Source organism: Flavobacterium hungaricum (assembly GCF_015182285.1).
GTDB classification, from domain to species: domain Bacteria; phylum Bacteroidota; class Bacteroidia; order Flavobacteriales; family Flavobacteriaceae; genus Flavobacterium; species Flavobacterium hungaricum.
The window spans coordinates 1-57671 of record NZ_PRDM01000004.1 but is presented as its reverse complement, the minus strand read 5'-3'; the positions used below and the strand labels follow the sequence as shown (position 1 = coordinate 57671).

The 57671-nt window shown below is 35.1% G+C and carries 44 protein-coding genes and 1 other RNA gene (1 of these 45 running past the window's edge); 30 read left to right on the top strand and 15 right to left on the bottom strand.

Annotated elements, in window-relative coordinates; all coding sequences use genetic code 11:
• The 6 genes from C4F50_RS16505 to C4F50_RS16480 all read left to right on the top strand — a co-directional run.
• Positions 1 to 471: the 3' portion of a 4Fe-4S dicluster domain-containing protein gene (locus C4F50_RS16505; protein WP_194139758.1), read on the top strand. Its footprint begins 867 nt before the window's first position; 471 of the gene's 1338 nt are visible here — the last part of the coding sequence; the start codon falls outside the window, past its left edge; its stop codon occupies positions 469 to 471.
• 80 nt (positions 472 to 551) lie between these two features.
• Positions 552 to 1343 carry a (Fe-S)-binding protein gene (locus C4F50_RS16500; protein ID WP_125722835.1) on the top strand — a complete coding sequence of 264 codons (792 nt, stop codon included), beginning with the start codon at positions 552 to 554 and terminating at the stop codon, positions 1341 to 1343.
• Positions 1344 to 1450: 107 nt separating this feature from the next.
• Entirely contained in the window at positions 1451 to 1933 is a 483-nt protein-coding gene (locus C4F50_RS16495; protein WP_194139757.1) for an ABC transporter ATPase, read from the top strand.
• A 132-nt stretch (positions 1934 to 2065) separates the two neighbouring features.
• Positions 2066 to 2716 (top strand): hypothetical protein, encoded by a 651-nt coding sequence (locus C4F50_RS16490; protein WP_194139756.1) that lies wholly within the window; start codon positions 2066 to 2068, stop codon positions 2714 to 2716.
• A gap of 320 nt (positions 2717 to 3036) precedes the next feature.
• Positions 3037 to 4182 carry an N-acetyl-alpha-D-glucosaminyl L-malate synthase BshA gene (bshA, locus tag C4F50_RS16485; RefSeq protein WP_194139755.1) on the top strand — a complete coding sequence of 382 codons (1146 nt, stop codon included), beginning with the start codon at positions 3037 to 3039 and terminating at the stop codon, positions 4180 to 4182.
• A gap of 15 nt (positions 4183 to 4197) precedes the next feature.
• On the top strand, positions 4198 to 4620 hold the full coding sequence (locus C4F50_RS16480) for a protease complex subunit PrcB family protein (protein WP_194139754.1): 423 nt from the start codon (positions 4198 to 4200) through the stop codon (positions 4618 to 4620).
• A gap of 129 nt (positions 4621 to 4749) precedes the next feature.
• On the opposite strand, the gene C4F50_RS16475 is transcribed toward C4F50_RS16480, so the two are convergent.
• Positions 4750 to 5247, bottom strand: a complete 498-nt coding sequence (locus C4F50_RS16475; protein WP_194139753.1) for a hypothetical protein — start codon at positions 5245 to 5247, stop codon at positions 4750 to 4752.
• Positions 5248 to 5388: 141 nt separating this feature from the next.
• Positions 5389 to 6210: a UDP-2,3-diacylglucosamine diphosphatase gene (locus tag C4F50_RS16470; RefSeq protein ID WP_194139752.1), complete on the bottom strand. Its 822-nt coding sequence runs from the start codon at positions 6208 to 6210 to the stop codon at positions 5389 to 5391.
• Positions 6211 to 6398: 188 nt separating this feature from the next.
• Between C4F50_RS16470 and aroC the strand changes: the two genes are divergently transcribed.
• The 3 genes from aroC to C4F50_RS16455 all read left to right on the top strand — a co-directional run bounded on the left by aroC (position 6399) and on the right by C4F50_RS16455 (position 11112).
• Complete coding sequence (gene aroC / locus C4F50_RS16465; protein WP_194139751.1) at positions 6399 to 7457, top strand: chorismate synthase; 1059 nt, start codon at positions 6399 to 6401, stop codon at positions 7455 to 7457.
• Between the two features lie 53 nt (positions 7458 to 7510).
• Complete coding sequence (locus C4F50_RS16460) at positions 7511 to 8791, top strand: dicarboxylate/amino acid:cation symporter (RefSeq protein ID WP_194139750.1); 1281 nt, start codon at positions 7511 to 7513, stop codon at positions 8789 to 8791.
• Positions 8792 to 8928: 137 nt separating this feature from the next.
• Complete coding sequence (locus tag C4F50_RS16455) at positions 8929 to 11112, top strand: response regulator (RefSeq protein ID WP_194139749.1); 2184 nt, start codon at positions 8929 to 8931, stop codon at positions 11110 to 11112.
• Here the strand turns inward: C4F50_RS16455 and C4F50_RS16450 are convergent.
• Together C4F50_RS16450 and C4F50_RS16445 are read right to left on the bottom strand one after the other, a co-directional pair.
• Positions 11109 to 12359, bottom strand: a complete 1251-nt coding sequence (locus tag C4F50_RS16450; protein WP_194139748.1) for a DEAD/DEAH box helicase — start codon at positions 12357 to 12359, stop codon at positions 11109 to 11111. The two genes, C4F50_RS16455 and C4F50_RS16450, sit on opposite strands and share 4 nt — an antisense overlap.
• 136 nt (positions 12360 to 12495) lie before the next feature.
• Positions 12496 to 13533, bottom strand: a complete 1038-nt coding sequence (locus C4F50_RS16445) for a formimidoylglutamase (RefSeq protein WP_194139747.1) — start codon at positions 13531 to 13533, stop codon at positions 12496 to 12498.
• Positions 13534 to 13631: 98 nt separating this feature from the next.
• On the opposite strand from C4F50_RS16445, the gene C4F50_RS16440 reads away from it, so the two are divergent.
• Positions 13632 to 14510 (top strand): hypothetical protein, encoded by an 879-nt coding sequence (locus tag C4F50_RS16440; RefSeq protein WP_194139746.1) that lies wholly within the window; start codon positions 13632 to 13634, stop codon positions 14508 to 14510.
• Between the two features lie 75 nt (positions 14511 to 14585).
• Here the strand turns inward: C4F50_RS16440 and hutI are convergent, their stop codons facing one another.
• Positions 14586 to 15824 carry an imidazolonepropionase gene (gene hutI, locus C4F50_RS16435; protein WP_194139745.1) on the bottom strand — a complete coding sequence of 413 codons (1239 nt, stop codon included), beginning with the start codon at positions 15822 to 15824 and terminating at the stop codon, positions 14586 to 14588.
• Positions 15825 to 15946: 122 nt separating this feature from the next.
• The gene (locus C4F50_RS16430; RefSeq protein ID WP_194139744.1) at positions 15947 to 16999 is read right to left on the bottom strand and encodes a glutaminyl-peptide cyclotransferase; all 1053 of its coding nucleotides are present in this window, start codon (positions 16997 to 16999) and stop codon (positions 15947 to 15949) included.
• 88 nt (positions 17000 to 17087) lie between these two features.
• Here C4F50_RS16430 and ffs point away from each other — a divergent pair.
• The 5 genes from ffs to C4F50_RS16405 all read left to right on the top strand — a co-directional run bounded on the left by ffs (position 17088) and on the right by C4F50_RS16405 (position 19934).
• Positions 17088 to 17185, top strand: an RNA gene (ffs, locus tag C4F50_RS16425) — signal recognition particle sRNA small type.
• A 181-nt stretch (positions 17186 to 17366) separates the two neighbouring features.
• A complete protein-coding gene (locus tag C4F50_RS16420; RefSeq protein ID WP_194139743.1) occupies positions 17367 to 18170 on the top strand; it encodes an SDR family oxidoreductase in 804 nt (267 codons plus the stop codon).
• 4 nt (positions 18171 to 18174) lie between these two features.
• Entirely contained in the window at positions 18175 to 18381 is a 207-nt protein-coding gene (locus tag C4F50_RS16415) for a hypothetical protein (protein ID WP_194139742.1), read from the top strand.
• Positions 18382 to 18688: 307 nt separating this feature from the next.
• Positions 18689 to 19345 (top strand): fructose-6-phosphate aldolase, encoded by a 657-nt coding sequence (gene fsa, locus C4F50_RS16410; RefSeq protein WP_155077919.1) that lies wholly within the window; start codon positions 18689 to 18691, stop codon positions 19343 to 19345.
• 91 nt (positions 19346 to 19436) lie between these two features.
• On the top strand, positions 19437 to 19934 hold the full coding sequence (locus C4F50_RS16405; protein WP_194139741.1) for a hypothetical protein: 498 nt from the start codon (positions 19437 to 19439) through the stop codon (positions 19932 to 19934).
• A 119-nt stretch (positions 19935 to 20053) separates the two neighbouring features.
• On the opposite strand, the gene C4F50_RS16400 is transcribed toward C4F50_RS16405, so the two are convergent.
• The 3 genes from C4F50_RS16400 to C4F50_RS16390 all read right to left on the bottom strand — a co-directional run bounded on the left by C4F50_RS16400 (position 20054) and on the right by C4F50_RS16390 (position 23446).
• Positions 20054 to 21523 (bottom strand): MFS transporter, encoded by a 1470-nt coding sequence (locus tag C4F50_RS16400; RefSeq protein ID WP_194139740.1) that lies wholly within the window; start codon positions 21521 to 21523, stop codon positions 20054 to 20056.
• 179 nt (positions 21524 to 21702) lie between these two features.
• On the bottom strand, positions 21703 to 22404 hold the full coding sequence (locus C4F50_RS16395; protein WP_194139739.1) for a LytR/AlgR family response regulator transcription factor: 702 nt from the start codon (positions 22402 to 22404) through the stop codon (positions 21703 to 21705).
• Entirely contained in the window at positions 22394 to 23446 is a 1053-nt protein-coding gene (locus C4F50_RS16390) for a sensor histidine kinase (RefSeq protein WP_194139738.1), read from the bottom strand. Before C4F50_RS16390 ends, C4F50_RS16395 begins: the two co-directional genes overlap by 11 nt.
• Before the next feature lie 427 nt (positions 23447 to 23873).
• Here C4F50_RS16390 and C4F50_RS16385 point away from each other — a divergent pair, with 427 nt between their 5' ends.
• The 8 genes from C4F50_RS16385 to C4F50_RS16350 all read left to right on the top strand — a co-directional run bounded on the left by C4F50_RS16385 (position 23874) and on the right by C4F50_RS16350 (position 42110).
• The gene (locus C4F50_RS16385; protein ID WP_194139737.1) at positions 23874 to 26912 is read left to right on the top strand and encodes a SusC/RagA family TonB-linked outer membrane protein; all 3039 of its coding nucleotides are present in this window, start codon (positions 23874 to 23876) and stop codon (positions 26910 to 26912) included.
• Positions 26913 to 26923: 11 nt separating this feature from the next.
• Positions 26924 to 28492: a RagB/SusD family nutrient uptake outer membrane protein gene (locus C4F50_RS16380; RefSeq protein WP_194139736.1), complete on the top strand. Its 1569-nt coding sequence runs from the start codon at positions 26924 to 26926 to the stop codon at positions 28490 to 28492.
• A 105-nt stretch (positions 28493 to 28597) separates the two neighbouring features.
• Entirely contained in the window at positions 28598 to 30535 is a 1938-nt protein-coding gene (nagB, locus tag C4F50_RS16375; protein ID WP_194139735.1) for a glucosamine-6-phosphate deaminase, read from the top strand.
• Positions 30536 to 30692: 157 nt separating this feature from the next.
• Positions 30693 to 32759: a beta-N-acetylhexosaminidase gene (locus C4F50_RS16370; RefSeq protein ID WP_194139734.1), complete on the top strand. Its 2067-nt coding sequence runs from the start codon at positions 30693 to 30695 to the stop codon at positions 32757 to 32759.
• A gap of 507 nt (positions 32760 to 33266) precedes the next feature.
• Complete coding sequence (gene chiA / locus C4F50_RS16365; protein WP_194139733.1) at positions 33267 to 38003, top strand: T9SS-translocated chitinase ChiA; 4737 nt, start codon at positions 33267 to 33269, stop codon at positions 38001 to 38003.
• A gap of 260 nt (positions 38004 to 38263) precedes the next feature.
• Entirely contained in the window at positions 38264 to 38953 is a 690-nt protein-coding gene (locus C4F50_RS16360) for a DUF3592 domain-containing protein (protein WP_194139732.1), read from the top strand.
• A gap of 63 nt (positions 38954 to 39016) precedes the next feature.
• The gene (locus C4F50_RS16355; protein WP_194139731.1) at positions 39017 to 39787 is read left to right on the top strand and encodes a TlpA family protein disulfide reductase; all 771 of its coding nucleotides are present in this window, start codon (positions 39017 to 39019) and stop codon (positions 39785 to 39787) included.
• Positions 39788 to 40490: 703 nt separating this feature from the next.
• Entirely contained in the window at positions 40491 to 42110 is a 1620-nt protein-coding gene (locus C4F50_RS16350; RefSeq protein ID WP_194139730.1) for an ABC-F family ATP-binding cassette domain-containing protein, read from the top strand.
• A gap of 447 nt (positions 42111 to 42557) precedes the next feature.
• Here the strand turns inward: C4F50_RS16350 and C4F50_RS16345 are convergent, their stop codons facing one another.
• The 3 genes from C4F50_RS16345 to C4F50_RS16335 form a co-directional block, all read right to left on the bottom strand.
• Complete coding sequence (locus tag C4F50_RS16345; RefSeq protein ID WP_194139729.1) at positions 42558 to 43265, bottom strand: hypothetical protein; 708 nt, start codon at positions 43263 to 43265, stop codon at positions 42558 to 42560.
• 28 nt (positions 43266 to 43293) lie between these two features.
• A complete protein-coding gene (locus C4F50_RS16340) occupies positions 43294 to 43887 on the bottom strand; it encodes a dihydrofolate reductase family protein (RefSeq protein ID WP_194139728.1) in 594 nt (197 codons plus the stop codon).
• 239 nt (positions 43888 to 44126) lie between these two features.
• A complete protein-coding gene (locus tag C4F50_RS16335) occupies positions 44127 to 44669 on the bottom strand; it encodes a hypothetical protein (protein ID WP_194139727.1) in 543 nt (180 codons plus the stop codon).
• Positions 44670 to 44805: 136 nt separating this feature from the next.
• On the opposite strand from C4F50_RS16335, the gene pyrR reads away from it, so the two are divergent.
• The 7 genes from pyrR (at position 44806) to C4F50_RS16300 (ending at position 50105) form a co-directional block, all read left to right on the top strand.
• Positions 44806 to 45345, top strand: a complete 540-nt coding sequence (pyrR, locus tag C4F50_RS16330; protein WP_194139726.1) for a bifunctional pyr operon transcriptional regulator/uracil phosphoribosyltransferase PyrR — start codon at positions 44806 to 44808, stop codon at positions 45343 to 45345.
• A gap of 30 nt (positions 45346 to 45375) precedes the next feature.
• On the top strand, positions 45376 to 46017 hold the full coding sequence (locus C4F50_RS16325; protein WP_194139725.1) for a DUF6891 domain-containing protein: 642 nt from the start codon (positions 45376 to 45378) through the stop codon (positions 46015 to 46017).
• Between the two features lie 81 nt (positions 46018 to 46098).
• The gene (locus C4F50_RS16320; RefSeq protein WP_194140292.1) at positions 46099 to 47025 is read left to right on the top strand and encodes an aspartate carbamoyltransferase catalytic subunit; all 927 of its coding nucleotides are present in this window, start codon (positions 46099 to 46101) and stop codon (positions 47023 to 47025) included.
• A gap of 285 nt (positions 47026 to 47310) precedes the next feature.
• On the top strand, positions 47311 to 47643 hold the full coding sequence (locus C4F50_RS16315; RefSeq protein WP_194139724.1) for a ribonuclease Z: 333 nt from the start codon (positions 47311 to 47313) through the stop codon (positions 47641 to 47643).
• A 95-nt stretch (positions 47644 to 47738) separates the two neighbouring features.
• On the top strand, positions 47739 to 48644 hold the full coding sequence (locus tag C4F50_RS16310) for a ribonuclease Z (protein WP_194139723.1): 906 nt from the start codon (positions 47739 to 47741) through the stop codon (positions 48642 to 48644).
• A 132-nt stretch (positions 48645 to 48776) separates the two neighbouring features.
• Positions 48777 to 49421 (top strand): pyridoxamine 5'-phosphate oxidase, encoded by a 645-nt coding sequence (pdxH, locus tag C4F50_RS16305; RefSeq protein ID WP_194139722.1) that lies wholly within the window; start codon positions 48777 to 48779, stop codon positions 49419 to 49421.
• Between the two features lie 183 nt (positions 49422 to 49604).
• Positions 49605 to 50105, top strand: a complete 501-nt coding sequence (locus C4F50_RS16300) for a CAP domain-containing protein (protein WP_194139721.1) — start codon at positions 49605 to 49607, stop codon at positions 50103 to 50105.
• 502 nt (positions 50106 to 50607) lie between these two features.
• Here the strand turns inward: C4F50_RS16300 and C4F50_RS16295 are convergent.
• The 3 genes from C4F50_RS16295 to C4F50_RS16285 all read right to left on the bottom strand — a co-directional run.
• Positions 50608 to 52548, bottom strand: coding sequence for an OmpA family protein (locus tag C4F50_RS16295; RefSeq protein WP_194139720.1), 1941 nt, complete (start codon positions 52546 to 52548; stop codon positions 50608 to 50610).
• A 10-nt stretch (positions 52549 to 52558) separates the two neighbouring features.
• Positions 52559 to 53476 carry a PorP/SprF family type IX secretion system membrane protein gene (locus C4F50_RS16290; RefSeq protein WP_194139719.1) on the bottom strand — a complete coding sequence of 306 codons (918 nt, stop codon included), beginning with the start codon at positions 53474 to 53476 and terminating at the stop codon, positions 52559 to 52561.
• A gap of 155 nt (positions 53477 to 53631) precedes the next feature.
• The coding region (locus tag C4F50_RS16285; RefSeq protein WP_194139718.1) for a T9SS type B sorting domain-containing protein at positions 53632 to 57671 on the bottom strand (4040 nt) is incomplete at its 5' end.

The window sequence follows — 57671 nt, the reverse complement described above, 5'->3', positions numbered from 1 at the left end:
GTGCCTTCTAAATTTGGGGCAAGTGATGTTCAGGATTTAAACTGGGTGCAGCTATTAAATGCTTACACTTGTACAGAATGCGGACGCTGTACTTCAGCTTGTCCAGCGAATCAGACAGGTAAAAAATTGTCTCCTCGTAAAATTATGATGGATACTAGAGATCGTTTGACAGAAGTAGGAAAAAATATTGATGCCAACAAAGGTGTTTTTGTTCCAGACAACAAAACACTTTTAAACGATTATATTACTCCAGAAGAATTATGGGCTTGTACGTCTTGTAATGCGTGCGTAGAAGAATGTCCTGTAAATATTAGTCCGCTGTCTATTATTATGGACATGCGCCGCTTTTTGGTGATGGAGCAAAGCGCTGCGCCAATGTCATTAAACGCTATGATGACCAATATTGAAAACAACGGTGCGCCTTGGCAGTACAGTCAGCAAGACCGTCTGAATTGGAAAAACGAGAATTAATAAAATTCTTTAGTAATAATACAAGAATTGAGATTTCAGAATAAAATTTGAAACTTTAAGCTTTAAACAAAGAGAGAGAAATGTCAGAAAGTTTAGTAGTACCAACAATGGCAGAAATGCTTGCCGAAGGAAAACAACCAGAAGTTTTGTTTTGGGTTGGCTGTGCAGGAAGTTTTGATGATAGAGCAAAAAAAATTACCAAAGCATTTGTGCGTATTTTGAATCGTACCAATGTTTCTTTTGCAGTATTAGGTACAGAAGAAAGCTGTACGGGTGATCCTGCAAAGAGAGCTGGAAATGAATTTTTGTTTCAAATGCAGGCGATGATGAATATCGAGGTTCTGAACGCTTACGAAGCAAAAAAAATCGTAACAGCTTGTCCGCACTGTTTTAATACTTTGAAAAATGAATACCCAGAATTGGGCGGAAATTATGAAGTGATTCACCATACAGAATTTTTAAAATCATTAATTGATGATGGAAGACTTACTGTTGAAGGCGGTCAGTTTAAAGGGAAAAAAATCACTTTTCACGATCCTTGTTATTTAGGCAGGGCAAATAAAGTGTACGAGGCACCTAGAGATTTAATTCAAAAATTAGATGTTGAATTAGTCGAAATGAAACGTTCTAAATCCAATGGTTTATGCTGTGGAGCAGGCGGTGCACAAATGTTTAAAGATGCCGAGCCTGGAAATAAAGAAGTAAACGTTCTTCGTACAGAAGATGCGTTAGAAGTGCAACCTGATATTATTGCTGCAGGATGCCCGTTCTGTAATACAATGTTAACAGACGGAATTAAACATGCGCACAAAGAGGGCGAGGTAAAAGTAATGGACGTTGCGGAGTTAATCGCGAATGCGCAGGATTTGTAAAAAGGGGCTGAGGGACTAAGTTGCTAAGTTTTTTAACTTGAAACTTGAAACCTGAAACTTGAAACTTTTTAAATCTAAAATCAACAATTTAAAATCTAAAATTAAAAATGTATATACCTTTTGAAAATTTACCAGGTGAATCCAGAATTTGGATTTATCAGTCAAACAGAAAATTTTCTGAGGAAGAATTTTCTGAGATCGAAACCGATTTAAAAGCTTTTGTAGAAGAGTGGGCTGCACACGGTACTAGTCTTGAAGCTTCTTATTTATTAAAATACAACCGATTTATTATTCTGGCTGTAAATCAGGATGTGCAGGCTGCAACAGGATGTTCTATAGATAGCTCTGTAGAATTTATTCAAGGTTTAGAAAAGAAATACGACGTTGATTTACTTGATAAAATGAACGTGACTTTTAAACTAGGCGAGCATATTGCGCACAAACCATTAATTGATTTTAAGAAAATGGTCAAAGATAAAGCCGTAACAGGAAATACAATTGTATTTAATAATCTAGTTACTAATATAGAAGAATTTAATGATGCTTGGGAAGTTCCTGCCGCTGACAGCTGGCACAGCAGGTTTTTCTAGAATTATTCTATGATGATATTTTAAAAGCAGGAAATTTATTTCCTGCTTTTTTTTTTCGATTTAATCAATATATTTTTCTCTATATTTACCTCTCAATTAAGAAGAAAAATAGTTATAAATTTAAATAGTTTTATGAAAGAACAAATTAAAAGTGCAGCTAAAATTACAGCTAAATCATCTTTAAAATGGATTACAATTGTGTTATTGGGTAATTTGGTTACCCTGATCTGTTTTTTAATTATCATGTTTCAAAATATCAGTCTGGCCGGCGGCGGGCATGGTAATGTATATACACTTATCGTGAATTTGTTTTTTCAGAATATCTGCGGGTTTCTTTTGTTTGTCGGCGCACCGCTTTTTGCTGTGGGGTATTTTATGATTGCTAATAAAGTAGCAATCCAAACGGTAATACATCAGGTTTGGGAAAATAATGCATCAAAATATATTGAAGATAAAGTAATTCTTTTGGTAGATAAATTAACAGCTTCTCATAATGTAACAAATTCTATTTCGAATGCAGCGATGCTTCGATTGAAACTTTTGGAAGCAAATAAAAAGGATAAAGAAAGTTCGATGATAAAGAAAAAGGCAATAGGTTATTTGTTTAGCAAAATTCAATTGGACGATATTGATTTTAGTAATGAAAACTTAAAGCTTTCAGAAATTATTTCTGCAAAACTTAATAAATTTATTTCAGAAGCTGTTGAGCCTTCTTTTTTGTTTTTCTGGCTTTTAGTGTCTTTTCAACTGATTTTGATTATTGCAGCGCAGTTTTTAAATTAAGATTAATTTTTGAATATAACAGACCCGGCAAGTTTTTAGTAATTTGGCGGGTTTTTTATTTCTGATGAAAACAAAACGTCTCTTCTAGCCCCGATGGGAGCGGCATCCTTTTTCTGGCTCCTTTAGCCAGAAAAAGATACAGCGGACAGCGGGACTCATGGTCTTGAAAAATAAAAATAGTGCTGCTGCTTAAAAATAATTACGAAAGCTTCATTCTCAATTATGAAATAGAGTTAATCTAATAATGTCGAAAATCTAACAATTTAAACGATCGATAAGACGTGATTTTTGAGTACTTTCGTAGTTATTAAATTTTATCCATGAAAATAGCAATCGTTTGTTATCCTACTTTTGGCGGAAGTGGCGTTGTAGCTACAGAATTAGGTCTTGAATTAGCCAGAAGAGGACACGAAATACACTTTATAACATACAGTCAGCCAGTAAGACTGGCACTTTTGAATCCGAATGTGCATTATCACGAAGTTAATGTGCCAGAATATCCATTATTTCATTATCAGCCCTATGAATTGGCTTTGTCGAGCAAATTGGTCGATATGGTTAAATTGTACAAAATTGAACTTTTGCATGTGCATTATGCTATTCCGCATGCTTATGCGGGTTATATGGCAAAGCAGATGCTTAAAAATGAAGGAATTAATCTGCCAATGATTACGACACTGCACGGAACAGATATTACGCTGGTAGGAAATCATCCGTTTTATAAACCAGCAGTTACTTTTAGTATAAATAAATCAGATTATGTGACTTCGGTTTCGCAGAGTTTAAAAGACGATACTTTAAAATTGTTCAAGATTAAGAACAAGATTAAGGTGATTCCGAATTTTATTGAGCTGAACAAGGTTAAGAAAGATCCGACCGCACCTTGCCACCGTTATGTAATGGCCAAAGAGAACGAAAGGATTATAACCCATATTAGTAATTTTAGAAAAGTAAAACGCATTCCGGATATCATCAAGATCTTCTTTAACATTCAGAAAGAAATTCCAGCCAAACTGATGATGGTTGGTGATGGACCTGAAAAAGAAAAAGCAGAAATTTTATGTCAGGAATTGGGGATTTTAGATAAAGTGATTTTCTTTGGAAACAGTCACGAGATTGATAAAATTTTATGCATGACCGATTTGTTTTTGCTTCCTTCTGAAACAGAAAGTTTTGGTTTAGCAGCGCTTGAAGCTATGGCTTGCGGCGTTCCAGTTATTTCGAGTAATTCGGGCGGGCTTCCAGAGGTAAATTTTGACGGTTTTTCGGGTTATTTAAGTAATGTTGGAAATGTAGAAGAAATGGCTGCGAATGCGCTTAAAATCTTAAAAGATGACGCAGTTTTAAGTCAGTTTAAGATAAATGCTCTCGAAGTGGCTAAGAAGTTTGATATTCATAATATCCTGCCTAAATACGAAGCTTTGTACCAAAAAGCAGTTGACGATTATAAATATGAGAAACATTAATTTAAAGAGAAGTATATGAAAAAAGTAATTTCGATTTTAGCCATTTTTGTTTTGATTTCATGCGGTGCCAAAAAAACTACTGGTTCAACTGGATTGTATGAGGTTTTGACCACTCAATCTGACGGCGGCGGCAATATTAAGTTTTTTGAGATTTTGACGGAGCCAAATGAGATTAAAATGCTGGAAAATGATCCGCTTTTGGCAGCTAAAGTAAAAGAAAGTGATACCAATACTTCCAACTATGTGATTTTGAATATGGGAGAAAAGAACACCAGCGGTTACAGTATTGAGGTTGTTAATGTAGAAGAAACGGATAAAAATATTGTTATTACAGTAAAAGAAAATGGTCCTTCTCCTGATACTATGACAATGCAGGTAATCTCGTATCCGTATACTGTGGTGAAAATAAATTCTAAGAAAGAAATTATTATTAAATAGTTTTTAGTTTTAACCGCAAGGAGCGTCAATATTTATCCTCCTTGCGGTTAACATTTTTTAGCTTGCATCAAAAAAAAACCTGTCGCTTACACGACAGGTTTCTTCTTACAATTATTTTTTATTTTTCAATTAGAATCTGTATTTAACGCCTAAACCAACGTCAAATCCAAAATTGTCATCATCATAATAGCCTGAACCAATTTCTGGTCTTGCATCTAATGATAGTGTAATTGGCACTTCTTTAAATAGGTATTCGATACCAATATCTCCAGCAGCAAAAACATAAGTTCCGCTGTCATCATATCTATAGTTGTTGTTATAATAGTTATAATCCCAAGCGGCAACTCCACCACCGACACCTGCGTACCAGTTAAAGCCTCCGTCAATGTTCCAAACCCATTGATAAAGAGCCACACCTTTTACAGCGTCTACATCTCTGCTGTTTCTCCAGCCTAAATCAAATTCTAATCTGTTTTTTTGATTTAATCCTAATTGGTAAGATACTTCTCCTCCAAATCCGTTATTGTCTCCTAAACGCAAACCTAAAGTATGTTTTGAAATTTCTTGGGATTGAGCAGTAAATGCTAATCCAAAAATCATAATGGCAGATAATACAATCTTTTTCATAAAAATGGTTGATTAATTTTTTTTCAAATGTATAATTACAGTTATATAGAGAACGTATATTATTTTTGAAAATTGTTATATAATTTACATTTTTATATATTTTGATAGGTTTAGAAAGGCTTTAAGCAGGCTTTAGTAGCTTTATTTCAAGATGATGGAAGAAATTAATTGTGAGGTTAAAGTCTCTTCCATTTCAAAAACATTTTCTTCTTCAACAAAATTACTGGCTTTATAAGAGAATAATTTCCATCTCTTTTTATGGTATTCGAGTGCCGTAAGGTTTTCTACCCAGTCACCGGAGTTAAGATATAATGTAGAGCCGTATTTGTTTTCTATAGATGCTATTTTGGGCTCGTGAATATGCCCGCAGATTACATAATCATACTTTTTTTCGATTGCAAGATCGGTTGCAGTAGTTTCAAAATCAGAAATAAATTTAACCGCCTTTTTAACGCTCGCTTTAATTTTTTTAGAAAAAGAATAAGGTTCGCGGCCGAGTTTTGCCAAACACCAATTAGCAAATCGATTGATTAAAATAAGATAATCGTAACCTAATCCGCCCAATTTTGCAATCCATTTGGAGTGTTGAACAGATGCATCAAAAACGTCTCCGTGAAAAATCCATGCTTTTTTATCGTCTAATTCTAAAACTAATTTATCAACCAAAGCAAAATTTCCCATATTCATATCGCTGAATTTGCGAAGAATTTCATCGTGATTTCCAGTGATGTAATAGACTTTTGTGCCCTTAGATGCCATTCCGATTATACGCTGAATGACCCTCAAATGCGCTTTTGGGAAATAGGATTTTCTAAACTGCCAGGCATCAATAATGTCTCCGTTTAAAACAAGTGTTTTGGGTTTAATGCTTGAAAGATAGTTGTTTAGTTCTTTTGCGTGACTTCCGTAAGTTCCCAAATGAACATCAGAGAGAATGACTAATTCGACATTTCTTTTTTTCAATTTTTCTTGATTTGAAGTTTAACAAATGAAAGAAAGTTTGCTGAGTTTTGTTTTATCAAAAGGTTATGAAAAAGAGGATATTTTTACCAAATTGTAATTTTTAATCGATTTAATGTTTAGTTAATAATACCAGTTTTAAATTTTTTAATTTAATTCATAAAACTTACATTTGCTCAAAACAAATTACAATGGCGGGAAACAGCTACGGCACACTATATAAAGTAACAACATTTGGAGAATCTCACGGTGAAGCATTAGGCGGTATTATTGACGGATGTCCTTCGGGAATCGAACTTGATTTTGAAGCAATTGAATTGGATATGGCCCGCAGAAAACCGGGGCAGTCTGCAATTGTAACGCAAAGAAAAGAACCAGATGCGGTTCAGTTTTTATCTGGAATTTTTGAAGGAAAAACTACTGGAACTCCAATTGGGTTTATTATTCCGAATACCAACCAAAAATCGGATGATTATTCTCATATCAAAGACAATTACAGACCAAGTCATGCTGATTATGTTTACGATCAAAAATACGGTTTCCGTGATTATCGCGGCGGCGGCAGAAGTTCTGCGAGAGAAACTGCAAGCAGGGTCGTAGCGGGAGCAATTGCCAAACAAATGCTTCCAGAAATTAAGATCAATGCTTATGTTTCTTCTGTTGGTCCAATTCATTTAGAGACTCCGTATCAAGATTTAGATTTTTCAAAAATAGAAAGTAATCCTGTTCGCTGCCCAGACGAAAAATCGGCAGCCATCATGGAAGAATATATTCGTGATATACGCAAGCAAGGCGATACCGTTGGAGGTGTGGTTTCGTGCGTGATTCAAAACGTGCCAGTTGGTCTTGGAGAGCCGGTTTTTGATAAACTTCATGCTGAATTAGGAAAAGCAATGCTTTCTATTAATGCCGTAAAAGGTTTTGAATACGGAAGCGGTTTCTCTGGTTCTGAAATGAAAGGAAGCCAGCACAACGATTTGTATAATTCTGACGGAACTACAAAAACAAATCTTTCGGGAGGTATTCAGGGCGGTATCAGCAACGGAATGGATATTTATTTTAGAGTAGCTTTTAAACCTGTTGCAACTATTATGCAGACACAGGATTCGTTAGATAATAAAGGAAACATTAAACCAATGACCGGAAAAGGACGTCATGATCCGTGTGTAGTTCCTCGCGCAGTGCCAATTGTAGAAGCAATGGCAGCCATTGTTTTGGCCGATTTTTATTTAATCAACAAAACATATTAATTAAAGGTAAGGCAGTGAGGGCCTTATTATTTTAATAATCAAAAAAAACATTAATGCAAGTAACAGAAAATCAAAAAAAGTCTTTTTTTAAAGGACTAACAGGGCAGATTTTAATCGCAATGTTTCTAGGGGCAGCTTTAGGAATTATTCTGCACAACACTATTTCGCCAGAAGCAGCACAGTCATTCAGTACTAAAATTAAAATGCTGGCGACTATTTTCATTCGTTTGGTGCAAATGATTATTTCTCCTTTGGTTTTTACGACTTTGGTAGTAGGAATTGCAAAATTAGGAGATATTAAAACTGTTGGAAGAATTGGCGGAAAAGCGCTTGGCTGGTTTTTTACAGCTTCATTTATTTCACTTTTAATAGGGTTGTTTTATGTAAATATTTTACAGCCTGGTGTTGGTTTAAAGCTGGAGCACGTAGATATGGCGGCAGCTTCTGAAGTTACAGGTAAAACTCAAAATTTATCTTTTGAAAACTTCGTAGAACATATTGTGCCAAAAAGTATCATCGAAGCAATGGCAACCAACGAAATTCTGCAGATTGTTGTTTTTTCTATTTTCTTCGGATTAGCGGCAGCTTCTTTAGGATCTACAGTAAAGCCCATCATCAATGCTTTTGATAAATTATCGCATATCGTTTTAAAAATGGTGAATTATGTAATGAACTTTGCTCCAATTGGAGTTTTTGGTGCCATTGCAGCGGTATTTGCCATTAGGGATGCAGAAGAATTGGTTATTACTTACTTCAAATTTTTCGGATCATTCTTGATCGGTATTACGACATTATGGGTGCTTTTGATTGCGGTTGGTTATATTTTCCTGAAAGGAAGAATGACCGAATTATTGAAACGTATAACCGGACCATTGGCGATTGCTTTTGGAACTACAAGCAGTGAGGCTGTTTTTCCTAAATTGACAGAAGAATTAGAAGCTTTTGGTGTAAGAGATAGAATTGTATCGTTTATGCTGCCTCTTGGTTATTCTTTTAACTTAGATGGAAGTATGATGTACATGACTTTTGCAAGTATATTCATAGCGCAGTTCTACAATGTTCATCTTGATTTGGGAACGCAGATGGCAATGCTTTTAGTTTTAATGCTTACCAGTAAAGGTATCGCTGGAGTGCCGAGAGCCAGTTTAGTGGTTGTTGCGGCAACTTGCGGGATGTTTGACATTCCTATTGAAGGAATTGCATTGATCCTTCCTATTGATCATTTTTGTGATATGTTTAGAAGTGCTACCAATGTCTTAGGAAATGCTTTAGCAACTTCTGTTGTAGGACAATGGGAAGAGGGTAAAGGAGTTGAGATCGATTTGAGTAAATAAAAATATCTTGATTTAACTCATTGTCTTGGTTTTTACTGAGTTAAAGAGTTGAACAAAAAAATTAGAAAAGCTGCATTTTTTTTTGAAATGCAGCTTTTCTTTATTTTAAAGTGTATATTTGGCGAAACTAGCCGCTAATGCCCCAAAAACGGATTTTTTTTTACCTGTTAACCTTACTGATTTGTGGTTTCAATTCGGTATTAGGGCAGTCTGACTCTGTTTCAGAAAATCAGATTAAAAAACTTACACAACAGGCTTGGGACTATTATAAGGAGTCTAATTTCGAAAAATCACTAATTACTTCCCGTGTCGCTTTAAATCATGCTGTAGCGGCCAAAAATAACGCCTTGATTGCAAAGTCGTATAAAATTATAGCAGGTAATTTTAACGAACTTTCAGAATTTGATAAAGCACTTTTCTTTTATCAAAAAGCGCTTTATTATGCCAATAAAACAGAGAACGATTCTATTAAATACAGCTTATATAATAATTTAGGGAATATTTATTGTTTCGAAAAAAAGCAATTTGACAGAGGGATCAACTGCTATAAAAAATCGATTGCCTATAGTTTTAAACTTAATAATTTGAGCCAGATTTATTTTACTAATGTAAATATGGCCTGGGCTTATTTTGATGTCGGCAGATTTGAAGAAGGTTATCCGTATTTAAAATTTGTAGGCAATAATGTTGAAAAGTATGGAGACAAGTCGACGGAAATTGTCTATAATATGCTGAACGGAATGTATTCTAATTACTGCGGTCAGAATACGAAGGCAGATGATTATTACTTAAAAGCAATTGAAGCTGGAAGAAATAGTGACGAAGAATCGGATTTGTCGTACGCACACCTGGAATATTCTAAATTTTTGACGAAAGTTGAAAGGTATAAAGAAGCCTATGAAAACTTGGTGCTGTTTAATAAAATTACAGAAAAGCTGTACAGTCAGGAAAAGATAAAAAAAGCCTCAGCTGCCGGATTTAATCTGGAGCTGGACGAGTATAAAAGACAGATTGATAAAATAGAGAACGAGAAAACGAGCCAGTCTCAGAGTCTTAAAAAATCACGTATTATCGTAATATTATTTGTTTTGATTTCGTTTATTCTGCTCTTTTTAATTATTACTTTAATTCAGAACATTCGATTTAAGAAAAAACACAATTTAGAGCTTCTAGAAGCAAAAGAAATTGCAGAAGAAGCTTCGCTGCTTAAAACACAATTTATTTCGACTATAAGCCATGAATTGCGTACACCGCTTTATGGAGTTGTGGGGATTACGAACATGTTGTTAGAAGAACATAAAGAATTATCCAGAAGCCAGCATTTGAGTTCCCTTAAGTTTTCTGCCCGCTATTTATTGTCTTTAGTAAATGATATTCTTCAAATTAATAAAATCGAAGAAAATAAAGTAGTTTTAGAGAATTTGACTTTTAATATTTCAGATGAAATTACGGTTATTAAAAATTCTCTTTCGTTTCTTTCGAAGAAAAATAACAATAAAATTTCTATTGATATTGATCCTAATATTCCCGAATATCTGATTGGGGATAAACTTAGGCTGTCACAAATTTTAATGAATTTAGTGAGCAATGCATTAAAGTTTACAAAAGACGGTGAAGTTGAAATCGTAATAAAATTGATAAAAGTAGAAGGAAAAATGAATTTCTTAGACTTTTTGATAAAAGATAATGGCGTGGGTATTGCGATTATTGATCAAGGGAAAATTTTTGAGAAATTTGTTCAGGTAGGGCGTAAGGATGAGGATTATCAAGGAACAGGATTGGGACTTAGCATTGTAAAAAGATTGTTAGGGCTTTTTGGAAGTGTAATTACACTTGACAGCGATCTCGGAAAAGGCACTTCATTTACATTTGTTATTCCGTTCGAGCATGATTTGGCCAAAACAAAAAACATTATAAACGAAATTGAAGTGGATTTGACCTCTAGTGAAATCTATAATATTCTGGTGGTTGAAGATAATTTGATCAATCAGCTGGTAACCAAAAAGATTATCGAAAAGAATAATTATAATTGTAAAGTTGTCGATGACGGATTTGCGGCTCTTAGAATCTTGGAAACAGAAGTGTTTGACATGATTTTAATGGATATTAATATGCCGTTAATGAATGGGTTTGAAACCACAAAAAGAATTCGTTTAATGGGGATAGAAACGCCTGTGGTTGCGTTGACTGCTTTTGATAAAGACGAAATTACCGATGAAGCCATTTCGTCTGGAATCAATGATATTATTATAAAACCCTTTGAGCCTGTAAAACTCTTTAAAATAATCAATTACTTAATAAACGAAAAAAACGCTGTTTAATACCAGCGTTTTTTGTTTTGTTTAGAAGCACTTGATTTTCTCGATTTATGAGCACCGCCGCTTCTGTTAGAATTTTTAGGCTTCGGATCTCCTGCTTCTGGACTTCCAGAATGCCATTGATACGGATGGTCTGCTATCGTTTTTACGTCAACTTTTATTAATTTCTGAATGTCTTTCCAATACGGAAGTTCGTCTTTACCGCAAAAAGAAATTGCAATACCGCCATTTCCGGCGCGGCCCGTTCTTCCAATACGGTGAACATAAGTTTCGGGAATATTTGGCAGATCAAAGTTAATAACATACGGCAGCTGTTCGATGTCAATTCCTCTTGCTGCAATATCAGTAGCGACCAAAACGCCTACTTCTTTATTTTTAAAAGCATCCAAAACACGTTGTCTCGCATTTTGAGATTTGTCTCCGTGAATTGCTTCTGCTGGAATGTCTTTTTTACGAAGTGCTTTTACAACATTATCAGCACCGTGTTTTGTTCTTGAGAATACCAGTACGTTTGATAAATTTTCTTCTTTGATTAAATGATAAAGCAGGTTTCTTTTTTCTGTTTTGTCAACAAAATAAATACGCTGTTCTACATTTTCTGCTGTAGAAGAAACAGGAGATACTTCTACTTTTTCTGGATCCTGCAGGAACATTTCTGCCAATTCGCGTATCGCAATAGGCATCGTAGCAGAGAAAAGCAGTGTTTGTCTGTTTTTTGGCGTTAGTTTTACAATCTTTTTAACATCGTTTATAAAACCCATGTCCAGCATTTGATCGGCTTCATCTAGTACTAAAGTGTGCAGATGATTAAAATCAAGAAAACCTTGTTTGTGTAAATCCAGCAGACGTCCCGGAGTTGCAACCAGAATATCAACGCCGTTTTTTAGCGCATCAACCTGCGGGTTCTGAGAAACACCGCCAAAAATAGTAAGCTGCGTTAAATTGGTATATTTAGCATAAGTATCAAAACTCTGGCCTATTTGAACGGCTAATTCGCGCGTTGGCGTAACTACTAATGCACGTATTTGTTTGGCCTTTTTTGACGAACCGACAATGCGGTGTAATTGATGTATAATTGGAATAGCAAAAGCCGCTGTTTTTCCTGTTCCAGTTTGTGCGCAGCCGATTAAATCACGGCCGGAAAGAACAATCGGAATTGATTTTTCTTGAATTGGAGTAGGGTTTAAATAGCCTTCTTCAAATACGGCTTTTTGTATACTTTTTGAAAGTGATAGATCTTCGAATAACATATCTTAGGTATTAAAGCATTTTGGTTTAAAATACCAAAATGCTGTGCAAAGATAGGTTTATTCGATCAATCGTTTGTTTTAATTGACTTTTATTTAGCAAATGCCAAATTTAGAGAGAAAAACACAAGGGATAGAATTAGTCTTTTTCGATATTGGCCTTAATAAAATCGGTTACCAGGTACCCGATTAATTTACCAATCAAATTATTGTTGGGAGCATTGTCTAAATCGGGTGCGCCTTCGCAAATGTGCAGATAAGCGGCATTTTTGTGTTCGCCGAAAAAAGACACAAATTGTCTCAATTCTTCTACAGAAAACCCGCTGATTGTCATGGCGCTGCTGGCAATATTTGGAATGGCGTCTAAGTCAATTTCGATTCCAAAAGCATCATTTTTTATAAAATCCAGTGCCGTAATCATTTCACGGTTAAAATCTTTTTCTTTTCGGATGTTTACGCTGTCGTAAGTATTGTAGCGTACACGATCTTCGAGCTTTTTAATGATGTCTAAAACGCTTTTTGAAGTATAATTTTCATGCAGTCCAAAAATAAAGTATTTCTTTAAAAAACCTTCTTCGTAAGCATAAGAAAATCCGTTGCCGCTATGACGGCCTTCTAGAATTCTAAAATCTGAGTGCGCATCAAAATTTACTGCATTTACAGGCTTTCCTTTCGCTAAAGCGGCACCTTTTATATTTCCGTAAGCGTTATTATGACCGCCTCCGATTATGATAGGTGTTTTGCCGGCTTTAATAATAGTGAAAATAATATGAGAAACTTCTTTGTCTATTTTTTCGACTAACTGGCTTAATTTGGAACGATCGTCAATATCATTAAAATCAAGGTTTTCAACATCGCGCATTTCTTGTGCGACATTAATATGCCCCAATACAATAATCTGGCTTCCTTTAGAAAAACGGTTGTGCTGAATATTAGCAATACTCTTTATCGCACTCTGCCAGGCAGAAGCGGCTCCGGGTCTTCCGTAGTTGGCGCGTACGCCGATATCTTCGGGAATTCCTAAAAGTACGTATTTAGCTTCACTTTCTTTTAGAAAATTAACGATGTCAGCTCCAGCGGGAATGACAATCATTTTTTCTCCAAACTTGATCTCACCGCTTCTGTGATTGGTTACCTTCGCTAAATCATTTATAGTAAAACGCGTTAATTTCTCCATGAAAAAAATTTATTCTTCAAAAATAATATAATTGTAGAAACTTACGTTATTACCTTATATTAATTCTTAAATTTGTTTTTAAAGAAAATTATTTAAATATGGAAAACCCAAAGAACAACAATTCAAGTCTAAAAGCGGTAATCGCAGTTTTAGCAGTCCTACTAATTGGTAGTTTAGTGTATATTTTTAAATTGTCATCAGATTCTGATGTTACAAAAACAGAATTGACAACAACCTTAACAGAGAAAGAATCTGTTATGAAAGATTTGCAGGAGTTAAAAGCCACTTATGATGCTGCAATCGCTGAAAATACGTCAATGTCTGACGAATTAATTCAGGAAAGAGATAAAGTTGTAGCTTTGATGGACGATTTAAACAAATCTAAAGGAGATGTTTCTAAATACAGATCTCAAGTACAGGCAATGCAAAGCAAAATGAAAACTTTGGTTGCAGAAAATGATGAGTTGAAAAAACAAAATGGTGTTTTAACTACTCAAAGAGACAGTACAATTGTAGTTTTAGGAGAATCTAAAAAATACAATGAAGTTTTAGTTGGTCAAAACGAAGAGTTGGCAAAAACAGTTGAAAAAGGTTCTAAATTATCAGTTTTGAATACTAAAACAGCTGCTTACAAATTGAAAAGCTCTGGAAAACAAGTTGAAACTGATAAAGCTAGCCGTGCAGATGTTTTAAAAATCAGCTTTACAATTGCTGAAAACCAAATTGCTAAATCTGGTGATAAAACATATTATGTACAAGTTATCGATGCTAAAAACAATGTTTTAGGAGATAAGAAAACGGAAAGCTTTGGAGAGAATTCTTTAACATACAGCTTTAAAACTACAGTACAGTACGAAAACAAATCGGTAAATGTTGTACAGGATCTTCCTGGAAAAGACTTTGCTAAAGGAACTTATTTTATCAATGTATTTGATAATGATGAATTAGTATCTAAAACTAGTTTCAGTTTAAGATAATCGGCCAAAGGGCATAATACCACTAAGATATTAAAGGTCTGTGATTTTCTCACAGACCTTTTTTTATGGTTGTTTTTAATTAAGAATTTTTCCTTCAATGAAAACGGTATCTATTAAATTGCTTCCAAACGCGTACGGAATTTGATAATAAGATGAAACAGGCTTTGTGAGGATTATATTGGCTTTTTTGCCTTTTGTGATACTTCCGTGGGTTTCTGAAAGTCCCATTGCATAAGCGCCGTTTATTGTTGCTGCATTTATGGCTTCTTCGGGAGTCATTTTCATTTTAATACAGGCCGTTGCCACTACAAAATTCATATTTCCAGATGGAGTAGAGCCGGGATTAAAATCGGTTGCTAAGGCTATAGGTAAACCTGCTTGAATCATTTCGCGGGCGGGTGTGTACGGTATGCTTAAGAAATAAGAACAAGAAGGCAGTGCTACAGGCATTGTTTCTGAGTTTTTTAAAGCTTCAATATCTTCTGCTGTCATAATTTCAAGATGATCAACAGAAAGGGCATTAAATTTAACCCCAGCCTGAATACCGCCAATAGAATTGAATTGATTGACGTGGATTTTTGGTTTCAAGTCAAAAGCCAGTCCAGCTTCCATAATTTTTTCAGTTTCTTCTACAGAAAAATAACCGCTTTCGCAAAATACATCTACATAATCGGCCAGGTTGTTTTTGGCAATTTCGGGCAGCATTTCATTGATGATTTCATCAAGATAACCAGCTTTGTTTTCTTTGTAATGCAATGGAAAAGCATGTGCTCCCAAAAAAGTAGCTTTTATAGTTATGGGATAGTTTTCTGCTAACTTTTTAATTACACGGAGTATTTTCAGCTCGCCGTCAACCGTTAATCCGTAGCCTGATTTTATTTCTACGGCGCCCGTTCCTAAACGCATTACTTCTTCAAGACGTATTTTAGACTGTTCGTAGATTTCTTCTTCGGTACTGTCGTTGAGTTTTTTGGCTGAATTTAAAATACCGCCGCCGCGGCTGGCGATTTCTTCATAAGATAATCCGTTAATACGATCCACAAATTCCTGCTCGCGATTGCCTGCATATACAATATGCGTATGACTGTCGCACCAAGAAGGAAGAACGACTTTACCTGTCGCATCTATAATCTTGTCGGCGTTAATTTTAGGGAGATTTTCCATTGATCCAAAATCTTCTATAAGACCGTCTTTTAGAAATAAAAAAGCATTTTTAATGGTAGGAAGTTCTGCCATTTCGGCTCCTGAAACTTTAGCGATTGAAGTTTCGCGAACCTGAAGCAGTTCTTGTATGTTGGTAATTAATGTTGTCATTATTGATATTGTTATAAAATACAAATTTGCTTCGCCTATTCACTTCGTTCGAGTCACAAATTATCACGAACTAATCCGTGAAATCTGTGAAATTTGAGTTTTTATTTTTTTTTTTACTTTTCCTATTCTGAAACGGTAATTTCGAACATTTTACTCCAGTTTTTTCCTGTTACAAAAATGGTTTTGGTTTTTGGGTTGTAAGCAATTCCGTTAAGAACATCGTCTGTTGTAATGTCAGTCATTGTTTTTCTTAAGCCAGATAAATCAAGAATTTGCTCAACTGCGCCAGAATTTGGATTTACAACTGCAATAGCATCTTTAAACCAAATGTTAGCGTAAATTTTTCCATTAATCCACTCAATTTCATTTACCGCTTTGATTTTTGAACTTCCTGAATAAACGTTAACATAGTCGATCATTTTTTGATTAGCAGGGTCAACTTTCCAGATTTTTTCAGTTCCATCTGTTTGATAAATGTTTTTGCCGTCATTTGTCATTCCCCAGCCTTCGATGTCTTTCTCAAAATCAAACGTTTTTTCAAGTTTTAATGTTTTAGCATCGTAGATAAATCCTTTTTTGTTTTTATAAGTTAACTGAAATAATTTTCCGTTTACAAAAGTGATTCCTTCTCCAAAATACTGCTGGTCTAAGTCGATTTGTTTAAAAACTTTTCCAGTTTTATAATCGTATTTTTTAATGAAAGAAGCACCTTCCTGACCTGTACTTTCGTACAAAGTATCATTGTAAAACTCTAAACCTTCTGTAAAAGCTTTTTTGTCGTGAGAAAAGGTATTTACAACTTTATATTTTAAAAGTTTTGGTTCAATATCCGAAACGAGTTCAATTCTTTTTGTTGCATCAGAGGAATCGTCACCAAAATAAACGGTTGCTTTTAGATATTGATAACCTAATTTTTGATCGATTAATTCAAATCTAAAATCTTTTGCACCTTTTGTGCTTCCAACTCTTTGATCGTTTATGAAGTACGCAACGCTGTCGATTTCTTTCGATTTTGGGTTTAAAATTCCAATTGTAAGCGGTTCTTTTTGCGTAAAATGAGCCGGAAAAGCACTATCATCAATAGTAAATAAAGAATTTTCGCCTTTATTTTTTTCTCCGCATCCGATTAATGTGATTCCTAATAAAATGACAGATAGGAAGTTATATGTTTTCATGGTTAAAAATTTGAATAAGCCAATATACGATGATATTTTTATAGCTACAAAGTTCTTGCAAAAATATAAAAAGGTTGTATATTTGCACCGGCAAGTCCTACACGACCAGCTCCTGCAGACTCCCCCAGGATGGGAACATAGCAAGGGTACGTGGTTGAGCGGTGCGATGTAGGTCGCTTGCCATTTTTTATTTTTTAGAATTTGTATAAAAGTAGTCTTCCTTCGGGAGGATTTTTTTATTTTTACCCTAATTGAAGTTAGAAGTCATTGGTTAAAAGTTAAGGGTAAATGCTTTGTATGCGGCTCAAAATAAGACCAATTGAAAAAAAAATATAACTCATAACCTATAACTTATAACTAATAAAAAATGAGTAAAGTCGTTTTAATTACAGGCGGTTCATCTGGAATCGGAAAATCTATTGGGGAATTTTTGCATCAAAAAGGTTTTGTGGTGTATGGAACGAGCAGAAATCCTGAAAAAGTTTTAAATTCTGTTTTTCCGCTTGTTGCTTTAGATGTTCGTAACGTCGAATCTATCAAAAGTGCGGTTGCAAAGGTTATCGAAACTTCTGGAAGATTGGATATTGTGATTAATAATGCGGGTGTTGGTATTACAGGACCTTTAGAAGAAATTCCGACAGAAGAAATCAGAAATAATTTTGAAACTAATTTTTTTGGACCAATTGAGGTAATGAAAGCGGTTCTGCCGCAAATGCGTGCACAGCAATCGGGACTTATTATTAATATTACGTCAATTGCGGGCTATATGGGATTGCCGTACAGAAGCGTTTATTCGGCTTCAAAAGGAGCTTTAGAATTGATTACAGAAGCGCTGCGAATGGAAGTGAAGTCTTTTGGAATTGAAATTACGAATGTTGCGCCAGGCGATTTTGCGACTAATATTGCTGCCGGCCGTTATCATGCTCCAGTTGTTAAGGATTCTGCTTACGAAAAAGTATATGGAGGTATTTTGGCTACGATGAATGATCATGTAGATGCAGGAAGTAATCCGAATGAAATGGCAGAAGCTGTTTATAAAATCATTCAGACTCAAAAACCAAATGTGCATTATAAAGTCGGGGCTTTTATGCAGAAGTTCTCAATTGTTTTAAAACGCGCACTTCCGGATAAGATGTACGAGAAGATGCTTATGAATCATTATAAATTGTAACGCTATGGATAAGATTATAGAGTTTGTGCCTGCTATTTTTGCGGTTTTAATTTTTTTGGTTATTTGGTTTGTAATTCGCAGAATTGTGAGTGCTTTAAGTGATAAGATTAATAACTCTGAAATTCAGAAAGAAGAAATGCTTACAGTTCTTCAAGAGATTAGAGATGAGTTAAAAGAATTAAACAAGAAAAAATCTTCTGGAAACTTATAAATGATTATGTTTTAGCTGTATTTGAAACAATAGGACCTATTTTTAAGATTGAAAGTAAATTTATTGTTTACTATTTATTTTGTGAATTTTAGTAGAATTTGCAAATTGATTTTGTTTTTGAAATTGTTATTGATATTGATTTTGTAATTTTGCAGCTAAATTTGCGTGAGGGATAGAAGCAGACTACCGAAGTAGTGCGGATAGCCCGACCAGATTTGAAAAAGGCGCTCATAATCGTTTTGTTGAGTGCGCCTTTTATAAATCTGGTCACGCCCAGTTTATCAACACAATTTAAATAATATAAATTATGAAATTTTTTATTGACACAGCTAATTTAGCTCAAATTAAAGAAGCACAGGCTTTAGGTGTTTTGGATGGTGTAACAACTAACCCGTCATTGATGGCAAAAGAAGGTATTACCGGAAAAAACAACATCTTGAAGCATTATGTTGATATTTGCAATCTTGTAGAAGGTGATGTAAGTGCTGAAGTTAATGCCCTTGATTTTGACGGAATGGTTAAAGAAGGTGAGGAGCTGGCTGAATTACATGACCAAATCGTAGTAAAATTACCGATGACGAAAGAAGGTGTAATGGCTGCTAAATATTTTTCTGATAAAGGAATTAAAACAAACGTAACGCTTGTTTTCTCTGCTGGACAGGCTTTGCTGGCTGCAAAAGCAGGTGCAACTTATGTTTCTCCTTTTATTGGTCGTTTGGATGATGTTTCTACAGATGGTTTGAACTTGATTCAGGAAATTAGAGAAATCTACGATAACTATGGTTATGAGACTCAAATTTTGGCTGCTTCTGTACGTCACACGATGCATATTGTAAATTGTGCTAAAATTGGTGCTGATGTTATGACTGGACCTCTTTCTGCAATTTACGGATTGTTGAAACATCCTTTAACTGATATTGGTTTAGCGCAGTTCGTAGCTGACTTTGAGAAAGGAAATAAGTAATCCTGAGATACTTATAAAATTAAAATCGTCTTTTTTCTAACGAGAAAAGGCGATTTTTTTTTACTTTTATATCAATCTTAAACTATTGATTATGAAAGTGATATTGGTAATGCTGTCTTTTTTTGCTGCTAGTTTTTCGATAACTGCCCAAGCTGCAAAAGTAATTACTTCGGTAAATGAGGCTGGGGATGTAGCGACGTATGAATTGGATTGTTCGGTTAAATTTCAAACGCTGGCCAAGGGACTGCGATACAATATCACACGCCACGAGTTTAAGGGACCTGAAATGAAAAACTCGTATAGGTTACTGCTGGTTATGGATGGATTTTATTCGAAGACCTTGAATAGTGAAATGACTATTGCTGCGGTTTTGAGTGATGGTACGGTATTGAAGGCTAGAAAGACGATAGAAGACGATGGTTTTTTTGATGGTGCCTGTACGTTGAAAATTAAAGATCCTAAAGCGCTTTTAGATGCCAATATTGATAAAATTATAGTGCATGCGGACAAAGATGTAGTTTATACGATTTCTGCGCAGAATAAAGCTGTTTTTAAAAAGAACTTGAGTAATGTTATTAATGCCAAGTAAAGAGGCTGAGGTTCTGAGTTGGTAAGATTCTAAGGTTTATTTTTTTTGAATAAAAAAAATCCAAATTCCGTTATTAAAATTGGAATTTGGATTTTTCTTATATTGGAATTTTTTAAATCTTAGTGTCCTCCACCAGCACTTTCTATGTGGCTAATACCTTGTCTTTTTAAGATTTTTGGGCAGTAGAAGCCGTAGAATCCTAAATAGGCAAAACCTAGAAGTGGCACGATATAAGAGAAGTGTGTATATGTGATTCCGAAAATTCCGTCTGGATTTGTTGCGTCTAAGTCACAAATACTTCCTTGGATAAGTGGGATTACACCACCTCCAAGAATCATCATGATTAAGAAAGAAGATGCTTTTCCGGTGTTTTTTCCTAAACCTGCGATCGCTAAATCGAAGATTGAAGGCCACATGATCGATAAGAATAGTCCGCCAGAAATAAAGAAGAATTTAGCGATTTGCGGATCTGGCCACACTAATCCTAAAATCATCATTACTAATCCTGAGATTCCGAAAAGCATTAAAGTTTTTCCAGCATTTTTACCTCCTACAAAACTTACTGCAATGAATAGCAGAATCCAAATTGGATAAATGTAGAATGAAGAAACGTCGTGTGCTGCAAAGATATTAGCTCCAATAATTACTCCAAAAGCTACTGCAGGAACAATAAATTTAAGAGCTGTATTTACTAAGTTTGAAGTGTTGAATACGTTTGCACCGCCATTCCAGCGGCCGATCATTAAACTTCCCCAGTAAAGAGCGATAAATGGCGCAATAGCGTCTTCAAGAACGTTTCCGAATTCGCTTGTGTGTAATAAGGCAGGTAAATTACTAATGATGGTAACTTCTGTTCCAACATAAATAAAGATACCTAACATTCCTAAGTATAATTGCGGGTAGTCTAAAATATTGAATTTACTGTGTTTTTCTTTAATTACAGCTTCTTCCTCTTTTGCAGGGTTTTCGATTTTAGAAAAATTCATGAAAACCGCAACAACGATAAAAGCAAGACCTAAAATAATGAAAGGCAGTTTGATATCTTCTAAAGAAAGTGCTGTTTTTTTATCGTCGCCCATTCCGAACAAAGCGATACCAAGTAAAATAGCTCCGATTGTTGTACCAAAAGAGTTGATTCCTCCTGCAAGGGTCAAACGGTGTGCTCCAGTTTCTGGACTTCCCATTTTAATCGCTAACGGATTGGCAACAATTTGTTGGATTGAGAATCCTAATCCTACTGTAAATAAAGCAGTTAAAAAGAAAGGGAAACTTTGGATTGTAGCTGCTGGAACGAATAAGAACGATCCTACTGCAGATAAAATTAATCCGGCAGATAATGTTTTTTTGTAGCCGTATTTTTGTAAAACGTCTACTTTAAGAGAAACGATGAAGAATATGATAGATCCTACAAAGTACGCTGCATAGAAGGCCCATGCTACTAATTGTGATTGTACTTGCGATAACGTAAATACTTTTTTGAATACTGGAATCAGGATATCATTGGCAGAACCAACAAATCCCCAAAAGAAGAAAACAATTATCAACGAGATAAATTGTCCCCACTTGGTTTGTACATTTTCTGAAGTCATAATAATGATGAGGTTAATTTTTTTTTATATTTCTGTTTTTTGAAGACCGTAAATATATTTCTTACGATTAGTAAAAAAAAATAAAAAGGTATAAATAATGTTAAATTTATACCAACGACACTATTTTTTCAACAAAGTGTTAATTTTAACCACTTTAGAAAACGGATTTCGTAATTGTATTATTCCAATATCTTGTTTTTGACTTCTTTGCTGTAGTTTCGGCCTATCGGAATGGTATAAGATTGGATCTGGATTCGGTTTCCTTCGATAGATTTTACTTTATTCAAGGCAATTACAAAAGATTTATGGATGCGTAAAAAACGATCGGAAGGAAGTTCTTCTGATAACGAAGTGAGTGATTTATGGGTAATATAGGTTTTGTCTGGTGTTACTACTTTTATGTATTCTTTCATTCCTTCAACAAACAAAATTTCTTCAATATTAATCTTCATCATTTTTTTATCGACTTTGATAAAAATATGCGAATCACCTTTGGCGGTTTCTACTTTGATATTGTTTTTAAGATTGTATTCGGTAGTAATTTTGTTGATGCATTTTATAAATCGAGGAAGTGGTATTGGTTTTACCAAATAATCTAAAACGTCTAGATCGTAACTTTCGGCGGCAAATTCTCTAAAAGCGGTAGTTATAATCACTTTGGTTTTGTTTTCTATCAAACTAATAAGTTCAAATCCGGTCATCATGGGCATGTTGATGTCTAAGAAAACAGCGTCAACATTTGCAGTGTTGATGAAATCAAGAGCTTCTAGTGAATTATTGAATGTTCCTACTATTTCAAAATCTGTAAAATTAGTAAAGTAATTTTGCAGGACTTTGATAGCCAGTGGTTCATCATCAACTATAACGCATTTAATCTTCATTATGGATAGGTATTTGTAAACGGATTATGTAAAAATTTAGTTTGGTAGTTTGTTTGAGACTAAAATCGCTTTTGTAAATCAGTTTTAGTCGTTTTTTGGTATTTCTCAAACCAATGCCGCTTTTTGGATTTTGATATTGTGAAATTACGAAATTATTTAAGATTTCAAAGTCTAGGGTTTGATTGTCAATAACTTTGCAGTTGATCTTTATTTTAAGATTCTTATTGTTTAAACTCCCGTGTTTAAAAGCATTCTCTACCAATGAAATAAAAATTAAAGGCGGTACCGATACGTCTTCAATATTCGATTCGAGATTTATGGTAACTTCTACATTTTCAAATCGCAGTTTTTCGATTTCGATATAGTTTTGAATATAATCGATTTCTTTTAATAAAGGAACAAATTTGGTTCCTTTAACATCATACAATACATATTCCATCAAATTGGAAAGTTTGATGATGACGTCGGGAACTTTATTAGAAGATTCTAAAGAAAGCGCGTACAGATTATTTAAGGTATTAAAGAAAAAATGCGGCTGAATCTGGTTTTCCAGGTATTTTAATTTGATTTTGAACTGGTTTTCTCGTAAAGATCTGTTTCGCTCCCTTTCTCGCAGCCATGTTAATGTCAAGTAAACAGAAGAAGCCATGGCCAGAACGTACAATTCGCCAATGCAGACTGCGACAATATGATTAATCTCGAACGGGTGGTATTCGCGATTGGCTTCTGGCCAGATATTTTCGGATACAATATAGTAGGTAAGAGCAGTCTTTAATAAATAAACCCCAAACAGACTTAATAGCAGTGCGATGGTATATTGAAAATATTTTTGTTTTAAAACATATTTTGGAACTAAAACAAAAAGGTTGAAGTAAACCAAAGGTACATGAAGTGAAAACTCTATTAAGTTCGATTTGAAGGAATACGGATAATCATTAAAGTAAGCTCCCCACCTAAGAAAGTTTAATGTAAAGTAACTGCCCCAAAACCAAAGGTGGTTTTGCAGTTTTATATCAAACTTAACTTTTTTAATTTCTTTCAATTAATAAAAATGTGAGATTATTGCTGTTTTTGTGTGATTGTAATTTTTATGCAACTTTAAACAATTAGTTGCAAAGTGACAATTCTTTTGAATAAAAAAACGATAAAAAAGTGAAAAAATAAATTATTTCATAAGTAAAACGTTTTCGTGTAGCGTATTATTGAATGGTTTAAGCTTCTCAGTCTTATAAGCTTATTGATCAAGCAATATACTTTAATAATAATTAGGTAAAATGAGTTTTTTAGTGTTTTTTATTGATGAAATTAATAGAAATGCTATTGTTTGTGAATCGAAAAACGTTTTCGTAAAACGCATTATTGAATAATTCATGTCGTTCGTTTAAAATTTTAGGCTGTTGGTTTAATTTATTTTTTTTAACAATGTCTTAAGAATAATTTTACCTCATAACTAACAAAATAAAATAAACATGAAAAAAATTTTCTTAATCTTTATGATTGTTTTTACTGCGCAAGTTTCGCTTGCTCAAGTAAAAAATGTCAAAGGTGTGATTACGGATTCTGACGGAATGCCATTGCCAGGGGCATCTGTTGCTGTACAAGGAGGTCAAAAAGGTACAAGTACCGATTTTGATGGATTGTATTCAATTGAAGTTCAAAAAGGGCAGACTTTAGTTTTTACATATGTAGGGCTGGAGACGCAGTCAATAGTTGTAGGAGATGGTTCTACTATTAATGTAAAATTAGTTCAAGGAGCTTCAAATGCTTTAAATGAGGTTGTAGTTACTTCATTAGGTATTAAAAAGACAAAAAAATCATTAGCATATGCAGCACAAGAACTTAAAGGAGAAGAATTAACTCGTGTAAAAGATGCCAACCTTATTAATACAGTAGCGGGTAAAATTGCTGGTGTTGCCGTAACGAGAAGTTCGTCTGGAGCGGGAGGAACTACAAAAGTTACTATTCGTGGTAATTCATCATTTGTAAACAATCAGCCATTATATGTTATTGACGGTATTCCATTATACAATGGAGGTTCTGGACAGCCAAACGGAACTTTTGGAGATTTGAATGGTGGTAATAAAGATGGTGGAGATGTAATATCTTTAATTAACCCTGATGATTACGAAGGAATGACAGTTCTTAAAGGTGCTGCTGCTTCTGTATTATACGGTTCTCAGGGAGCAAACGGGGTAATTTTATTATCTTCTAAAAAAGCGAAAGCTGGAGCAGAATCATTTAATGTTAACTCAGTAACAACATTTGAAAGCGCTGCTTATCTTCCAGAATTTCAATCAGATTATACTTCTAATGCTGGAGATCCAAGAAGCTGGGGAGCAAAACAAAAAGTAGAATCAGATAAAGATATAAAAGACTTTTTTGAAGTAGGTAATACGCAGATTACATCGATGACTTTTTCTAAAGCTACAGATGGGGCATCTACAGCTTTAAGTTATGCAAATACAGATTCTAATGGTATAGTTCCAGGAAATCATTTAAAGAAAAACAACTTTGGAATTCGTCAGACAAGCAAATTCTTCAAAGATAAATTAAGTGTTGCTGTTACAGCAAATTATGTTACTCAGACAATCAATAACAGACCAACAAATGGTTTGTATTTTAACCCAATCGCTGGTGTATACAGTCATCCAAGAGCATTTTCTCTTAATGATTTAAAAACATATGAAGTTTTTGATCCTGTAAAAAACATGATGCAGCAAAATTACCCAGGGTTTGCCGCTGTAAACGAAAGTAATGAAAACCCATATTGGCAGATTAACAAACAAAAATCTGTAGATCAAAATAATTTCTTTAACGGAGCAATTGCTTTAGATTATAAAATAGCAGAGTGGTTTCACTTAACTTCAAGATACAGCTACAATAGAAACGAAAGTAATTTCCAAAAAAGAATGTACGCAACTTCTGCAAGCTCAATTGTACATCCAACAGGAAGATATATCAATGCAAATTTGATCGGTACTCAAAATTATGCTGACTTAATTGCTTTAATTAATACTAAATTTTCTGAAAACTTTAGCTTTAATGGTACTTTAGGTACTAGTATCAATCATTCTAAAGTTACTGGATTAACAATCGATTCTGGTATTGGAGGCGGTTTAGTTTATGACAATATCTTTACGCTTGGAAACTTTGTAAGTAATAACGGAAATGTTCAAACAGGATCTGCAAGAGAAGTTCAGTCAGTATTTGCGGCTACTACTTTTGGTTACAAAGATTATTTATTCTTAGATCTTGCAGCAAGAAATGATTGGTCATCTACACTGGTAAATACACAAGATCCAGGATATTTCTATCCTTCTATTGGTGCCACTGCAATTCTTAGCGAAATGGCGACTATGCCAGAATTTATTAACTATGGTAAAGTTCGTGCTACATATGCTAAAGTTGGTAATGATATTGCGGCTTCAATTACAAGTCCTACATCTAGTATTGTTGCAGGAAATAACGTAAACCCTACGGTAGGACCAAAACCAGGAACAAGTTTAAAAAATGAGTTAAAATCGGAATTAGAGCTTGGTACTGAGTGGAGATTTTTTAATAACAGACTAGGTTTTGAATTGTCTTATTATACTTCAGAAACAAAAAACCAATTTCTTCAAGTTCCTGCAGAATCTACAAATGCTAACGGATATACTTTTTATGCTATTAATGCTGGTAGTATTTCTAACAAAGGATTTGAGATTGTTTTATCAGGTGATATTATTAGAGGTGAAAAATTCAATTGGGATACAAGAGTTAACTTTTCACAAAATAAGAGTAGAGTAAATGATATTCCTTCAGAATCAACAGGCGGAAGAATCGTTCTTACTGATCCAGGTTCTAACTCTTACAGATATTCATTAATTGAAGGAAGACCATTTGGTGTAATCGAAGGTTTTGACTTTAAAAAAGATGACCAAGGAAGAATCTTAGTTAATGATGATAATACATTACAAAGAACAGACTGGAAAGAAATCGGAAATGCAAATCCTGATTTTATGTTAGGATGGTCTAATACATTCAAAATTGGAGCATTTACTGCAAACATTTTATTGGACGGACGTTTTGGCGGAGAAGTACTTAGTTTAACGCAGGCAATCAATGATTTTAATGGTGTTTCTAAAGCAACAGGTGATGCTAGAAATGCTGGAGCTGTAAGTCTTAATGGTGTTAAAGCTAGTGACGGAACACCAGTAACTTCAATGGATCCTTATACATATTACACAAATACTTCAGGAAGAAACGGAGTTAGCAGCCAATATATTTATGATGCTACAAATGTAAGTGTTAGAGAGATTTCTGTTGGATATACATTCAATAAAGCAAAATTACCTTTTGTTCAAACAGCTACAATCTCTTTAATTGCTAGAAATTTATTCTTTATTTATAAAGATGCTCCATTTGATCCAAATGTGGCGCTAAGTACAGGTGAAGGTTTACAAGGTGTTGATGTATTCGGAATGCCGTCAACAAGAAGTATTGGTCTTAATTTAAACTTAACATTCTAATCTTTACAATCATGACATTAAATATATTAAAAAGAACAGCAATATGCTTCTCTCTTCTTGCAGCTTTTGGTTGTACAGATAATTTTGAGGACATAAACCAAAATCCTGTAGGAGCAACTACACCGGATTTGGAACAAAATTTTAACAATATAAAAAGTTTAATTAAGCCTGCCTTTACTAGACTTTATATATCAGATGTTACCTGGCAGTATCAATTACAGCAAAGTTTACAGGCAGATGGATGGTCAGGATATATGACAAGTCCAAATGAGTTTGGAGGTATCAATAACCATAATTACAACTTAAATCCAAACTGGAATGGTTATGCTTGGGATGATGCGTATGTAAATATCATTGCAAACTTGTTTAAAGTTGAGCAGAGAGCAAAAGGAAAATACGATCAGTTTTATGCATGGTCACTTATCATAAAAGTGGCAACTATGCAGCGTATCACAGACATGTACGGACCAGCGGTATATTCTAAATTTGGTGGTGAAGGTTTGGCTACTTATGATTCGCAAGAACAGATTTATACTCAAATGTTTAAAGATTTAGATTTTGCAGTTACAGATTTGTCTAAAAGAGTAGCTGACGGGGAAGTTTCTAAATTTACTGAAACGGATCAGTCAAATTATGCTGGAAGTTATGCGCAATGGGTAAAATATGCAAACTCACTTCGTCTGAGATTAGCAATTCGTATTGCTAAAGTAAATCCTGCATTAGCAAAAACAGAAGCTGAAAAAGCAGTAAGCCAGCCTATTGGTGTCTTTAAACTAAACGCAGATCTTATAAAAATTAAATCACCATTAGATTTAAATGTAATTGATGTAATGAGCCATGTTTGGGTTGGTCTAAATATGGGAGCTGATATGGAATCTATTTTAGGAGGATATGAAGATCCTAGAATGGCAAAATATTGGGAACCTTCTGAACAAGTTGCTGGTGAATATAGAGGTGTAAGAACTGGTATTGTATACCCAACGCCTTCAACTTACGCTAATTTTTCTAGAACTGGAGATAGAACAAGAACTGGAGAAGTTACTTGGATGTCAACTGCTGAGGTATATTTCTTAAGATCAGAAGGAGCTTTAAGAGGATGGAACATGAATGGTACTGCAAAAGATTTATATGAAGCAGGTATTAGAGCGTCGTTTGAGCAAAATGGTGTTGAGGGTGCAGCAGCTTACATCGCAGATGATGTTAAAGTAGCAAAAGATTATGTTGATCCTATCAATGCAGTAAATAATGCACCAGCAGTTTCTAAAGTTACAGTTGCCTGGGGAGCTACAAACGAAATCAATTTAGAAAAAATCATCACGCAAAAATGGATTGCTACCTATCCTGATGGACAAGAAGCATGGTCTGAGTATAGAAGAACAGGTTACCCTAAATTGTTTAGAATCACAAATAATAAAAGCGGTGGTATCATCAGTACTGCTTTAGGAGTAAGAAGACTTCCATTTGCACAATCTGAGGCATCAAACAATCCTAAAGGAGTTGAGTCTGGAGTTGCAGTCCTTGGCGGTCCTGATAACGGAGCTACCAGACTTTGGTGGGATGTTGATAAAGCAAACTTCTAAAAAAAAACAATAGAATTTAAGTTTGGTTAGTAAGAGGGTATAGGCGGCGAAAGCTGTCTATACTATTCTTTAACCAAAATGGTAATGACTTCAAAAAAAAAGAAAATGAAAAGTGCTTTAGAAATTAAACCTGACATCAGCTACAAGAGTGCAGGGAAATTTGAAGAAACAAGATTTGAAAAAATCCACAACGAAATTTTCAAAAGTTCTGCAGAAGCTTCTATAATAGTAGCACAGGAAATTGCGCAGCTGATTAGATCTAAACAAGAAAAAGGTAAATCATGTGTTTTGGGTCTTGCAACGGGTTCTTCGCCAATTAAGGTGTACGAAGAATTGGTTCGAATGCACAAAGAGGAAGGTCTAAGTTTTAGCAATGTAATCACTTTTAATCTGGATGAATATTATCCGATGACCAAAGAGAACAATCAGAGCTATCACTATTTCATGCATCAGCATCTTTTTAATCATATTGATATTAAACCTGAAAATGTTAATATTCCTGACGGAACTATCGCTCTCGAAGAACTGAATCAATATTGCATTGATTATGAAATGAATATTAAAAATGCAGGCGGTCTTGATTTTCAGCTTTTAGGAATTGGGCGTACGGGACACGTAGGTTTTAACGAACCAGGTTCTCACATTAATTCGGGAACGAGAATCATCACGCTGGATCATATCACGAGAGTAGATGCTTCGTCTGATTTTAACGGGATCGATAATGTTCCTAAAAGAGCTATTACAATGGGCGTTTCGACTATTATGAGGTCAAAACGTATTGTATTGATGGCTTGGGGACAGAATAAAGCCGAAATTATTAAAAGAACCATTCAGGGCGAAATCACCTCAGAGGTTCCTGCTACTTTCCTGCAGAATCATTCTAATGCAACATTTGTATTAGACCAGTCTGCAGCGTCAGAATTAACACGTTTCAAAACGCCTTGGCTGGTGGGAGAATGTCTTTGGACACCAGAATTAAAAAGCAAAGCCATTGTTTGGTTATGCCAGAAAACAAAACAATCTATTTTAAAATTAACAGACAGAGATTACAATAATAACGGAATGTCCGACTTGCTGGCTCAGGAAGGTTCTGCATATGATATGAACATCAATATGTTTAATATTCTGCAGCATACTATTACCGGCTGGCCAGGAGGAAAACCCAATACCGATGATTCTCATCGACCAGAAAGAGCCAATCCGGCAAAAAAGAGAGTCATTCTTTTCAGCCCGCATCCCGATGATGATGTGATTTCTATGGGGGGGACTTTTTCAAAATTAATCAAACAAGGACATGATGTTCATGTAGTATACCAGACTTCTGGAAATATTGCCGTTACAGATGATGAAGCATTAAAGTTTGCTGAGGTTGCAAGTGATTTTATAGGTAAAGAAGCAGCAGATATTAATTTTAAAGAAGTAATTACATTTTTAAACAATAAATCAGAAAACCAAATCGATTCTTTAGAAGTTAGAAAACTAAAAGGATTGATCAGAAGAAGAGAATCTTACGCAGCAACTCGCTATATCGGGTTGAAAGATGAAAATACACATTTCTTAGACCTTCCGTTTTACGAAACCGGACAGGTAAAGAAAAATCCGTTAGGACCAGAAGATATTGCAATTGTGAAAAATATTATTGCCACAATCAAACCGCATCAGGTTTTTGCTGCAGGAGATTTGGCCGATCCGCACGGTACGCACGAAGTTTGTCTCAATGCCATTTTTGCCGCAATGGGAGAGCTAAAAACAGAAAAGTACATGGACGACTGCTGGTTATGGCTTTACAGAGGCGCGTGGCACGAATGGGATATTCACGAAATCGACATGGCAGTACCGCTTTCTCCATCAGAAGTATTGCTAAAACGTCATGCGATTTTATACCACCAATCTCAAAAAGACAGAGTGATGTTTCAAGGAAATGATTCCAGAGAATTCTGGGTTAGAGCCGAAGACAGAAATAAAAACACAGCCGTTCTTTACGACGAGTTAGGTCTTGCAGAATACGAGGCCATTGAAGCTTTTAAGCGTTTTGACTATTAAAGTTATTTTTTTACGATTCGGTTTTTAACCGGATCAATAGCAAAATTCAGATCGATTTTATGCGAGAGTGAGGTTCAATAGAAGTCTTTCTGGGTTTTGTTTCTATTTCTAATTACAGATAGTACCGCGAGGATGCTATTTTACAAAAAACTAAAAAATGAAATATTTATTTGTACTACTATTAGCGGGTGTAACTGCTGGTGCTCAAATCACAAAAGAGCAGCTCAACCTTATGCCTTGGCCTCAGAATGTTGTTATAAACGAAGGTAATTTTGCTTTAAATAAAAACTTTAAAGTAAACATTACCGGAAATCCGAATTCAAGAATTTTTGGAGGAGTAACTCGTTTTTTGCGCCGTTTAGATGGTAGAACAGGTATTTTTTTCGAGCAGGGTTTTATAACCAAATTAAATGAATTTCCCGACGCATCACTTCAAATCAATTGTACCAAAAGCGGAAAAATTGGTTTGTACGAAGACGAAAGTTATCATTTAGATATAAAATCCAATAAAATCACGCTTAACGCTTCTAGTGATTTAGGCGCTTTGCATGGTTTAGAAACATTGTTGCAGCTGCTTCAAAACAATTCAAATTCATTTTATTTTCCAGTATCTCAGATTTCCGACTTTCCTCGTTTTACCTGGAGAGGATTAATGATTGACGCTTCTAGACATTTTCAGCCGATTGATGTGATTAAAAGAAACATTGATGGATTGGCTGCTATGAAAATGAATGTTTTTCACTGGCATTTGGTTGACGATCAAGGCTGGAGAATCGAAATGAAAAAACATCCGAGACTGATCGAATTAGCATCAGACGGGATGTATTACACACAGGAAGAAATTAAAAATATCGTTAAATACGCCGATCAGCGCGGTATTTTGATTGTTCCAGAAATAGATGTTCCAGGTCACGGATCCGCGATTTTGACTGCTTATCCAGAAATTGGCAGCAAAGTGATTACCGTTACCGGAGGAACTTCCGAAAAAAATATTCAAGGTACAGCAATAGCGACCTATGGAGTTGAAAGAAATGCAGGAATTTTTTCGCCTACATTAGATCCTTCAAACCCTAAAACCTATCAAATTCTAAGTGAAATTTTTGATGAGGTTTGCCCATTATTCCCAGGCGCTTATTTTCATATTGGGGGAGATGAAAATGAAGGAAAAGACTGGGATGCAAACCCTAAGATTCAAGAATTTAAAAAGAAACATAAGTTAAATACCAATCACGAACTGCAGACGTATTTTACCATGCAATTGGCCCCGATGCTTAAAAAACACGGCAAACAATTAATGGGATGGGAAGAAATTTTGACCAAAGATTTGTCTAAAGAAGCCATTGTACATTCTTGGAGAGGTCCAAACGAAGGAGTTGCAGCAGGTCAATCGTTAGTAAACGCTGTGAAAAAAGGATACAAAACAGTTCTTTCAAACGGCTATTATATTGATTTAATGTATCCGATAGCAAGTCATTATTTAAATGATCCAATGCCAAAAGACGCCACCTTAACAGCCGAAGAAAAAGCCAGAATTCTAGGAGGAGAAGCAACCATGTGGACAGAACTTGCAACACCAGAAACAATAGATTCTAGAGTTTGGCCAAGAACAGCAGCCATAGCAGAAAGATTGTGGTCTGCAGAAGATATTACCGATGTAGCAAACATGCGTAAACGTCTAGAAACCGTTTCGTTTAGACTAGAAGAATTAGGGCTGACTCACATTAGAAATAAAGCCGTTATTTTAAGAAATATTTCTAATAATCAGAATATTAAATCTTTAAACGAATTCACCAATGTCTGCGAACCTTTAAAAGGATATACCAGAAACAAAGGAGGGACAGAATATCAAATGTATTCACCGTTTACTCTTTTTGCAGACGCCTGCACATCCGATGCAAAAGATTCTTTAGCATTTAATGATGCTGTAAATGAGTATTTAAAATCAAAAACACCAGAAAACAAAGCCAAAGTAACAGCATTTTTTACCAAATGGATTGCAGTGAATAAGGGCTTAATTGAACTGGGAAATAATGCGCCGCTGGTACATTCGATTTTACCTCTTTCCAAAAAATTGAGTGATGCTTCGCAGGAATTGTTACTGGTTTTGGACAATAAATCGACAGTAAAAAAAGAAGATTTAAAAACACTTATCGAGCTGTGTAATACAAAAGAGCATGCCGATGTTGAGTTATCAGTATACGAAAGTCTTAAGAAATTGATTTAAAAATTTAGGTTTGGATTAGTGTTGAGTAATTGAATCGCCATCATATTGTTATTTAGAGTTAATAATAAATTATCTCTATTGGAAAATTCTGGTAGAGATAATTATGGCGGGTCACACAAAATGCTTTTTCAAATAGAATAAAAAATATGTTCCACAACATGATGTATGAAATGAATTATTAACCCTTAAAACCAAATAAAATAAGAAGAATAAAAAAGTAAACATGACAAAAAAGTATTTATAACGATTAAGGTTTCCCCAGATTTATCTTATTGAATTTAATACTGAATCTTTAAAGTTAAATTAAATAAATAACGAACTGCCTGCTAATGTTTTATGGAATTGGTAATAGTAGTATTTATTTAGAAATGTAATTAAAAATTAGTTTCCGGCAAGTGCAGTATTTACTGTCTAAGCTGATGATTATTTTGTATTGAATGCCAGTTCTGGTGCGCAGTACATTGAAAATTGGAGTATTTATTATCTATTAACCAATATTAATTAATTATGAAACATTATTACAGATTGCTTTTTTTGTTATTGTTTCCCTTACTTGCCGCAGCACAGCCAGCGCACGGTAAAAAAGTAGTAGGGTATTATGCGCAATGGTCGATCTACGCCCGGGACTTTAATGTTCCGAAGATTGACGGAAGTAAAATTACGCATTTGAATTATTCTTTCTATGGGACAACGTATGATCCTGCCCATCCGGAGAATACAAAACTGAAATGTTTGGATACCTATGCCGATTACGAGCATATGGAAGGCGGTATTCCGTGGGACGCACCCGTAAAAGGGAACTTTTATGATTTGATGAAATTAAAACAAAAGTACCCGCATCTTAAAATCTTAATTTCTGTTGGAGGATGGACAAAAGGTCAGGATCTTTCTCCAATTGCTGCAAGTCCTGCAGCTAGAGCAGCTCTTGCTGCAGACATGGCAAACTTCATTACAACATACCCTTTTATTGATGGTTTCGACATCGATTGGGAGTATCCGCTTTCTGGCGGGACAGACGGAACCGAAATTGTTAACGGTGCTCCGGTGCCTCCGCAAAAGTACAGCCCGGACGACAATAAAAATTTGGTTTATTTATTAAAAGCCATGCGTCAGGCAATGCCAAATAAACTGGTTACGATCGCTGCGGGAAACAATGTTAGAAATGTTTCGAAACAGTATCTTGGACCAAACAACAGAGCGCAATATGGCATGACCGAAGACATCTCGACCTATTGCGATTATATTACCTATTTTGGATATGATTTTGGTGGAAACTGGTACGACAAGACCTGCTACAACGCACCTTTATACGCCAGCGGCAATCCAAACGATCCGCTTTATGGCGCGGCGCAGTCAGAATCATTAGATGAATTAACAAATCAATATTTGAATGTTGTTGGTTTTCCTGCCAATAAGTTAATCATGGGACTGCCTTTTTACGGAAAAAAATTCGATCACGTTGCCGCTAACTCGACAAACGGATTATTCGTTTCAGCACCAAGAGATATTGTTCCAGGATGTACCAACCCGCAAAACCCAACTGGAACCTGGGATGGTTCTGGAGCGTGTGAAAAATCGGGAAGCATCGAAATCTGTGATTTGGTCGGAAATCCTGTAACCAATTCACATGCTTATTTAGATCCAAGTACAATGTTGGTAACACCTTCTGCAGCAGCTGCAGGATGGGTTCGATATTTTGACAATACAACCAAAGTGCCGTACTTATACAATTCGACTTTAAAACAGTTTATTTCTTATGAAGATAAACAATCGATGGATTTAAAAGTACAATACATAAAATCCAGAAATCTTGCTGGAGGTATGATTTGGGAATTATCTCAAGATACCAGAGGATCAATTCCGAATTCATTATTGAATCAAGTAGATACTTCGTTCGGAAGCGTTGTTCCTGGAACGGTAAGTATTGCAGGTTCTGTAAAAAACGGAGCAAACTTGGTTACCGATGTTACAGTAGAATTACGAAATGCAAGCAACGCTGTGATACAAACAGTGCTTTCTGCAACAGGAAACTTTACTTTCAATAATTTAACTTCAGGACAAAATTATTCACTTACAGCTGCAAAAGCGACTTATACTTTTGTGCCTGTTAGTTTGACAAACGTAACCGTTAATCAAACTGGTGTTACAATTCAGGGATCGCAGCCTGTTTATACAGTAAGCGGAACAGTTTTAGCTGGATCAACACCCGTTTCTGGTGTAACCGTTTCGGCAGTTTCAGGAAGCACAACATTAACAGCAGTTTCTAATGCGAGTGGTCTTTACAGCGTGGCAGGTTTAACAGCTGGATTAAATTTTACAGTTACAGCTGCAAAAACAGGATTCTCTTATACTCCGGCTTCTACAGTTTACAATGCAATAGATGCCAACAAAACATTGAATTTTACACAAGGAGCAGCTGTTGTAAATTACACAGTAAGCGGAACAGTTCTAAACGGAACAACTCCAGTTTCTGGCGTAACAGTTACGGCATCATCTACAGCAGGAACTGTTACAGCCGTTAGCAATTCAAGCGGAGTATATTCTCTAAGTTTAGCTTCTGGGGGAAATTATACCGTAACCGCTGCTTTAACAGGACAGACCTTTACGCCAGCTTCTACGGTTTATTCTAATTTGAATGCCAATAAAACCTTAAACTTTGTCCAAGATGTAGTTGCAACTTCAAGCAAAATCAGCGGAACAGTTAAAAACGGAGCAAATCCGGTTGCAGGAGCAAAAGTAGAATTGGTGCTGCCTTGGACAGACAATACGCACAATTGGAAAAGTGTTATCGCAACCACTGATGCACAAGGAAAATACAGTTTTGCTAATTCTGTGATAGACGGTTATACACAAGCTTTAAGTTTAAAATTAAATTCTTGGGAAAATGGAGAAGTAGCTTATTTTCCAAATAATCTGGCCAACTTTGCTATTCCTGCAAACCCGACAGTTTATAATTTCAATACCACTTCGACAGCAAAAGCCGCTTTGGCAGCAGCAAACTTGATCAGCGGAACCGTTAAAAACGGAACAACTCCGGTTGCTGGTGCAAAAGTAGAAATCGTTTTACCTTGGACAGATAATACACATAACTGGAAAAGTGTTTTAGCAACAACAGATGCATCAGGAAATTATACGTTCGATAATTCAGTTGTAGCAGGTTATACGCAAATTTTAAGTTTGAAATTAAATTCATGGGAAAACGGTGAAGTGACGTATTATCCAAACAACTTAACCAATTTCGCAGTTCCAACAACTCCAACAGTTTATAATTTTAATAGACAAGCAGTGGTTGCGACGAAACCAGTGGTTGCCATTACAGCGCCAACAGCTTCGGCGATTGCTATAAATTTAGGATCATCAATTAATTTTGTTGCAAGTGTTGGATTAAGCGCTGCTGATGCCACCACAATCTCATCTGTTGTATTTAGTTTAGATGGGCAAAGTTTGAGCGCTGCCAATTCTTCAGGAACTTATACAGCAGTTTGGACACCCGCAGCAAATCAGTTTGCGCTACCTCATACGTTAACCGTTACCGCTACTGCATCAAACGGAACAACCGATTCAAAAACATATAGTTTTACATTAACGTGTTCTGGTGCAAACTGCCCGAATTCATTACCTGTAATTACTTGGAATTCACCATCAAATACTACTGTAAACCAAAGTTCTTTTCAGGTTGTGCCAATTTCAGTTACAGCTGTTGATAGTGACGGATCAGTTTCTGGTGTTACCATTACAATCAATGGAGGTACATTTAACATGACAGCAGGTACAAATAATACTTATACGTATAATTTTACACCGGCTGCTTATCAGGATTATCCAGTGGTAATCAAAGCAACCGATAATAAAGCTGCTGTAACTACTTTAAACAATACTATTAAAATTGCTCCAGTGAGCACCAATAGATTCATTCCGCTTCCATCTAAAATTATTTTAGGATACGCACATTCTTGGGAAAATACTTCTGCTCCATTTTTATATTTTTCTCAAATGGTGGGAAGTAAGTTTAACGTAGTCGATTATTCTTTCGTAGAAACAGTGAATCGTGATGGTTATACACCAATATTAACTACAAACGACACCAGATATTTAACCAATGGTGTTTTCAATAAACAATTGTTGAAAAACGATATTAAATCCTTAAGAGATAGCGGCGTTCCTGTTATTGTTTCTATTGGAGGTCAAAATGGTCACGTTGTTTTAGAGAATGTAACTCAGAAAAATATTTTTGTTAATGGTCTAAAAGCAATTATTGACGAGTATCAATTTGATGGAGTTGATATTGATTTTGAAGGTGGATCAATGAATTTTAGTGCAGGAAATTTAAGGGATATTTCTTATGCCGGTATTTCGGCTTATCCAAGATTAAAAAACGTAGTAGATGCTTTCAAAGAATTAAAAGCCTATTATGGCCCTGGATTTTTATTAACTGCAGCTCCTGAAACGCAATACGTACAAGGAGGATATTCTACCTACACCGATACTTTTGGTTCCTTCCTGCCAATCATTCAAAACTTACGTAATGAATTGGATTTGTTAGCCGTACAATTGTACAACACAGGAGGAGAAAACGGATTAGACGGTCAATATTATGGTACTGCTAAGAAAGCAAACATGGTAACAGCCCTGACTGATATGATCATAAAAGGCTATAACATTGGGACAACAGGAATGCATTTTGACGGTTTACCAGCCTCAAAAGTGCTTATAGCATTGCCAGCTTGTCCAAGTGCAGCAGGCAGCGGTTATTTAACTCCGGCAGAAGGAATTAGTGCGATGCATTATTTAAGAACCGGAACCACTTTTTCAGGAAGAACCTACACGATGCAGCCAGGCGGACCGTATCCTTCTTTAAGAGGCTTAATGACTTGGTCTGTAAACTGGGATGCATCTTCTTGTGGTAATTCATCTGAATTATCAAAAGCATATGCGGCATATTTCGCATCACAAGGTGTATCTGCCAAAACACTGGCGCTTGACGACGTTTCTTTACAAAATAATGCTACAGTAGTTTATTTTAAAAATGAGGCATTATCGGTTAGTAACAGCACCGAGGAAGTTGCGCAAGTAGATGTATTTAATGCTACAGGACAATTATTGGTGCATCATAAAAACATTCAAAAAAATAAAGAAGTACTGCTTCAAAATTACAGTTTTTCGACTAAACAATTATTCGTTGTAATTGTAACAGACAAATCAGGAAACAAAAAATCATTCAAAGTGCTTAACTTTTTAAACTAAGCATAAATCAAGAATGACAATAAAACGAAGTAAAAAAAAATCTGGTAGGGTTAAAATTGAGTTTGGTTATTTATTTTTTAATCTATTTTTTATTTCGTATAAATGCAGCTTTAGGTAATTTGTTATTTGGTTTTTATTTAAAGAAGTGCATTAGAAACCCGACAATTTATTGTCGGGTTTTATTATTATATAAAGCATCAATTAAATTGAAATTCTAATCTATTTTGATATTTTTACTTCAAAATTAACAAACCAAACAAATGAAAATTATAAAGTACGTATTTTTAATTATTGGCCTGATTGCATTAGGCGGAGCATTGTATCTCTATCAAAACAAAAGAGAATTTTTAGATAAAGCAATAACAGTTCAGGGAACAGTAAAAGAATTAATATCTTCCAGATCTAAAAATTCTACAACTTATAAACCATTAGTTTCCTTTATAACAAAAGACGGAAAACAAATCGAATACACTTCATCAGTAAGCAGTAACCCTCCAAGTTATGAAGTGGGAGAAAAAGTAGAAATTTTCTACGATCCTGCTGATCCCTATGATGCCGATATTAACGGGTTTGCCTCTTTATGGCTTGGACCTTTAGTTTTAGGAATTTTAGGAATCATTTTCTTTTCAATTGGATTTTCTATTATTTTATTCGGAAGAATGAAACAAAAGAAAATAGAAGATTTAAAGTTTAATGGAAAATCTATTTCGACAAAATATGATCACGTAGAACTCAACCACAGTTACCAAGTAAATGGCAGAAGCCCCTTTCTTATTTACAGTCAGTGGCTTAATCCGGCAACTAACGAATTACATTTGTTTAAAAGTGATGATATTTGGTTTGATCCAACTGATTTTATTAAATCAGAAGAGATCAAAGTACTTATTGATCCAGTAAATCCAAAGAAATACTATATGGATATTTCATTTTTGCCAAAAGTAAATAGATAGCTTTAGCATCAAAACAGAATAAACTTTTAAGTAATTTTGCAGTTCATTTATTTATTTCATTTAATGAAAAAGCCAATCGTTTTTTTAATTTTCTTTTTAGTTTTTGCCAATTGTTTCAGTCAGAACAAATTTGAAAATCCAGAAGTTGATCCAATTTTAGTTCAAAAAAACTATGAAAGCTGGTCGGCTTATAACAAAACGATAATGCTTTCAAGGGATTTCACCCCTTTCAGTGCAGATTCAAAAGAAATAACCAAAGTAGAATTTCTAAATGCCTTAGTAAACGGAAACTTTATTCCAGTTCGCTTAAAAACTCAGGATTCGGTTTACAAGTATAAATTAGTCAAAATACTTCCCAAATCAGATACAAGCATCAAGGCGGCCATTAATCAGGAAGCCTTTGATGCTTTAAAAAATTATGAAATGGAAGGAAAACCTTTTCCTCAATTTTCCTTTAAAGATTTAGACGGAAATGAAGTTTCCAACGAAACCATGAAAGGCAAAATCATCGTAATAAAATGCTGGTACATTCACTGTGCCGCCTGCATCAAAGAATTTCCAGCCGTAAATGCATTAGTTTCAAAATACAAAGACAGAAATGATATTGTTTTTGTGAGTTTGGCAGAAGACACTCCAGAACAATTAAAAACATTTCTAGCCCGAAAACCATTGTCTTATTCCGTTATTCCGAACATGAAAGAATATATGAATAATACATTGCAATTGAATGCCTTTCCGACCCACTTCATTATCAATAAAGAAGGTAAAATCGCCAAAGTTTTGAATAATTACGAAAGCTTGGAAGTCGCTTTGGAGAAAGTTGCCGGAATTTAAACCATATAAGTGATATAAGATATTTTAATTTTTTTCTCATTTTTTGTCATTTCGATTTCTATGATAAAACCAAAATGACAAGATTGCGTGGTAATAATCTGAATAGAACAAAACTTTGCGTCTTAGCGCATTTGCGCGATTAAAATTACTACGCATTCCTTTTAAATGAACTTACTTAACTTATATGTTTCTAAAAGCTTCACACAATTACCGCATTCCTTTTAAATGAACTTACTTAACTTATATGTTAAAAAGCTTCGCACCATTACCGCATTCCTTTTAAATGAAACTTACTTAGCTTATATGTTTCTAAAAAGCTTCGCACCATTAGCGCATTCCTTTTAAATGAACTTACTTAACTTATATGTTTCTAAAAGCTTCGCACCATAACCGCATTCCTTTTAAATGAACTTACTTAACTTATATGTTTCTAAAAGCTTCGCACCATTACCGCATTCCTTTTAAATGAACTTACTTAACTTATATGTTTCTAAAAAGCTTCGCACCATTAGCGCATTCCTTTTAAATGAACTTACTTAACTTATATGTTTCTAAAAGCTTCGCACCATTACCGCATTCCCTTTAAATGAACTTATATCACTTATATGGTTCCAAAAACACAACAAAAACTTTGCTACTAAGCATCTTTGCAACTCTGAACCTTTTTCCTTACTTTTGCACCAAATTAATTAAAAAGACATTCATGTTAACAGTCAATAATTTATCAGTTCAATTTGGCAAACGAATTTTGTTTGACGAAGTAAATACCACATTCACTCACGGAAATATTTACGGCGTTATTGGAGCCAACGGTGCTGGAAAATCTACATTCTTAAAAATCATTTCAGGCGATATGGATCCGACTTCTGGGCATATCCATTTGGAGCCGGGAAAACGTATGTCGGTTTTAAACCAAAATCACAACATGTTTGATGAGCATACGGTTTTGGAAACGGTAATGATGGGAAATAAAGTTTTGTACGCTGTTAAAAAAGAAATGGATGAACTTTATTTAGACTACAACGACAAAAACGCCGATAGAATTGGAGAGCTTCAAGTTCAGTTTGAAGAAATGAACGGATGGAATGCAGATTCTGATGCCGCTTCGATGTTGTCTAACTTAGGAATCAACGAAGAGCATCACTATACTTTGATGGCCGATATGGAAGGAAAAATGAAAGTTCGTGTGCTTTTGGCGCAGGCACTTTTCGGAAATCCTGATGTATTGATTATGGATGAGCCTACCAACGACTTGGATTTTGAAACAATCGCTTGGTTAGAAAACTTCTTGGCAAACTACGAAAACACTGTAATTGTTGTCTCTCACGACCGTCACTTTCTGGATGCAGTTTGTACCCATATTTCAGATATTGATTTCGGAAAAATCAATCACTACTCAGGAAACTATACTTTCTGGTACGAGTCAAGCCAATTAGCGGCAAAACAACGTGCACAGCAAAACAAAAAAGCTGAAGAAAAGAAACAAGAATTAGAAGAATTTATTCGTCGTTTCAGCGCGAACGTTGCAAAATCGAAACAAGCAACTTCTCGTAAAAAAATGATTTCTAAATTGAATATTTCAGAAATTAAGCCTTCAAGCCGTCGTTACCCTGCGATTATCTTCGATCAGGATCGTGAAGCTGGAGATCAGATTCTGAATGTGCAGAACTTAGCAGCTTCTGTAGACGGAGAAGTTTTGTTTAAAGATGTTGATTTAAACATGGCAAAAGGCGATAAAATAGTGCTTTTCTCAAAAGATTCGCGTGCTACAACGGCTTTCTATGAAATCTTAAACGGTGAACAAAAAGCAGATGCAGGAACTTTTGATTGGGGAATTACAACCAACCAAGCGTATCTTCCGGCAGAAAACCATAAATATTTCGAAAACGATCTGACTTTGGTAGATTGGTTACGCCAATACGCAAAAACAGAAGAAGAACGCGATGAGGTTTTTATTAGAGGATTTTTAGGAAAAATGATTTTCTCTGGAGAAGAAGCTTTAAAAACTTCTCGTGTATTATCTGGAGGAGAAAAAGTGCGTTGTATGTTATCAAGAATGATGATGGAGCGTGCTAATATCTTAATGCTGGACGAACCAACAAACCACTTAGATTTAGAGTCTATTACTGCGTTTAACAATTCGTTGAAAAACTTTAAAGGTTCTGTAATTTTTACAACGCATGACCACGAGTTTGCACAAACGGTTGGTAATAGAGTAGTAGAGCTTACGCCAAACGGAGTAATTGACCGTTACATGACATTTGACGAATATCTTGATGATGAAAAGATTCAGGAACAAAGAAAAAAGATGTACAATCTTTAAATCTTATAAATTCCAATATTAATCCCGTCCCGAAGTTTCGGGATCGGGACCAAATTCCAACAACTTTGTCAAAGTTTAAAACTTTGACAAAGTTCTATTCATAAAAAAAATCCCAAATTCCGTTCTAATTGGAATTTGGGATTTTTTATTTTATAATTATTTCTTTTATTTCTTTCCAAGAAATTTACTGATAAGAAAAAAGATAACAGCAACGATAAAAATTACGAGAAAGATCCCGAAGCCCATTCCGGCTTTAAAAATGTCCCCAATTACCTCACAGCTTGTAAATGAAAATAGTATCACGAATACCATTAACAATCGTAGTATTTTATTTTGCATGACTTTAATGTTTTAAATTGCTCTAATAAAATTACTTCAAGAAACGGAGAAATGTTTTATATAATTTTTTGGAAATGTTTTAGGATTTGGAGATTAAAGTTATAATGTTTAGTTAAAACCATTTATGATTTTTAAATATTCTTTATCGGATAAATATCCTTTTAGTTTCAAGTCAATTTTCTTTAAATCGGGATTGTAAATCGCTTCTATCTTTTCTCCATGCAAAAAATGATACCAGTTAGAAGCTAATATTAAATTGTCCTGTTCTTTTGATAACATTTCGTAATCGGTATTTTTTGAGTAATTATATTTCTCCGAAAGATATTCTGTCTCTGTAATATGTATTTCACATGGTTTAAAATTACACATTGCGGATTCTGATGCAAAAACAACTTTCTTTTTTCCTGATGCTACAGTGTCAGTTTCAGATGCCGAAACGAGTAAACATAAATCTTTCTTCGTTTTGTTTTTGAATATTACAACTCCCTTTCGCGGATTATTTTTAGCTTCTAAGGTAAAATCTGCGCAACAACATCCTTGGTTTAATTCATAGATTTCATTTTCTTTAAATTTGGTTATAAAGTCATAACTTCCGTCAGCATAAGTAACTTTGTAGGTGTCAAAATTATTTTTTTTTACTGGAATATGAAGGACTGAATCATTTTCTTTAAATGTTATTCCGTTAAATTCAAATTTTAAAGGCGCTTCAGTTTCCCTGCCATTTGGGTATATTTTTGTTTTTAATTTGATTGTAGCGGTTTGCCCAAAACTGCTTACACAAATAAACAGGAATAGAACTAAAAGGTTTTCTTTCATTAGTCTTTGACTATATAATTATAAATTGTTACTCTCCAATAGTCCCAGTTTTTACGTTACCAGCCCGTTTATAACTAGCAGTAATTACACCTTTTGGCGTCACTGTACTTTCGATTAATGTAAATGCTGAAGGAATTGAACCATCATCAAATAATTTTTTTCCTTTACCCAAAATGATCGGATAAATTAAAAGCCCAAGTTCATCAACTAAATCATGTTGCAGTAAAAGCTGTACGAGTGTTGCGCTTCCCCAGACTTTTATAGCGCCGCCGTCTGAATTTTTAAGCTTTTTAATATCTTCTACAGCGGAAAGAAATTCTGAGTTTTCCCAATCCGATTCTTTTCTCGTTGTCGATAAAACGTATTTGGTAACCTCATTAATTCCCGGCCATCCCTCTGCATGTTTTGGCCAATAATCTTCAAAAATATCAAATGTTTTTCTGCCCAAAAGAATATCCGAAGGTTTCATTTGTTCCTGCATGACTTTTCCAGATTCTTCATCTCCAAATGGCGCCACCCAGCCTCCATATTCAAAACCACCCGATGTATCTTCTTCAGGGCCGCCTGGTGCCTGCATTACTCCGTCGATTGTAATCATGGATATTACGATTATTTTTCTCATGATTTTGAGTTTTTAAATTCAATTTAAAATTACTTAAAAAATTAAAGAAATATGCTATAGAATTTTTTAGAAATTTTTTAGGATTTGGAGATAAATACCAGAAAAAAAAAGAGCCATCGGCCCGGCTAAATTATTTTAGGGCCGGATTTTAATTTGAATCGTTCCTATGGAACTTTATTTCTTATTGTTCATTTTTACGGAATTTGTAAGAATTGAATTTTACAATTTTAAATGAAAGACTAAACCAAATCTATTCCCTCTATATCAGATAAAAGATGCTTTGTTTTTAGAAAAAGTGCATAATTCTTCAATTCTTCTCTTTTCGATTTGTCTTCAAGCATAAACTTATGATTGATTGTGCTTTCAGTTGTTTTTATTGTGATTTCATTATTTGCACCATCACCCAAGCCTCTACCAGCTTTCCTTGTGTTGTATGCTTTGAAATGTACTTTCTCTATATCATCTATGTTTATAAAAAGGTTGTCTATTGTAATGCTTATTTCGGTTAGGATGATTTTACCAGTTATATGTCTTAGATCATTAATCTGCCAGTTAAAAAGGGCATACACGTTAATTAAAAAACTCATCAATCCAATAATCATCAACGTAAAGATTGAAAGCATAAAAAAAGCATTAACATGAATATTGTTTTCCGATAAAATCAACAAAATGAAAAGAATAAAGAAGAGGCTGGTTGATAATGCATCTAAAACTATTGGAATTGTTTTTCGTTTCCCATGCATCATTAATTCAACTGATATTTTAGAATTAGAAGGATTCATTTTTGTTTGTTGATTTGAGGAAAGTTTAGATTTAAAAAGGCAAACATAATGGAATATAAAAATATTTCCAACCCCAACACCCCAACAAATAAAATATGATTCCGTATATTTGCCCAACCAAACATTACACTTAATTATGAGTCAAAAAGTATTACTTAATTCAAAAGAAGTTACTATCATACTGCATCGTTTGGCTTGTCAGTTGATCGAAAAACATCTTGATTTTTCAGATACTATTCTAGTCGGAATTCAGCCAAGAGGTGTTTATTTAGCTGAGCGTTTAAAACAGATTTTAGAAAACGATTACCAAACTCCAGAAATCTCTTTAGGATATTTAGATATTACTTTTTTTAGAGACGATTTCCGCAGAACCGAGAAACCGCTTGAAGCCAATAAAACCCAAATCAATTTTATAGTCGAAAACAAAAAAGTCATTTTTATAGACGATGTATTGTTTACCGGAAGAAGCATTCGTTCGGCATTAACTGCGATTCAGTCTTTTGGGCGACCTTCAGAAATCGAATTATTAGTATTGATTGACAGACGTTTCAGCCGTCATTTACCGATTCAGCCCGATTATCGAGGCCGTCAGGTAGATGCGATTAACGACGAAAGAGTAATTGTGAGCTGGAAAGAAAATGAGGGAGAAGATGTGGTTCATTTGGTAACCAATTAAATAGAATTATTAAAAATTGAAAATGCAATCATGACAGAGAACGAAGAGTTTATTTATGAATCAATTTTTAATCAGGTAAGAATGGGATTTCTTCCTATTGATGACATCAAAGAAAACATCATGGAAGAAATTGAAGATAATGAGTTTGAAGATGAAATTTCGGAAGCCTGGGCTTTTGAAAAAATCGATGAAGAATATCAAAAGTTACTTGTAGAAAGTAAACAATGGAAAAGTCCAACCGATACTGAAAAGCTGATAAAAGCGTTTGATGAATTATGCGATCAAAACATTATCGCGCTTCATAATGCCGGATATACAACAAGTGATGGTGAATATGAAGTGTTAGAGGTTGAAAGAGAACTTCGGGAAAATGAGGTCGTGTCTGATGGTTACTGCTTTTACCACGAACAGGATTTGGCAAGAGCAATAGTTACCGAAAATCCTAGTTTGTATATCGCTTTCCAGAAAGTAGATAATTCTGATGATGAAACTACAATTAGTGTGGGAAAAAAGGTTGCAGAAGTACTCCGAAATAATGGTTTTGAAATTAACTGGAACGGCTCTTCACGATCAAAAATTGAAATTCCAGGTTTTAGATGGAACCAGATTTATAATGAAGACGCAAGAGATTTGCAGGATTACGGCGAAGTAGTTGACAGAATGATCCAATAGAGCGGCTGCTCTTTAAAAAAGCGTTGAATGACTGAATATTTCGTCATTCAGATTTTGACAAATAATATTAAAGAAATAAAAATGAAAGAATTAAGCGTAAATCATTTATTAGGAATAAAATACATCAATGAGAATGATATTAACCTGATTTTTGAAACGGCCGATCATTTTAAAGAAGTTATTAATAGACCGATTAAAAAAGTTCCTTCATTACGAGATATTACGATTGCCAATATTTTCTTCGAAAACAGTACAAGGACCAAACTCTCTTTCGAATTAGCGCAGAAACGTTTATCTGCTGATGTTATCAGTTTTTCTGCCGCTCAATCTTCGGTTAAAAAAGGAGAGACCTTGATTGATACTGTAAATAATATCCTTTCCATGAAAGTTGACATGGTTGTAATGCGCCACTCCAATCCCGGAGCGGCTTATTTTTTATCCAAAAATGTCAAAGCGAGTATCGTAAATGCAGGAGACGGTGCACACGAACACCCGACTCAGGCTTTGTTAGACAGTTATTCGATAAGAGAAAAACTGGGTGATGTTGCTGGTAAAAAAGTGGTAATTGTGGGCGATATTCTGCATTCGAGAGTAGCTTTGTCCAACATATATGCTTTGCAGATGCAGGGAGCAGAAGTAAAAGTCTGCGGACCCAAAACTTTGATTCCGAGATATATTGAATCTTTGGGAGTTACAGTCGAGCCGAATCTGCGCAAAGCGTTAGAATGGTGTGATGTGGCCAATATGCTTCGTGTGCAGAACGAACGTATGGATGTTAATTTCTTCCCGTCGACAAGAGAATATGCACAACAATACGGAGTTGATAAAACACTTTTGGATTCATTAGATAAAGAAATCGTAATCATGCACCCGGGACCAATCAATAGAGGAGTAGAAATTACTTCTGAAGTTGCCGATTCTAAACAATCTGTAATTTTAAATCAGGTAGAAAATGGTGTAGCGATTAGAATGGCGGTAATTTATCTTTTGGCTTCTAAGATTCAGTAATAGTAAGTGTTCAGTATTTAAGTGTTCAGTATTAAGTGTTCAGTATTGAGTTTTTAGTATTCAGTCTCAGTTTTAAAATAATTGTCATACTTAGTTTAATTGAAGTGCTTTGCAAAAGAGCTTCTCCCTAAGCGTAGGATTGCACAGCCCAACAAACGTTGAACCTGAAACTTGAAACCTAAAACCTGAAACCTAAAACTTGAAACTTTAAACCTGAAACTAGAAAATAAAAAATAAAAAATCTTTGTACCTTAGCTCTAAATTGTAAGCCCCATAAATTAAAAAATGAAAGTAGATCAAAAAGGACATACCGTTACGATAAAAGATACGCAAGGTGATTTTAATGACTTTGTAGAAAAAGTAACGCAGCAATTTAAAACCTTTGAAAAACACAATGTTATAATCGATTTATCTGCAGATAAAAATATATCTGAGAATGATTTAAAAGCTTTTTTGCCTTTGGTTAAAATTCAGAAAAAAGCAAAAAAGTCGTTTGTAATTGTAGCTTTTGATCTTGATTTTAATGCTGTTTCAGATAAATTAGTCGTGGTTCCTTCGCTTTTAGAAGCACACGATATTATCGAAATGGAAGAAATTGAAAGAGACCTCGGTTTTTAAATTTTAGATTTTAGATTGTTGATTTTAGATTTTAGTTCAGCAAGTAATCTGCAATCCTAAATCTAAAATCGGAACTATAAAATCAACAATCTAAAATGGAATTGACAATACTCGGCTGTTATGCAGCAACTCCCAGAACGCTTACCAACCCAACCTCTCAGGTTTTAGAAATTAGAAATAGATTGTTTTTAATTGATTGTGGAGAAGGAACACAGGTACAGCTTCGAAAAAATAAAATTAAGTTTTCAAAAATCAATCATATTTTTATTTCGCATCTTCATGGCGATCATTTGTACGGATTGATTGGTACGATTTCGACTTTCTCACTTTTAGGAAGAACAACCGATCTGCACATTTACGGCCCAAAGGGAATTAAAGAACTTATTTTAATTCAATTAAAATTGACAGAATCTTGGACTACGTATTCGTTGTTTTTTCACGAATTAGAATCTAAGGAAAGTGAAGTGGTTTTTGAAGATCAAAAGGTTATTGTAAAAACGATTCCGCTTGACCATCGCGTTTACACCAACGGCTATTTGTTTCAGGAAAAACCCGCAGAAAGAAAACTAAATATCGAAGCGGTAAAGCAATATGATATTCATGTGGCTTATTATCAAAAGATAAAAAACGGCAGTGATATTAGATTGGATGACGGCAGGGTGATAGAGAATGAAAAGCTGACTTTTGATCCGATTGCACCAATGAGTTATGCTTTTTGTTCGGATACGGCGTATAACGAGTCAATTTTACCTATCATAAAGGATGTTGATGTTTTATATCATGAAGCTACTTTTTTAGATTCAGAAGCGGCTTTGGCTCAAAAAACAAAACATTCTACGTCAAAAGAAGCAGCAACAATTGCATTAAAAGCAAATGCAAAACATTTAATTTTAGGACATTATTCAACACGTTACGACGGAATTGAGCCTTTTAAAACAGAAGCAGCAACTATTTTCCCTAATGTACTTTTAGGAGATGACGGGAGAAGTTTTGAGTTCTAAGATTCTAAGGTTCTAAGATTCTGAGGTTCTAAGATTCTAAGATTCTGAGGTACTGAGGTGCTGAGTTTCTAAGTTTCTAAGTTTTTAAAAATCTAAAGTCTAAAATCTAAAGTCAATCTAAAATCAACAGCCATGAACGATTTAAGCAATTATAGAAGATCTTACGAGAAAAGTGAATTACTGGAAACGAATATTCCAGAAGATCCAATTAATCTATTTAACAAATGGTTTCATGAAATGGAAGCGTTTGAAGGAGGGGGAGAAGTCAATGCCATGACGGTTTCGACTATTGGTTTGGATGGTTTTCCTAAATCTCGTGTGGTTTTACTCAAAAAATTCTCAGAAGAAGGATTTATTTTTTATACCAATTATAAATCAGAAAAAGGAAAAGCGATAGAACAGAACCCAAATGTCTGCCTGTCTTTTTTCTGGCAGGAAATGGAGCGTCAGGTTATTATAAAAGGAATAGCACAGAAAACTTCTGAAATCATTTCGGATAATTATTTTGATTCCCGTCCAGAAGGAAGCAAGTTAGGCGCTGCAGTTTCGAATCAAAGCGAAGTGATTCCGTCTCGTGATTTTTTAGAAGAAAACCTTAAAAATCTGGAGAAAGAATTTGAAGGAAAAACGATTTCCAGACCAGATTTTTGGGGCGGTTATATTGTAACGCCGCTGCAAGTCGAATTTTGGCAGGGAAGACCAAATAGACTTCATGACAGAATTCGTTATACAAGCCAGTCAGATTTTTCTTGGAAGATCGAAAGATTATCGTCATAAAGTATTTTTACGTAGGAAATTTACATCTAAAAATAAAAATTATATGTATTTCGTCGATTATTTTTGCACTTTAACGGTAAAATGAATACGTTTGAAACAGAAATTCGAACGATATTTATTTAAAAATAAATTTAAAGGATTTGCCCCAACATTTACTTTAAACCGCTTAAAATGCTGTTGATTATGAAAAAGATTATGCGCACCATGTTGTTCATTGCGATGCTTATCGCAATGAACTCATGTTCTGCTGATACTGCCGAGGCAAGCGAAAACACAACTACTACGGAAAAGCTTGTTGTAGATTATGCTTATAATGATACAGAGCTGGAAACGATGAAGTTGATAAATGAATACCGTTTAAGTATTGGTTTAAATGCCTTACAGCGAATTAATCACATTTCTTATAAATGCGAAGAGCATAATAAATATATGATTGCTAATGATGTGGTAAATCATAACGATTTTACTGCAAGATCTGCAAACATTACAGCAGTTTTAGGAGCTATTAGAGTTGGTGAGAACGTTGCCTACAACTATAAAACTCCTGAAGCCGCTTTAAAGGCCTGGCTGGAAAGTCCGGGACATAAAGCAAACATTGAAGGAGATTATACTCATTTTGGATTGTCTGTAACTACAGATGCTTCTGGAAAAAAATACTACACAAATATTTTCGCAAAAATATAAAGATTAATTGAACAGGTTGGTTTTTTTAGAGGTCGTTGCAATTCTTTGAGTTGCAACGGCTTTTTAGTTTTTTTAAACTATATGAAAACTTTGCAACTTTGCGAGTTAAAATAAACCATATAAGTTATATAAGTGAATTTAAGTTCTATCTTGATTCCAACTGTTTTTTTGCGAGTTAAAATAAACTATATAAGTTATATAAGTGAATTTAAGTTTTGTCTTGATTCCAACTGTTGTTTTGCAAGTAAAAAATAAACCATATAAGTTATATAAGTCAATTTAAGTTTTGTCTTGATTCCAACTGTTTTTTTGCGAGTTAAAATAAACCATATAAGTTATATAAATTTAATTAAGACAAAACTTAACTTATATGTTCAAAAAAATTATGATTATGCAAGTAAAAAACAAAAACATTTAAGTTATATAAGTTTAATTAAGGATAAAACTTAAATTGACTTATATAACTTATATGGTTCAAAAAACGCTTCTTATATATGCAGCTTTACAATGCTGTAATGATAAATTCACTGCGGCGGTTGTCTTGATGTTCAGCTTCGCTGCAAGGAACGTCATCAGGGCATTTATTTACTAATTGTGTTTCTCCATAACCTCTTCCGGTTAAACGATTTGGAGCGACACCGTTTTTAACCAGCCACTGAATTGTTGATTTTGCTCTTCTATCCGATAAAGCTTCATTATATTTAAACGAAGCACGGCTGTCGGTATGCGAGCGAATGTCCAGTTTCATAGTCGGATTGTCGTTTAAGACTACCAGTATTTTTTCTAGATCCAAAGCAGCTTCCGTTCTAATATTCGATTTGTCCAAATCAAAGTAAATCATTTTTATTCCGAAACATTTACCCAAGTCATCTCCTACGGTTACTTTACAGTTCGATTTTTCTAACGCGATCGGGAGTATTGTTTTGCCTGTAGTAGAAGCTATTGTAACCATTATTTCTTTGGTGCTGTATTCTGGTTTTTCGGCTCTTACATTATATGATTTACCGCATTCAACCGGCAGGGTATAAACTCCAGAAGCGTCGGTTATTACCGAACTTTTAGGCTGCAGCTCGCTGTCAAACAAACTCACTTTTGTGTTCGGTAAAATAATTCCCGTTTCGGCATCTGTAACTACTCCAGTGAGTTCTTGTATGCATTTTAATCGTTTTGTTTCTAGGAATTTATAAATATCATCAGATCCTTGACCGCCGTCTTTATTAGAACTGAAATAGCCTCTTCTGGTTACGGGATCAATGATATACGCAAAATCATCTTTTGGCGAATTGACATCGGCACCTATATTTTGAATATTACTTATCGTGCCGTCATTTTCTATAGTTCCAACAAAGACATCCAGTCCCCCAATGCCTGGATGCCCGTCAGAAGAGAAATAAATTTCATTTTCATTTGTTACAAAAGGAAAGGTTTCTTTTCCTTCTGTATTAATGGTGTTTCCTAGATTTACCGGCGTTCCATAACTTCCGTTCCCGTTTATACTCACTTTGTAAAGATCAGACTGACCAGATGCTCCAGGCATATCTGATGCAAAATACAATGTTTTTTCGTCGGGACTAAGCGCAGGGTGGGCCGTACTGTAGTTGTTGCTGTTAAACGGAAGCTCGGTGATTTTAGTCCATTTATTATTTTCTAAACGGGCACTGTAAATTTTGATTAAGGTAATTTTTTCTTCATTTTTTCCTTTTTTCCCATCGATATAATTGTTTCTTGTAAAATAAACCGTTTGTCCGTCTTTGGTAAAAACAGGCGAAGCTTCGTGAAATTTGGTATTAATTGCCGATTTAAATTTATTTACCTTAGAAGCACTTCCGGTTTCGGAATCAACAGCGGCATCGTAAATATTGGTAAAATATTCGCCTGTCCAAGAATGTCTGCGCTGCGAAAAATTTCCGGTATCTCTTGCAGAGGCAAAATAGATTTTGTTGTTGTAAACAAAAGAACCGTAATCTGAGTATTTGCTGTTTATGCCAGCGTTTTCGATCGTGTAGCGCCCCGAATTCGCTTTGATTTGATCCAGATAATTAGAATCGTTTTTGTAGAGCTTTGCCCGGGTGTCATTTTTAGCTTTTACACTAAACTCTTCTAAGAATCTATTGGCTTTATCCAGATCACCTGCAGATTTTAGAGACTGCGCATAGCGATAATAATATTCTGGTTCCACATTCGCATTCATGGCAAATAACTCGCCGTACCATTTTGCGGCACCTTGAAAATCGGAATTGAAATAATAGGCGTTTCCGAGCTTTTTAAACATATCTTCAGACTTATAACCTTTGTCGGCTACCTTTTCATACGTCTTTATTGCGTCTACATACGCATAGCTGTTGTATTTCTTGTCGGCAGCGTTTATTTTTGACTGCTGCGCATAACTGTTAAATGAAAAAACGTTCACAATTATCAGACAAAGTAGAGTATAATTTTTCATGATGTTTTTTTTAAAAGAAACGAGGAGTTGTCATTTTACTATTTTTTCTAAAGAATTCGTAACGAAGGAATATTTCGTGTGATCCTGAATTGTAATTATTCAGATTGGTTGTTTCACGATCGTAACCATATCCTAAATAAAGCCCGTCTGTGATTTGAAAACCAACTATAGCGCTTATAGATGCGCTCCATCGGTAGGCAGCTCCAATTACAAATCTGTCGTAAAACATAAAGTTGGCCGAAACATCTACTTGAAGCGGTGCTCCTTCTATCATTTTTGCTAAAACTGCAGGTTTGAATTTTATATATTCGTATTTGTCCAAATTAAATACATATCCCGCCATCAAATAATAGTTTATTTTGTCTTTATAAATGGCAACATCATTATCATCATACCGATTGGTTTCAATAAAATTAGGAACAGACAAACCAATATAGGCTTTGTCCGAATGCCAGTAAATACCAGCGCCAACGTTAGGAGAAAATTTATTGTCTAAATCCTGAAATTGACGGTCTCCCTGATCTGCCGGATTTAATTTATTAACATCCAGATTGAAGATGTTCCCAGTACCTTTTATACCAAAAGATAGTTTGGCATTTGAAGAAGTTTGTATCGTGTAAGATAAATCTACCGAGATTGTATTCTCGTTTGTAGGTCCGATTTTATCATTGACAAGCGAAACTCCAACTCCTATATTGCTGTTGTTTATTGGCGTATTAACAGAAAAACTGCTTGTTTCTGGTGCTCCATCCAATCCTACCCACTGTGTTCTATAAAGCCCAAAAACACTTAAAGCCCCGCGAGAACCTGCGTAAGCAGGATTTATATTAATTGTGTTGTACATGTACTGGGTATACTGAGCGTCCTGCTGTGCGTGCCCTGTGATTGTAACTAACAGAATGACGAAAAAAAATAATTTTGTTCTCATAGTAGATATTTATTATTTTATTATTACTACTGATTTTTTTCGATTGAATTAATCCAAAAAAAGCCAATACATTCTCTTATAAAAATAAGTTTTTTTTGAAAAATAATTAGTTAATACAGTGTAAATTAGTCGTTTACACTGTATTTTTTTGGCTCTTATTTAGAGAGATACAGGTATCCGTCTAGCTTATTATTTTGAATAACATTATTACCATCCAATGATTTGTAGTTGATGATATAAAAATAAGTACCGGTTGGCAGACCATCTGATTGTTTAATGGTAGTACGGCCTCTTGAAGTTCCGTCAAATGCATTGGTTGTATTGTTGTAATCCGTTGTTTCAAATACAAGTATTCCCCATCGGTTGTAGATCTCAACAGTATTTCCAGGATAACAAGTTAATTCGTCAATATTATCTATTTTGAAAAAATCATTTGTTCCGTCTCCATTAGGAGAGAAAGCATTGTGAACAAGTACATTGCCGCAGGCCAGAACCGCGCAGTCATCATTTACTTCCATAGTCAGAACAATACTTCTAGGGCAGTTTTGATCGACAATTTGATATTCAAAAGAATAATTTCCCAGCGCTAATCCGTAGGCGTTTAAAATAGTGCCTTGAAGTGCGTTCGAAGAATTGCTGTCAATCCAAGTTCCGTTTGCTGGCGTATTTTCAGGAAGCAGACTAGATAAATTAATTAAAGTAGAATCATCATTACACGTCGTGCTTGTTATCGCAGTACTGCCGTTTGGAACCACTGTTATTGTAATCACTGCAGTGTCGCAATTTTCAGAATTTACTTTATCACAGATTCTATAATTATAAGTGTACGTTCCTGCTGGTGTAAGACTGGATACTCTCACATTTCCACTCGCATCAATAGTAATATTTGGATCGGTTTTGCCGCTGTTGTTTTCCGTCACCAAATTAAAGTTTACTAATTCTAAAGTAGCAGGAAGCGTGCCTTTAAAGTCATTGCTTAAAACATTGCCGACCAATCCAAAACTGTTACATCCGATATTATTATAAGTATCATCGTTGGCTATAATTGGTGCTGGCGGTGCCGAAACGATAACAGTAACAATGGCGGTATCACAATTTCCAAAATCTGCTTTTTCGCAAATTTGATAGGTCAAAGTATACGTTCCTGCGGGTGTATTTACTGCTACGTCAACGCTTCCGTTTGCATTTAATGTTAAAGCTCCAGTCGGATCTGGTGTTACAATGGTCAAAGTAACATCATTCGGATTTACAGCACTACTGTTTAAAGTGTCATTATTGAAAACATTAACAACATTTACAGCTCCCGGAACTCCCACTACAGGCCCTGCATTATCATCATTAGCCGCGATAGCAAATGTTGGTCTGGCGGTACAGTAAGGATCTGACGGAGGATAATTTACAGTAATAGTCTGACTTGGATTAAGGCTTATTGTTACATTAGCAGTTGGACGGAGGCCCTCAAATCCGTCTGCAGCTTGAATCCATTTATTATTTTCAAACACCCATCCCGGCCAGTCAATTCCTTTGCCGTTTTCGTCTACAACTGCTCCCGGCCAAAGTACTCGGCCGCTCAGCGGCAGATCACTCATGGTGGTAATAACAGTATTAGCCGCATTTGCCCAAGAAATTGATACGCCATTTGCCGGTGTAAAGTTTACAGGTGTTATTACATAATCCAAATAAGGAACATCGTTTACACAAATTGCAGCAGCTGTAACGGTCATCACTGGTGCCTCAATGGTAACTGTTACCGTGGCAGTATCACAATTATCAGTCTGGTCAGCCTCGCAGATTTGATACACTAAAGTCAAAGTTCCAACAGGAGCATTTGGCAGTATGTCAACAGAGCCGTCAGCATTTAATTGTAAAAACTCATTTGGTGTTACCGTTGTGATGATCACATCTGATGCTTTAACCACAATACCTTCTAGTGTATCATTTGGCAATACATTTAAAACATTTGGTGTCGTATGATTAACGCCGGCAAATGGTCCTGCGTTGTCATCATTGGCAGCAATATCTTTGTATTCTTTGCAGCTTACGCCAAAGTCAATATCCAAATGAACCAAATCTTCTGGAGTAACTTTTACAATGTAACTGCTGTTGGTTGTTGTCAAGCAAACGGTATGCAATTGCGCTTTACCCGATTTATTGGTCATTTTTTTATCTGTGATGGAAGGAAGAACTTTTACCAATCCTGTTGCTCCTAAAGTTGCTGCAACGGAATCAAAATTAGCATCTCGAACCAATTTTACAGAATAATCTCCAAATGGATTCTGGCCGTTTGGTCTGTCTCTCCAGAATCCCTCAACGCCTACAATGACTTCTTTATGATATCCGTTCGGACCCTCAATGATTACATTGGCACTCAAAGCATTTCCAAAACCGCCGGCATTTAATTCTCCTGTGTTTTGTGGGCCTGCGAAGCTATTGTCTCCATTAAGGTCAATCCATTCCCATTGGCTGTAGTCAACAGCGCCGTTTCCATCCGGAATATTTTTGGTCACGATGCCGTTATTATCAGCATCATACCATTCATCTTGAACACCATTACTGTTGGTATCGTACCAAACATAGTCTCCTAATACAGGCAATGTTGAGGCTCCATAAGGAAAATCGTGCGTTTGAAATTTACAATCTTCTAAAGTTGTAAAAAACAAGCTGGAATCGATTGGGTACAACTGATGCGCACTGTTTAAGTTGGCATCTTGAACTTGTACCAAATAACTTCCCGCCGGCATTCCAGAGAAACTATACATTCCGTCAGCACCGGTAATACGCATCAATATAGTTCCCGTTGTTGTTCCCTGCGGAATCAAAGTAACGGGTACATTAGCAATCGGAGTATTATTGTCTGTATTTTTAATTTGTCCCGAAATTTTTATTGTGTAAGCGGGCTGTGTGATAACTACGACAGCAGTCGCTGTACAAATTTGATTTTCCCCATTTACCTGAGAAGTTGCTGTAAGCGTATAAGTTCCTGCAGGTAAATTGGTATTTCCGACTATTTGATTGTTTTCATTTCTAATGACAACCGTTGCCCCCACAGAATTTGTTACCGCAATTTGACCATCTTGACCTCCAAAACAGCTCACGTGAGTAGCAATACCGCTTACTGTAACTTTATTTTCAACTGTAAAAGTCTGAATCAATTCTGTTTTATTTCCAGCACAATCCGTTAAAATATACGTTCTGGTTAAGAGGTAAGCATTACCATCGCATCCATTTGCTCCGTTATTGGTGTCAGCTACTGTAATGTTGACGGTTGAACTGCAATTATCTGCTGCATCTTTTATATCAGACGGATTTCCAACGGGAATCAAATCGATACTAGCCAAATTACTTACGTTCGCTGGAGCAGTTCCAGTAGGAGCAGTAGTATCTCTTACCGTAATGATTTGAGTGTAAGTCGCTGTATTTCCTCCGCAATCACTGGTTTTCCAAACACGGGTTAAAGTATAATTTGAAGCACACCCATTTTGAATATCCGATTTTGTTTCAGTAAGAACAGTTGGTAAATCACCATTACAGTTGTCAGATGCCTGTATTTCTGCTGGTTCTGGAACAGCATCACAAGAAACCGTTATATCCAAAGGCAGATTACCCGCAAAAATTGGTGCAGTAGTATCTTGAATGGTAATCACTTGCGTGAAAGTCTCAGAAGTATTACCGCAGTCGTCTTTTACAATCCAAGTATTAGTGATAGTTCCAGCATTAGAACATCCAGCTGAAGCTGTAAACTGTCCGCTTGTTTTTACAATATTGGTTACATTAGTATCACAAGAATCCGAAGCCGTTGGAAATAAATTTTGCGCTTCCGCTAAAGCTTCTTGATTACTGCATTCAATAGTTTGGTTTAAAGAACCCGCTTGGGTTGTCCAGATTGGTGCAGTAGTATCCTCAATGGTAATCACTTGTGTGAAAGTCTCAGAAGTATTACCGCAGTCGTCTTTAACTGTCCAGGTATTGGTGTAAGTTCCGGCATTTCCGCATCCTTCTGATGCTGTAAACTGACCGCTTACTTTTGTAATATTACTAACGTTTGTATCGCAAGCATCTGAAGCAGTTGGGAATAAGGCCTGCGCCGAAGTTAAAGCTTCCTGGTTACTGCATTCTATTGTTTGGTTTAAAGAACCGGCTTGGGTTGTCCAGATTGGTGCAGTGGTATCTTGAATCGTAATCACCTGCGTGAAAG

What these genes read in the sequence shown, in the direction of transcription:
- bshA (WP_194139755.1), top strand. Translation starts at nt 3,037, where the DNA reads ATGAAAATAGCAATCGTTTGTTATCCTACTTTTGGCGGAAGTGGCGTT.
- C4F50_RS16495 (WP_194139757.1), top strand. Translation starts at nt 1,451, where the DNA reads ATGTATATACCTTTTGAAAATTTACCAGGTGAATCCAGAATTTGGATT.
- C4F50_RS16395 (WP_194139739.1), bottom strand. Translation starts at nt 22,404, where the DNA reads ATGAAGATTAAATGCGTTATAGTTGATGATGAACCACTGGCTATCAAA.
- C4F50_RS16380 (WP_194139736.1), top strand. Translation starts at nt 26,924, where the DNA reads ATGACATTAAATATATTAAAAAGAACAGCAATATGCTTCTCTCTTCTT.
- chiA (WP_194139733.1), top strand. Translation starts at nt 33,267, where the DNA reads ATGAAACATTATTACAGATTGCTTTTTTTGTTATTGTTTCCCTTACTT.
- nagB (WP_194139735.1), top strand. Translation starts at nt 28,598, where the DNA reads ATGAAAAGTGCTTTAGAAATTAAACCTGACATCAGCTACAAGAGTGCA.
- C4F50_RS16290 (WP_194139719.1), bottom strand. Translation starts at nt 53,476, where the DNA reads ATGAGAACAAAATTATTTTTTTTCGTCATTCTGTTAGTTACAATCACA.
- C4F50_RS16415 (WP_194139742.1), top strand. Translation starts at nt 18,175, where the DNA reads ATGGATAAGATTATAGAGTTTGTGCCTGCTATTTTTGCGGTTTTAATT.
- C4F50_RS16460 (WP_194139750.1), top strand. Translation starts at nt 7,511, where the DNA reads ATGCAAGTAACAGAAAATCAAAAAAAGTCTTTTTTTAAAGGACTAACA.
- C4F50_RS16335 (WP_194139727.1), bottom strand. Translation starts at nt 44,669, where the DNA reads ATGAATCCTTCTAATTCTAAAATATCAGTTGAATTAATGATGCATGGG.
- C4F50_RS16480 (WP_194139754.1), top strand. Translation starts at nt 4,198, where the DNA reads ATGAAAAAAGTAATTTCGATTTTAGCCATTTTTGTTTTGATTTCATGC.
- C4F50_RS16310 (WP_194139723.1), top strand. Translation starts at nt 47,739, where the DNA reads ATGGAATTGACAATACTCGGCTGTTATGCAGCAACTCCCAGAACGCTT.
- C4F50_RS16490 (WP_194139756.1), top strand. Translation starts at nt 2,066, where the DNA reads ATGAAAGAACAAATTAAAAGTGCAGCTAAAATTACAGCTAAATCATCT.
- C4F50_RS16405 (WP_194139741.1), top strand. Translation starts at nt 19,437, where the DNA reads ATGAAAGTGATATTGGTAATGCTGTCTTTTTTTGCTGCTAGTTTTTCG.
- C4F50_RS16430 (WP_194139744.1), bottom strand. Translation starts at nt 16,999, where the DNA reads ATGAAAACATATAACTTCCTATCTGTCATTTTATTAGGAATCACATTA.
- C4F50_RS16475 (WP_194139753.1), bottom strand. Translation starts at nt 5,247, where the DNA reads ATGAAAAAGATTGTATTATCTGCCATTATGATTTTTGGATTAGCATTT.
- hutI (WP_194139745.1), bottom strand. Translation starts at nt 15,824, where the DNA reads ATGACAACATTAATTACCAACATACAAGAACTGCTTCAGGTTCGCGAA.
- C4F50_RS16345 (WP_194139729.1), bottom strand. Translation starts at nt 43,265, where the DNA reads ATGAAAGAAAACCTTTTAGTTCTATTCCTGTTTATTTGTGTAAGCAGT.
- pyrR (WP_194139726.1), top strand. Translation starts at nt 44,806, where the DNA reads ATGAGTCAAAAAGTATTACTTAATTCAAAAGAAGTTACTATCATACTG.
- C4F50_RS16350 (WP_194139730.1), top strand. Translation starts at nt 40,491, where the DNA reads ATGTTAACAGTCAATAATTTATCAGTTCAATTTGGCAAACGAATTTTG.
- fsa (WP_155077919.1), top strand. Translation starts at nt 18,689, where the DNA reads ATGAAATTTTTTATTGACACAGCTAATTTAGCTCAAATTAAAGAAGCA.
- C4F50_RS16340 (WP_194139728.1), bottom strand. Translation starts at nt 43,887, where the DNA reads ATGAGAAAAATAATCGTAATATCCATGATTACAATCGACGGAGTAATG.
- C4F50_RS16370 (WP_194139734.1), top strand. Translation starts at nt 30,693, where the DNA reads ATGAAATATTTATTTGTACTACTATTAGCGGGTGTAACTGCTGGTGCT.
- pdxH (WP_194139722.1), top strand. Translation starts at nt 48,777, where the DNA reads ATGAACGATTTAAGCAATTATAGAAGATCTTACGAGAAAAGTGAATTA.
- C4F50_RS16315 (WP_194139724.1), top strand. Translation starts at nt 47,311, where the DNA reads ATGAAAGTAGATCAAAAAGGACATACCGTTACGATAAAAGATACGCAA.
- C4F50_RS16325 (WP_194139725.1), top strand. Translation starts at nt 45,376, where the DNA reads ATGACAGAGAACGAAGAGTTTATTTATGAATCAATTTTTAATCAGGTA.
- C4F50_RS16440 (WP_194139746.1), top strand. Translation starts at nt 13,632, where the DNA reads ATGGAAAACCCAAAGAACAACAATTCAAGTCTAAAAGCGGTAATCGCA.
- C4F50_RS16385 (WP_194139737.1), top strand. Translation starts at nt 23,874, where the DNA reads ATGAAAAAAATTTTCTTAATCTTTATGATTGTTTTTACTGCGCAAGTT.
- C4F50_RS16420 (WP_194139743.1), top strand. Translation starts at nt 17,367, where the DNA reads ATGAGTAAAGTCGTTTTAATTACAGGCGGTTCATCTGGAATCGGAAAA.
- C4F50_RS16450 (WP_194139748.1), bottom strand. Translation starts at nt 12,359, where the DNA reads ATGTTATTCGAAGATCTATCACTTTCAAAAAGTATACAAAAAGCCGTA.
- aroC (WP_194139751.1), top strand. Translation starts at nt 6,399, where the DNA reads ATGGCGGGAAACAGCTACGGCACACTATATAAAGTAACAACATTTGGA.
- C4F50_RS16320 (WP_194140292.1), top strand. Translation starts at nt 46,099, where the DNA reads ATGAAAGAATTAAGCGTAAATCATTTATTAGGAATAAAATACATCAAT.
- C4F50_RS16455 (WP_194139749.1), top strand. Translation starts at nt 8,929, where the DNA reads ATGCCCCAAAAACGGATTTTTTTTTACCTGTTAACCTTACTGATTTGT.
- C4F50_RS16500 (WP_125722835.1), top strand. Translation starts at nt 552, where the DNA reads ATGTCAGAAAGTTTAGTAGTACCAACAATGGCAGAAATGCTTGCCGAA.
- C4F50_RS16300 (WP_194139721.1), top strand. Translation starts at nt 49,605, where the DNA reads ATGAAAAAGATTATGCGCACCATGTTGTTCATTGCGATGCTTATCGCA.
- C4F50_RS16295 (WP_194139720.1), bottom strand. Translation starts at nt 52,548, where the DNA reads ATGAAAAATTATACTCTACTTTGTCTGATAATTGTGAACGTTTTTTCA.
- C4F50_RS16445 (WP_194139747.1), bottom strand. Translation starts at nt 13,533, where the DNA reads ATGGAGAAATTAACGCGTTTTACTATAAATGATTTAGCGAAGGTAACC.
- C4F50_RS16360 (WP_194139732.1), top strand. Translation starts at nt 38,264, where the DNA reads ATGAAAATTATAAAGTACGTATTTTTAATTATTGGCCTGATTGCATTA.
- C4F50_RS16400 (WP_194139740.1), bottom strand. Translation starts at nt 21,523, where the DNA reads ATGACTTCAGAAAATGTACAAACCAAGTGGGGACAATTTATCTCGTTG.
- C4F50_RS16355 (WP_194139731.1), top strand. Translation starts at nt 39,017, where the DNA reads ATGAAAAAGCCAATCGTTTTTTTAATTTTCTTTTTAGTTTTTGCCAAT.